General features: G+C 69.0%; 58 protein-coding genes (1 of these 58 only partly in view). 30 read left to right on the forward strand and 28 right to left on the reverse strand.

Annotated features, from left to right (window positions below; all coding sequences use genetic code 11):
- Positions 1-564: AMP-binding enzyme (locus AC07NX_RS15865; RefSeq protein WP_494643083.1), on the forward strand; the 564-nt coding region annotated here is incomplete at its 5' end.
- Between the two features lie 94 nt (positions 565-658).
- Here the strand turns inward: AC07NX_RS15865 and AC07NX_RS15870 are convergent.
- The 8 genes from AC07NX_RS15870 to AC07NX_RS15905 all read right to left on the reverse strand — a co-directional run bounded on the left by AC07NX_RS15870 (position 659) and on the right by AC07NX_RS15905 (position 11772).
- Complete coding sequence (locus AC07NX_RS15870) at positions 659-2251, reverse strand: response regulator (protein WP_494643085.1); 1593 nt, start codon at positions 2249-2251, stop codon at positions 659-661.
- 8 nt (positions 2252-2259) lie between these two features.
- On the reverse strand, positions 2260-5208 hold the full coding sequence (locus AC07NX_RS15875) for a hybrid sensor histidine kinase/response regulator (protein ID WP_494643086.1): 2949 nt from the start codon (positions 5206-5208) through the stop codon (positions 2260-2262).
- 123 nt (positions 5209-5331) lie between these two features.
- Positions 5332-6117, reverse strand: coding sequence for an ABC transporter ATP-binding protein (locus tag AC07NX_RS15880; protein ID WP_494643088.1), 786 nt, complete (start codon positions 6115-6117; stop codon positions 5332-5334).
- 11 nt (positions 6118-6128) lie between these two features.
- Positions 6129-7043 (reverse strand): nitrate ABC transporter permease, encoded by a 915-nt coding sequence (gene ntrB / locus AC07NX_RS15885; RefSeq protein WP_494643089.1) that lies wholly within the window; start codon positions 7041-7043, stop codon positions 6129-6131.
- Positions 7044-7053: 10 nt separating this feature from the next.
- Positions 7054-8358 (reverse strand): CmpA/NrtA family ABC transporter substrate-binding protein, encoded by a 1305-nt coding sequence (locus AC07NX_RS15890; protein WP_494643090.1) that lies wholly within the window; start codon positions 8356-8358, stop codon positions 7054-7056.
- 21 nt (positions 8359-8379) lie between these two features.
- Entirely contained in the window at positions 8380-9759 is a 1380-nt protein-coding gene (locus tag AC07NX_RS15895) for an alginate export family protein (protein ID WP_494643091.1), read from the reverse strand.
- Between the two features lie 322 nt (positions 9760-10081).
- On the reverse strand, positions 10082-11110 hold the full coding sequence (locus tag AC07NX_RS15900; protein WP_494643093.1) for a sensor histidine kinase: 1029 nt from the start codon (positions 11108-11110) through the stop codon (positions 10082-10084).
- Positions 11111-11334: 224 nt separating this feature from the next.
- A complete protein-coding gene (locus AC07NX_RS15905) occupies positions 11335-11772 on the reverse strand; it encodes a D-Ala-D-Ala carboxypeptidase family metallohydrolase (protein WP_494643094.1) in 438 nt (145 codons plus the stop codon).
- A 206-nt stretch (positions 11773-11978) separates the two neighbouring features.
- On the opposite strand from AC07NX_RS15905, the gene AC07NX_RS15910 reads away from it, so the two are divergent.
- Positions 11979-12548, forward strand: coding sequence for a 2'-5' RNA ligase family protein (locus tag AC07NX_RS15910; RefSeq protein WP_494643095.1), 570 nt, complete (start codon positions 11979-11981; stop codon positions 12546-12548).
- Between the two features lie 95 nt (positions 12549-12643).
- Here the strand turns inward: AC07NX_RS15910 and AC07NX_RS15915 are convergent, their stop codons facing one another.
- Complete coding sequence (locus tag AC07NX_RS15915) at positions 12644-14014, reverse strand: aminotransferase-like domain-containing protein (RefSeq protein ID WP_494643096.1); 1371 nt, start codon at positions 14012-14014, stop codon at positions 12644-12646.
- Between the two features lie 65 nt (positions 14015-14079).
- Between AC07NX_RS15915 and AC07NX_RS15920 the strand changes: the two genes are divergently transcribed.
- Positions 14080-14475 carry a DUF983 domain-containing protein gene (locus AC07NX_RS15920; RefSeq protein WP_494643098.1) on the forward strand — a complete coding sequence of 132 codons (396 nt, stop codon included), beginning with the start codon at positions 14080-14082 and terminating at the stop codon, positions 14473-14475.
- A gap of 346 nt (positions 14476-14821) precedes the next feature.
- Here the strand turns inward: AC07NX_RS15920 and AC07NX_RS15925 are convergent, their stop codons facing one another.
- On the reverse strand, positions 14822-15562 hold the full coding sequence (locus AC07NX_RS15925; RefSeq protein WP_494643099.1) for a DUF899 domain-containing protein: 741 nt from the start codon (positions 15560-15562) through the stop codon (positions 14822-14824).
- 76 nt (positions 15563-15638) lie between these two features.
- On the opposite strand from AC07NX_RS15925, the gene AC07NX_RS15930 reads away from it, so the two are divergent.
- The 14 genes from AC07NX_RS15930 to der all read left to right on the forward strand — a co-directional run bounded on the left by AC07NX_RS15930 (position 15639) and on the right by der (position 25447).
- A complete protein-coding gene (locus AC07NX_RS15930) occupies positions 15639-16085 on the forward strand; it encodes a MarR family winged helix-turn-helix transcriptional regulator (RefSeq protein ID WP_494643100.1) in 447 nt (148 codons plus the stop codon).
- Positions 16086-16197: 112 nt separating this feature from the next.
- Positions 16198-16554 carry an ArsC family reductase gene (locus AC07NX_RS15935; RefSeq protein WP_494643102.1) on the forward strand — a complete coding sequence of 119 codons (357 nt, stop codon included), beginning with the start codon at positions 16198-16200 and terminating at the stop codon, positions 16552-16554.
- Positions 16555-17214, forward strand: a complete 660-nt coding sequence (locus AC07NX_RS15940; protein ID WP_494643103.1) for an HAD hydrolase-like protein — start codon at positions 16555-16557, stop codon at positions 17212-17214.
- Positions 17215-17262: 48 nt separating this feature from the next.
- The gene (locus tag AC07NX_RS15945) at positions 17263-17454 is read left to right on the forward strand and encodes a hypothetical protein (protein WP_494643104.1); all 192 of its coding nucleotides are present in this window, start codon (positions 17263-17265) and stop codon (positions 17452-17454) included.
- Between the two features lie 39 nt (positions 17455-17493).
- On the forward strand, positions 17494-17931 hold the full coding sequence (locus AC07NX_RS15950; protein WP_494643105.1) for a hypothetical protein: 438 nt from the start codon (positions 17494-17496) through the stop codon (positions 17929-17931).
- Positions 17931-18446 carry an RNA polymerase sigma factor gene (locus AC07NX_RS15955; protein ID WP_494643107.1) on the forward strand — a complete coding sequence of 172 codons (516 nt, stop codon included), beginning with the start codon at positions 17931-17933 and terminating at the stop codon, positions 18444-18446. Before AC07NX_RS15950 ends, AC07NX_RS15955 begins: the two co-directional genes overlap by 1 nt.
- Positions 18443-18742 (forward strand): hypothetical protein, encoded by a 300-nt coding sequence (locus tag AC07NX_RS15960; RefSeq protein WP_494643108.1) that lies wholly within the window; start codon positions 18443-18445, stop codon positions 18740-18742. The genes AC07NX_RS15955 and AC07NX_RS15960 overlap by 4 nt, the downstream gene beginning before the upstream one ends.
- A 159-nt stretch (positions 18743-18901) precedes the next feature.
- Positions 18902-19297 (forward strand): DUF6249 domain-containing protein, encoded by a 396-nt coding sequence (locus tag AC07NX_RS15965; RefSeq protein WP_494643109.1) that lies wholly within the window; start codon positions 18902-18904, stop codon positions 19295-19297.
- A gap of 31 nt (positions 19298-19328) precedes the next feature.
- The gene (locus tag AC07NX_RS15970; protein ID WP_494643111.1) at positions 19329-19916 is read left to right on the forward strand and encodes an RNA polymerase sigma factor; all 588 of its coding nucleotides are present in this window, start codon (positions 19329-19331) and stop codon (positions 19914-19916) included.
- Positions 19909-20286: a hypothetical protein gene (locus AC07NX_RS15975; RefSeq protein ID WP_494643112.1), complete on the forward strand. Its 378-nt coding sequence runs from the start codon at positions 19909-19911 to the stop codon at positions 20284-20286. Before AC07NX_RS15970 ends, AC07NX_RS15975 begins: the two co-directional genes overlap by 8 nt.
- 88 nt (positions 20287-20374) lie before the next feature.
- Entirely contained in the window at positions 20375-21202 is an 828-nt protein-coding gene (gene panB, locus AC07NX_RS15980; protein WP_494643231.1) for a 3-methyl-2-oxobutanoate hydroxymethyltransferase, read from the forward strand.
- A 174-nt stretch (positions 21203-21376) separates the two neighbouring features.
- Positions 21377-22135 (forward strand): tetratricopeptide repeat protein, encoded by a 759-nt coding sequence (locus tag AC07NX_RS15985; protein ID WP_494643113.1) that lies wholly within the window; start codon positions 21377-21379, stop codon positions 22133-22135.
- A gap of 11 nt (positions 22136-22146) precedes the next feature.
- Positions 22147-23562 carry a PQQ-like beta-propeller repeat protein gene (locus AC07NX_RS15990; protein ID WP_494643114.1) on the forward strand — a complete coding sequence of 472 codons (1416 nt, stop codon included), beginning with the start codon at positions 22147-22149 and terminating at the stop codon, positions 23560-23562.
- A gap of 109 nt (positions 23563-23671) precedes the next feature.
- Positions 23672-25447, forward strand: coding sequence for a ribosome biogenesis GTPase Der (gene der, locus AC07NX_RS15995; protein ID WP_494643116.1), 1776 nt, complete (start codon positions 23672-23674; stop codon positions 25445-25447).
- Positions 25448-25570: 123 nt separating this feature from the next.
- Here der and AC07NX_RS16000 read toward each other — a convergent pair whose 3' ends face one another.
- The 5 genes from AC07NX_RS16000 to radA form a co-directional block, all read right to left on the reverse strand.
- Positions 25571-26323 carry an SDR family NAD(P)-dependent oxidoreductase gene (locus tag AC07NX_RS16000; protein WP_494643118.1) on the reverse strand — a complete coding sequence of 251 codons (753 nt, stop codon included), beginning with the start codon at positions 26321-26323 and terminating at the stop codon, positions 25571-25573.
- Positions 26324-26417: 94 nt separating this feature from the next.
- The gene (locus AC07NX_RS16005) at positions 26418-27401 is read right to left on the reverse strand and encodes a bile acid:sodium symporter family protein (protein ID WP_494643120.1); all 984 of its coding nucleotides are present in this window, start codon (positions 27399-27401) and stop codon (positions 26418-26420) included.
- A gap of 73 nt (positions 27402-27474) precedes the next feature.
- Positions 27475-28977 (reverse strand): amidophosphoribosyltransferase, encoded by a 1503-nt coding sequence (gene purF, locus AC07NX_RS16010; RefSeq protein ID WP_035077044.1) that lies wholly within the window; start codon positions 28975-28977, stop codon positions 27475-27477.
- Positions 28974-29597 (reverse strand): CvpA family protein, encoded by a 624-nt coding sequence (locus AC07NX_RS16015; protein WP_494643122.1) that lies wholly within the window; start codon positions 29595-29597, stop codon positions 28974-28976. The genes purF and AC07NX_RS16015 overlap by 4 nt, the downstream gene beginning before the upstream one ends.
- A complete protein-coding gene (gene radA, locus AC07NX_RS16020; protein WP_145686983.1) occupies positions 29594-30976 on the reverse strand; it encodes a DNA repair protein RadA in 1383 nt (460 codons plus the stop codon). The genes AC07NX_RS16015 and radA overlap by 4 nt, the downstream gene beginning before the upstream one ends.
- A gap of 180 nt (positions 30977-31156) precedes the next feature.
- Between radA and AC07NX_RS16025 the strand changes: the two genes are divergently transcribed.
- Entirely contained in the window at positions 31157-32350 is a 1194-nt protein-coding gene (locus tag AC07NX_RS16025) for a Yip1 family protein (protein WP_494643124.1), read from the forward strand.
- Position 32351: 1 nt separating this feature from the next.
- Here the strand turns inward: AC07NX_RS16025 and alr are convergent, their stop codons facing one another.
- The 7 genes from alr to rpsF all read right to left on the reverse strand — a co-directional run bounded on the left by alr (position 32352) and on the right by rpsF (position 39822).
- Entirely contained in the window at positions 32352-33434 is a 1083-nt protein-coding gene (gene alr / locus AC07NX_RS16030) for an alanine racemase (RefSeq protein ID WP_494643125.1), read from the reverse strand.
- A gap of 55 nt (positions 33435-33489) precedes the next feature.
- Entirely contained in the window at positions 33490-34173 is a 684-nt protein-coding gene (locus AC07NX_RS16035; protein ID WP_494643126.1) for a MarC family protein, read from the reverse strand.
- A gap of 68 nt (positions 34174-34241) precedes the next feature.
- Positions 34242-35774: a replicative DNA helicase gene (locus tag AC07NX_RS16040; protein ID WP_494643127.1), complete on the reverse strand. Its 1533-nt coding sequence runs from the start codon at positions 35772-35774 to the stop codon at positions 34242-34244.
- A gap of 166 nt (positions 35775-35940) precedes the next feature.
- Positions 35941-38379, reverse strand: a complete 2439-nt coding sequence (locus AC07NX_RS16045; RefSeq protein ID WP_494643129.1) for a TonB-dependent receptor plug domain-containing protein — start codon at positions 38377-38379, stop codon at positions 35941-35943.
- Between the two features lie 173 nt (positions 38380-38552).
- Positions 38553-39137 (reverse strand): 50S ribosomal protein L9, encoded by a 585-nt coding sequence (rplI, locus tag AC07NX_RS16050; RefSeq protein WP_494643131.1) that lies wholly within the window; start codon positions 39135-39137, stop codon positions 38553-38555.
- A 13-nt stretch (positions 39138-39150) separates the two neighbouring features.
- Positions 39151-39426 (reverse strand): 30S ribosomal protein S18, encoded by a 276-nt coding sequence (gene rpsR / locus AC07NX_RS16055; protein ID WP_029914647.1) that lies wholly within the window; start codon positions 39424-39426, stop codon positions 39151-39153.
- A 15-nt stretch (positions 39427-39441) separates the two neighbouring features.
- On the reverse strand, positions 39442-39822 hold the full coding sequence (rpsF, locus tag AC07NX_RS16060) for a 30S ribosomal protein S6 (protein ID WP_035077030.1): 381 nt from the start codon (positions 39820-39822) through the stop codon (positions 39442-39444).
- A gap of 235 nt (positions 39823-40057) precedes the next feature.
- On the opposite strand from rpsF, the gene AC07NX_RS16065 reads away from it, so the two are divergent.
- Both AC07NX_RS16065 and AC07NX_RS16070 read left to right on the forward strand, forming a co-directional pair.
- Positions 40058-40591, forward strand: a complete 534-nt coding sequence (locus tag AC07NX_RS16065; protein WP_494643133.1) for a DUF2059 domain-containing protein — start codon at positions 40058-40060, stop codon at positions 40589-40591.
- Between the two features lie 92 nt (positions 40592-40683).
- Positions 40684-41331, forward strand: coding sequence for a hypothetical protein (locus AC07NX_RS16070; protein ID WP_494643134.1), 648 nt, complete (start codon positions 40684-40686; stop codon positions 41329-41331).
- Between the two features lies 1 nt (position 41332).
- Here the strand turns inward: AC07NX_RS16070 and AC07NX_RS16075 are convergent, their stop codons facing one another.
- From AC07NX_RS16075 to AC07NX_RS16085, 3 genes are all read right to left on the reverse strand, one after another.
- On the reverse strand, positions 41333-42136 hold the full coding sequence (locus tag AC07NX_RS16075) for a sterol desaturase family protein (protein WP_494643135.1): 804 nt from the start codon (positions 42134-42136) through the stop codon (positions 41333-41335).
- Between the two features lie 72 nt (positions 42137-42208).
- Positions 42209-43321 (reverse strand): helix-turn-helix domain-containing protein, encoded by a 1113-nt coding sequence (locus tag AC07NX_RS16080; RefSeq protein ID WP_494643137.1) that lies wholly within the window; start codon positions 43319-43321, stop codon positions 42209-42211.
- Between the two features lie 81 nt (positions 43322-43402).
- Entirely contained in the window at positions 43403-43945 is a 543-nt protein-coding gene (locus AC07NX_RS16085) for a peroxiredoxin (RefSeq protein WP_494643138.1), read from the reverse strand.
- Positions 43946-44070: 125 nt separating this feature from the next.
- Here AC07NX_RS16085 and AC07NX_RS16090 point away from each other — a divergent pair, with 125 nt between their 5' ends.
- The 9 genes from AC07NX_RS16090 to gmk all read left to right on the forward strand — a co-directional run bounded on the left by AC07NX_RS16090 (position 44071) and on the right by gmk (position 51533).
- A complete protein-coding gene (locus AC07NX_RS16090) occupies positions 44071-44550 on the forward strand; it encodes a group II truncated hemoglobin (RefSeq protein ID WP_494643139.1) in 480 nt (159 codons plus the stop codon).
- Positions 44551-44621: 71 nt separating this feature from the next.
- Positions 44622-45095 (forward strand): hypothetical protein, encoded by a 474-nt coding sequence (locus AC07NX_RS16095; protein WP_494643140.1) that lies wholly within the window; start codon positions 44622-44624, stop codon positions 45093-45095.
- A gap of 67 nt (positions 45096-45162) precedes the next feature.
- Positions 45163-46107, forward strand: coding sequence for an ACP S-malonyltransferase (gene fabD / locus AC07NX_RS16100; protein WP_494643142.1), 945 nt, complete (start codon positions 45163-45165; stop codon positions 46105-46107).
- A gap of 140 nt (positions 46108-46247) precedes the next feature.
- A complete protein-coding gene (gene fabG / locus AC07NX_RS16105) occupies positions 46248-46988 on the forward strand; it encodes a 3-oxoacyl-[acyl-carrier-protein] reductase (protein ID WP_035077022.1) in 741 nt (246 codons plus the stop codon).
- Positions 46989-47176: 188 nt separating this feature from the next.
- Positions 47177-47416, forward strand: coding sequence for an acyl carrier protein (locus tag AC07NX_RS16110; RefSeq protein WP_007672577.1), 240 nt, complete (start codon positions 47177-47179; stop codon positions 47414-47416).
- Positions 47417-47587: 171 nt separating this feature from the next.
- On the forward strand, positions 47588-48868 hold the full coding sequence (gene fabF, locus AC07NX_RS16115) for a beta-ketoacyl-ACP synthase II (protein WP_494643143.1): 1281 nt from the start codon (positions 47588-47590) through the stop codon (positions 48866-48868).
- Positions 48865-50016, forward strand: a complete 1152-nt coding sequence (mltG, locus tag AC07NX_RS16120) for an endolytic transglycosylase MltG (RefSeq protein ID WP_494643145.1) — start codon at positions 48865-48867, stop codon at positions 50014-50016. Before fabF ends, mltG begins: the two co-directional genes overlap by 4 nt.
- A gap of 1 nt (position 50017) precedes the next feature.
- Entirely contained in the window at positions 50018-50899 is an 882-nt protein-coding gene (locus AC07NX_RS16125) for a YicC/YloC family endoribonuclease (protein WP_494643147.1), read from the forward strand.
- A complete protein-coding gene (gene gmk, locus AC07NX_RS16130; RefSeq protein WP_494643149.1) occupies positions 50889-51533 on the forward strand; it encodes a guanylate kinase in 645 nt (214 codons plus the stop codon). Before AC07NX_RS16125 ends, gmk begins: the two co-directional genes overlap by 11 nt.
- A 34-nt stretch (positions 51534-51567) precedes the next feature.
- Here the strand turns inward: gmk and AC07NX_RS16135 are convergent, their stop codons facing one another.
- The gene (locus tag AC07NX_RS16135) at positions 51568-52551 is read right to left on the reverse strand and encodes a helix-turn-helix domain-containing protein (RefSeq protein ID WP_494643151.1); all 984 of its coding nucleotides are present in this window, start codon (positions 52549-52551) and stop codon (positions 51568-51570) included.
- Positions 52552-52747: 196 nt separating this feature from the next.
- On the opposite strand from AC07NX_RS16135, the gene AC07NX_RS16140 reads away from it, so the two are divergent.
- Positions 52748-53518, forward strand: coding sequence for a DUF2306 domain-containing protein (locus AC07NX_RS16140; protein ID WP_494643152.1), 771 nt, complete (start codon positions 52748-52750; stop codon positions 53516-53518).
- 1 nt (position 53519) lies between these two features.
- Here the strand turns inward: AC07NX_RS16140 and rsmA are convergent, their stop codons facing one another.
- Both rsmA and pdxA read right to left on the reverse strand, forming a co-directional pair.
- A complete protein-coding gene (gene rsmA, locus AC07NX_RS16145; RefSeq protein ID WP_494643154.1) occupies positions 53520-54344 on the reverse strand; it encodes a 16S rRNA (adenine(1518)-N(6)/adenine(1519)-N(6))-dimethyltransferase RsmA in 825 nt (274 codons plus the stop codon).
- 28 nt (positions 54345-54372) lie between these two features.
- Positions 54373-55071, reverse strand: the 3' portion of a protein-coding gene (pdxA, locus tag AC07NX_RS16150) for a 4-hydroxythreonine-4-phosphate dehydrogenase PdxA (RefSeq protein WP_494643155.1). 306 nt of this gene lie beyond the right edge of the window; only the last 699 of its 1005 coding nucleotides appear in the window; its start codon lies beyond the right edge, outside the window; its stop codon occupies positions 54373-54375.

Consider the following 55071-nt stretch of genomic DNA (forward strand, 5'->3'; position numbering starts at 1 on the left):
GAGGGCAACCTGGTCATCACCGACAGCTGGCCGGGCCAGATGCGCGGCGTCTACGGCGATCCCGACCGGTTCTTCACGACCTATTTCAGCGCCTATCCGGGCAAGTACTTCACCGGCGACGGCTGCCGGCGCGACGCGGACGGCTATTACTGGATCACCGGCCGGGTCGACGACGTGATCAACGTCTCGGGCCACCGCCTGGGCACGGCCGAGATCGAAAGCGCCCTGGTGGCCCACGAGACCGTCGCCGAGGCGGCCGTCGTCGGCTATCCGCACGACATCAAGGGCCAGGGCGTCTACGCCTATGTGACGCTCAAGGCCGGGATCGCCCCCAGCGACGACCTGCGCAGGCAACTGATCCTGTGGGTGCGCCAGGAGATCGGCCCGTTCGCCGCCCCCGACCTCCTGCAATGGGCCCCCGGCCTGCCCAAGACCCGCTCGGGCAAGATCATGCGCCGCATCCTGCGCAAGATCGCCGAGAACGAACTTTCCAGCCTCGGCGACACCTCAACCCTCGCCGACCCCTCCGTCGTCGACGACCTGGTGAAAAATCGGAGCGACTGACGCCGGGTGTTGTGACTTTCGGGGCCCAAGGTGCAGACGGGCGAGACCTGGGGCGTGGGCCTCGGTGCTGGCGACCGTCCGGAGCGGTCTGGCGTCACCCGACCGCCAGGCGCACCGCGCGGCTGAGGTCGGCGATGGCGATCGGCTTGCGCAGGACGGCGGCGGCTTCGATCTGGTCCAGGGCCAGGGAGTCGGCATAGCCGCTCAGGAAGACGATCGGCAGGTGGGGGTGCGTCGCCTGGGCGCGGCGCGCCACCTCGGCTCCGGTCATGCCCGGCATCGCATAGTCCAGCACCACGGCGTCCGGCGTCTCCGCCTCCAATTGCGCCAGCCCGGAGGGGCCGTCCGACGCCGAGCGCACGAGGAAGCCCTCGCTGACCAAGGCCTCGCAAAGGCTTTCGCGGACGTGCTGGTCGTCGTCGACGACCAGCACCCGCAGGCCGGCCCGTTGCGTCGCGACCGGCTCCAGCGGCGGCTCCGCGCGCAGGACGGGAGGCTCGGTTCGGGGAAGCGAAATGCAGACCCGCGTTCCCACGCCCGGGGCGCTTTCGATCTCGCAGTCTCCGCCGCACTGGCGCGCGAAGCCATGGACCTGCGCCAAGCCCAACCCGGTGCCGGATCCGGTCCTGGTGGTGAAGAACGGCTCGGTGGCGCGCGCCAGCACCTCCGGCGTCATCCCGACGCCCGTGTCGGCGACCTCAAGGACGATCCGATCGGCCTCGAGGCGCGTGCTCAGGCGCACCACGCCGCCGTCCGACAACGCCTCGCGTGCATTGACGATCAGATTCAGCGCCGCGAGTTCCAGCTGCGTCGCGTCGGTGCTGGCCCAGGCGCCCTCGGCCTCCAGGTCCACCTCGAGATCGACCCCGGGGCCGAGGGCCTGACGCAGGAGCGGGTCGCTGCGCCGCAGGGTCGCGTCGACCTCCACCGGCTCCAGCCGCAGCCGCTGGGTGCGGGAGAAGGCCAGCAGCTGGCCCGTGACCTTGGCGCCGCGATTGGCCGCCTCGAGGGCGTTGTCCACGAACCGCCGGCAGGGTTCCGCCTCGGGCGGAAGCTTGCGCTGCAGCAGCTCCAGATTGCCGATCACCGCGGCGAGCAGGTTGTTGAAGTCGTGGGCGACGCCGCCGGTGAGGCGGCCGATGGCCTCGATCTTCTGGGCCTGCATCAGCGCCTGTTCGGCCTTGAGGCGTTCGGCCGCGTGATGATCGACCTCCTCGAGCGCGCGCTCCAGATCAAGGGTGCGGGCCCGCACGCTCTGTTCGAGCTGGTCGTTCTCGCGCCGAAGCCGTCCGAGGGTGCGGGCGCTGGCCAGGACGGGCAGGAGGTTGCTGAGCTTCAGGGGCTTGAGGACATAGTCGACGGCGCCGCTGCGCATGGATTCCACCGCCGAGGCGATCGACCCTTCGCCGGTCATGATGACCCCGGACAGATAGGGGTCGCGCTCGTGGGCTCTCTGCAGCAGCTCGACGCCGGTGGTCGAGGGCATCTTCAAGTCGGTCAGCAGCACGTCGAAGGCGCCGGGCGTGATCGCCTCCAGCGCGTCGTCCGGATGGGTGAAACCGGTGACGTCGAAGCCCTGGCCGCCGAGCGTCACGCGCAGGGCCTGGAGGTTTGCCGCCTCGTCGTCCACGATCAGGATGCGCGTCCGCCGGATGTCGTCTTCCGCCGGATATTGGGATTCGGCCATGGGGCTGCTCATGTCGTGAAGCGGGCGAGGGCCGCGCGAAGTTCCCGCAGCTTGGGCGGCTTGCTCAGCACCAGGTCAACATGGGGCGGGAAGTCCTCCTCGGCGAGCAGTCCCTGGCCCCAGCCCGTCAGCAGGATCACCGGCGTCGTGGTTGACAGCCCCTTGATCGCGGCCGCCACGCGGCGACCGTCGACATAGGGCATGCCCAGATCGGTGAAGACGGCGTCGAAGCGGTCGCCGCCCTGGCTGGCCTCGAAGACTTCGATGCCCGCACCGCCGCCATTGGCGATGGTCACGACATGGCCGTCGCTCTCCAGGGCGTCGCTCAAGGCCTTGAGCAATACGGGATCGTCGTCCACCAGCAGCAGGCGCAACCGTCGCCGTGGAATGGCCGCCGGGGTGTTTGGAGCGGCGCGACCGTCCACCGCCCGGGCGAAGGTAAGCGAGACCGTCGCGCCGGCGCCGGGCGACGACTGGATGTCCAGTTCGGCGCCATGGCGTTGCGCGACCCCATAGACCATCGCCAGGCCAAGGCCTGTCCCGCGCTCGCCCTTGGTCGTGAAGAACGGTTCCAGACATCGCCGACGCGCCTCGGCGTCCATGCCGATCCCGTTGTCCGCGACGCTGACCCGTACGGCGTCGCCGGTGTCCGTGGCGACGCGGGCGGCGCTCACCGCCAGGACCCCGCCATCGGGCATGGCGTCCACGGCGTTGAACACCAGATTGACCAGCGCCTCGCGGATTTCGCTGGCCACGCCCATCACCGGCGGCAGATCGCCGGCCAGGGCGGTCTCGACCTTGATGACCACGCCGCGCTGCATGGCCATGTCGTTCCACCGCGCCCGGGTGAGCTCCAGGACCTGGCCGACCAGTTCGCTCAACTGGACGGGCTCGGTTTCGAGCTGGGTTTCCCGCAGCCTGTAGAACTCGCGCATCTTGCCGATGGTCTGGCCCACGTCCTCGACCGCGCGGCGGATGATCTCCAATTGGCCGCGTCCCGCGGGGCTGAGGCCCGGCTCGGTTTCCAGCATCGCTTCGGTATAGAGCGAGACGGGCGACAGGGCGTTGTTGATGTCGTGGGCGATGCCGCTGGCCATCTGGCCCAGGGCCTTCAGCCGTTCCTGCTGCAGGATCGCCTGTTGGGACTGGCGCAGGTCGTCATAGGCGGTCTGGAGCGCGCTGTGCAGTTGGGCCTGGTGGGCGGCGAGCGCCACGTGCTCGCTGAGCTGGCGCAGGAATTCGCATTCGGCGCTGACGAAGGCGTTCGGCTGGAAGCGGGCCACGATCAGCACGCCGAACACCTTGCTCTCGACCTGCAGGGGCGCGCAGACCATGGAGCCGAGCCCGCCGCCCGCGAGCCGGCGCGGGAAGGGGAAGGGAACCTCCGCAATGTCCGGCTCGTAGACCAGCCGCCCCTGGACGCACTGGGAGAGACCGTTCTCGTCGATGTCGACGCGGGCCCGCTCGGGCATGGCCAGTTCCAGGGCCAGGGCCTGGCTGTTCACGCCGACGGCGGCGACCGTCAGCGCCCGCTCCAGGTCATCATAGAGGCAGAGACAGGCGAAGTCGGCGGGCAGCTGGTCCTCGATGCTTCGCACGACCACCTGGAAGATGCTTTGGTTGTCCTGGCGCTGGCCGATGGCGCGGGTGATCTCGTCCAGCAGGCTGAGCCGCTGCAGCTGGGTGTGGAGCTTGGCTTCGGCGTCCTTGCGCTCGGTGATGTCGGTGGAGATGCCGAACACGGCGTAGACGTGGCCCGTTTCGTCGCGCAGGGGCGACTTCACCGAGATGTAGGCGTGGGGCCCGTCGTCGTGCGGGGCGCTCTCTTCCTCGGTCAGCGGCTGGTCGGCCGCGGCGACGCGCACGTCCATGGCGCGGAACGCGTCGGCGACCTCCACGGAGAAGATGTCGTGGTCCGTGCGCCCGATCATGGCGTCGCGGTCGATGTGGAAGATGTCGCCATAGCGGCGATTGACCATCAGGTAGCGGCCGTCGAGATCCTTGACGTAGATGACGGCGGGCGAGTTCTCGACCACGGCCTCCAGCAGGCGCTGTCCCTTCTGGCGTGCTTGCGTCTCGGCTTCGAGCTGCGCGGTCCGCTCGGCGACGCGCCGGTCCAACTCCGCGTTGAGCTTCGACAGGGCGGTCTCGACGTGGATGCGATCCCGCATGTCGCGCGAGGCCGTCTGGAACAGGAAGAACAGCAGGGTGAGCTCGCCGGCCATCTTGCCCAGGTGCGAGGCCATCGCGGGGGCGTCGGCGGGGGAGCGCGAATAGAGGATCAGGGCGTTGGCTAGCGCGAGGATGGCCGCGGTCATGGGCAGCGCCCTGACGATCCGGTCGCGGTCGGCCAGGCGCCACGCCACGAAGGCCGCCGCGACCCAGAGCACGGGCGCCGGGATCATCGCCGGGCGGGTGACGCCCAGAACGCCCGGCGGGAGATAGATCGGCAGCCGCTGATAGGCGGCCAGCAGCGCGACCGCCGCCGCCAGGAGCGCCAGGGCGAAGGCCGCGAGGCCCGGCCGGCCGCTCGTGGGCCAGATCAGCGCGCCGATCACGCCCAGCGGCAGTAGAAGGGAAGGGGGCGGCCAGGTCGACGGCCGCAACACCCCGCTGGAGGCGCTGATCGAGGCCAGGGGACCCGACCATTCGACCGTCACGAGGACGTGGACGATCTCCATGGCGCAGGTCGCCAGGAAGGCGAGGGCGAGGCGCCTGGCGATGTCGCCATGCTCCTGTTCGCCGGCCCCCCACAACTTCAGCGCCAGGATTCCCGAAAGAAGGCCGACGCACGTGTCGAGGATGGTGTGAAGGTTGGGATAGACCCTGTGCCCGCCCGTCAGCAGGACGCCGCCGGCCAAACCAAGGACGACCAGAACAACGACCGCGGGGCCGGAAGGTCGCGCCAGGTCGAAGGCGTTCGATCCCTGGAGTCCTGCCGGCGTGGGTTCGGCCAAGGCGCTCCCCCGAACTGAGCTACAGCGAGACCAATATTCGTATCTCAACTGCGGTCAATCGCAACCCAGCGATGAAAAAGGGCGCCGTCCTGGCCAGGACGGCGCGCCTTCCGGCCTTGAAGCCTATGCCGCGCGCCTCGCATAGAGGAACTCGATCACCGCCGCCCGGGCGTGGATGTAGGTCGGGTTCTCGGCGACGGCCAGGCGGTCGCGGGGACGCTCCAGGGCCACCTCCAGCACTTGGCCGATCGCGGCGCGGGGCCCGTTGGTCATCATCACGATCCGGTCCGACAGCAGGGCCGCCTCGTCGACGTCGTGGGTGACCATCAGCACGGTGTTGCGCAGGCTGGCGTGGATCTCCATGACGCTATCCTGCAGATGGGCGCGGGTCAGGGCGTCGAGCGCCCCGAACGGCTCGTCGAGCAGCAGGACCTTGGGCTCCATGGCCAGGGCGCGGGCGATGCCGACCCGCTGCTTCATGCCGCCCGAAATCTCGGACGGGCGCTTGTCCAGGGCGTGGCTCATCTTGACCAGCTCCAGATTGTGCAGGGTCCAGTCGCGGCGTTCGGCGGCGGTCTTGGAGCCGGCGAACACCTTGTCGACCGCCAGGCTGACGTTCTCGCGCACCGACAGCCAGGGCAGCAGCGAATGGTTCTGGAACACCACGGCCCGATCCGGGCCCGGCGCGTTGACCTCCTGCTTGTCGAGGATGACCGCGCCGGTGGTCACCGGCACGAGGCCGGCGACGACGTTCAGCAGGGTCGACTTGCCGCAGCCCGAGTGACCGATGATCGAGACGAACTCGCCCTTGTCGACCTTCAGGTCGACGCCGGTCAGCACCTCGGAGCGGGCGGCGCCCTTGGCGAAGGTGACGCCGACGCCTTCGATGGAGAGATAGGCCTTTGCCATGAGAGGTCTCCTTAGCTCGCCGCGTTGCCGCGCGAGACGATGCGGCCCGCCAGGGCCACCAGGCGATCGAGGAAGAAGCCGGTCAGGCCGACCCAGGCCAGGGCCACGACGATGTCGGAGATCCGTCCGGAATTGTACTGGTCCCAGATGAAGAACCCGACCCCGACGCCGCCCAGCAGCATCTCCGACGCGACGATGGCCAGCCAGCTCATGCCGATGCCGATCCGCAGGCCAGTGAAGATGTAGGGGGTGGTGGCCGGCAGCAGGATCTTGAAGAAGTACTCGGTCGGCGACAGCCGCAGCACCTTGGCCACGTTGACATAGTCGGTGGGGATGTTGCGAACGCCGACGGCGGTGTTGATGATGATCGGCCAGATCGAGGTGATGAAGATCACGAACAGGGCCGAGGGCTGGGCCTGCTGGAAGGCGGCCAGCGAGATCGGCAGCCAGGCCAGAGGCGGCACGGTGCGCAGCACCTGGAAGATCGGGTCCAGGCCGCGGTGCGCCCAGCGGTTGGCGCCGATCAGGACGCCCAGCATCACGCCGCAGACCGCCGACAGCGAGAAGCCGACCCCGACCCGGCTGAGGCTGGTCAGCACGTGCCAGAACAGGCCCTTGTCGACCCCGCCGCGGTCGAAGAACGGGTCGAGGATCAGGTCCTTGGATTCGGTCCAGATGCGCAGCGGCGACGGCACGCCGGTATAGGAATCGCCGGCCGCAACCTGCCAGAGTCCCAACAGGACCAGCAGGGTCAGGATCGGCGGGATCACCGCCGCCGCCGTTGCTCCGGCCCGGCGGCCGAGTTCCGACAGGCCCGAGGCGCGCGGCGCGGCCGCGGGCGGCGGCGGGGCCGCCGCCGCCGTGACCCCGCCCACGGCCCCCGCCAGGGGCTCGGCTGGTGAGAATGAGGGCTTGGGAAAGGTCATCGCCGCGCTCCTAGACCAGTTTCTTGATCGGCTGGCTGGCCAGGTAGGCGCCCGGATTGGCCGGGTCGAACACCTTGCCGTCGAAGAACCGCTCCACGCCCCGGCTGTCGCCGGCCGGCCCCGTCTGGCCGATGGTCTTGGCCGCCGCGCGCCAGATGTCCGAACGGTTGACCTTGTTGACCAGGGCCTGGGTGTTGGTCTTCTGGGGTAGCACGCCCCAGCGGATATCCTCGGTCAGGAACCACAGATCGTGCGACTTGAAGGGGAAGCTGGCGTTATCCGCCCAGAACTTCATCCGGTGCGGCGAGTTCTTCAGCGTCCGGCCGTCGCCGTAGTCCACCGTGCCCTGCAGGCGGGGCAGGATGTCGCCCATCGGTACGTTGATGTACTGGCGGCCCGACACGATCGAGCACATGGCCGGCAGGTTGGCGGCCTTGTCGCACCACATGGCCGCTTCCTGGACGGCGGCGGTGATGGCCTGGGCGGCGCGCGGATACTTGTCGACCCAGGCGGCCCGCATGCCCAGCGCCTTTTCCGGGTGGTTCATCCACAGTTCCGAGGTCAGGCAGGCCGTGTAGCCGACCTTCTGGTTGACCAGTTGGCCGTTCCAGGGCTCGCCGACGCAGAACACGTCCTGGGTGCCGGCCTTCATGTTGGCCACCATCTGGGGCGGCGGGATGACGATGGTCGAGATGTCGGTCTCGGGATTGATGCCGCCGGCCGCCAGCCAGTAGCGGACCCACAGGTCGTGGGTGCCGCCGCGGAAGGTCATGGCGACCTTGGCGATGTTGCCCGCCGCCCTCAGCTGCTGGAACTTGGCCTTGGCCCCGGCGCTGTTGAGGCCGACCTTCACGGCCTTCAGGTCGTTGCCGACCGAGATCGCCTGGCCGTTGGTGTTGAGGCGCGCCAGCACGTACATCGGCGTCGGCGCGCCGCCGGTGATCGCTCCGGTGGTCATCAGATAGGGCATGGGCGACAGGATGTGGGCCCCGTCGATGCCGCCGCGCTCGGAGCCCAGCACCAGGTTGTCGCGGGTGGCGCCCCACGAGGCCTGCTTGAGCACCTCGACGTCAGGCATGCCGTGCTTGGCGAACAGGCCGCGTTCCTTGGCGATGATCACCGGCGAGGAGTCGGTCAGGGCGATGAAGCCCAGCTTGGCCCTGGCGATCTCCGGTCCGGCGCCGGCGGCGTGGGCCCCCGCCGGGAAGGCCGCCTTGGCGGCCGCCACGGTGGCGGCGGCGCCCAGCAAGGCGTTGCGACGGGTCAGGCCGGCTTCGGGAGCGTCGGCGGTGGCGGTCTTGTCGATCTTGGTCATGATGTTCGGATCCCGCTGGGGTCAGAGCTTGTATTCGAGGGTGAACCAGGCCTTGGTCCGCGAGGCCGGCGGCGTCGCCGTGCCCGCGGGCACGGTCTTTTCGCGCTGGAAGTCGGCGTACTTCAGCTGGATCGAGAGTTTGGGCGTGATGGCGGCGGTGAACTGGACGTCCCACTCGTGGCCCAGGTCGGCGCCGGTCCGCTGGTCGTCGAAGTCGTGGTAGCGGACCAGGATGTCGGTGTTGAAGAAGTAGGTCCGTCGGAACCGGGGCTTGGCGTTGAAGCTGAGGTTGGCGTCCTCGATCCCGTCGACGAAGCCCTTGTTGCCGCCCGGCGAGACGAAGGCGTCGGCCCAGCCCTGAAAGGCGTGGACGGTGGCCAGGGGCGTGGTGAAGCCGCGCGTCCCGTTGCCTTCCAGCGACTCGTAGCTGGCCTTGACCGTGTAGATGTCGAACGTCGCGGCGACGTCGCCGCCGAAATAGTCCAGGTCGAAGTTCGGCGTATTGTGGTGGTAGTCCAACTGCTTGGCGTAGGTGGCGTTGTAGGCCAGTTGGTAGAGGCCGACCCAGGTCTTGCCCGAGGCCTTGACGCCCTTGGTCAGCGACGAGTTGACCGCCGAATTGCCGAAGTCCAGGGCGTAGACGAAGCCCTGCAGGCGCAGGGCCTCGGCCGGCGACCATGTGGCGTTCAGCAGGTGGCTGTCGCTGTCCCAGTCGCGCAGCTCGCCCAGGATGCGGTTGACGTGCGAGACGTAGGCGTAGGTCGCCTTGAAGCGGCCATGGGCGACGTCGGCGCGGACGGCGTCGAAGGTCTGCTCGTCCTGGCGCCAGCCGACATTGCCGACGAAGCGCTGGTCGTCGAGCAGGATACGCTGGCGGCCGGCCGTGACCTGCAGGGCCGCGCTGGGCGTCCAGGTCAGCTGGGCGCGGTTCAGCTCGGTGACGTCCGGGTCGTTGACGATCGGATACCTGGCCTTGTCGGCGCCGTTCAGCGGGGCGGTGGTCACGCCGGGGACGTTGACGGCGTAGTGTTCGGGACCAGCCTGGCGGACGTCCTCGAACTCGATCAGGCCCTTCACGCCGTGGAATTCGGCGGTTTCCCAGCCCAGGCGGGTGCGGATCGTGAAGGCCGAGGCGTCGTCCCTCAGGGTGGCGGTCTTGGTCTGGTCGACGCTCTCATAGCGCGCCCGGACTTCCAGGATCAGTTTTCCGGCGGCGACCTGGTCGCTGAAGGTCGGCGGCGGCGGCGCGGGGGGCGGCGGTTCGATGGCTTCGGCGGCTTCGGCCGCGGGTTCGGCGACCGCCGAAGCCGGTTCCGGCGCCGATTGCGCGTAGGCCGCGCCGCCCAGCATCAGGGCGCAGAAAGCCGTGCTGCAACGCAGCATTCCTCGCAGTCTTGTCATGGTCCATCCCCCAGAAGGCCAAAAAAAAACGCCCGGCGAAATCGCTTCAGCGATCTCTCCGGACGTCGTTGTCCAAACAGCACCATGCGGCTACATCGCCGCTCGGTCGCCCTTTCGGGCATCGCGGAACGTCGTTGTCCCGCGTGTTGAGACTAGGAGGGAGCCGGCGGCGCGGCGCGGCAATCCGAAAACTCCGCCATGTCGCATCGCAACATGAAATCGGGTCGATTTGCATAGCAGCGGTGCACGGACGATAGGGGCGTTGCCCGGATTTCGCGCGTTCGGGCCCCTTGAGTGGTCCGGCCCTCCGGTGTCCCGTTACCTAGTCCTTCGGCAGGAAGGGCGCCCAGGCCTCGACCAGCACGCCGGGGAAGGCGCTGGTCAGCGAGATGTGGCCGTTCACGAACTCCAGGCGAAGGCGCATGCCCGCCAGGCCGACGCCGGCGGTCGCCGAGGCGGCGTCCGGCAGGCCCACGCCGTAGTCGCGGATCGACAGCAGGACCATCTCGCCGGCCTGGCGCAGGCTCAGGGTGGCGCGGGGGCTGCCGGAATGGCGATGGACGTTGGCCAGGGCTTCCTGGGCGACGCGGTACAGGGCCACCTCGGTCGGTCGGGCCATCTTGGGAAAGTCGTCGGCGATGTCGATCTGCAGCGACAGTCCCGTACGGCGCGCGAAGCCTTCCGCCATCTGCCGAATGGCCGGGCCGAGGCCCATGTCCTCCAGGGCCGGAGGGTGCAGCACGTAGGAAAGGCTGCGAATCTCTTCCAGGGCGTTGACCAGCAGGGTCTCGATCTCGACTCGAACCTTTTCCGCGCGCCCCTCGACCTTCATCGCGCCCAGCATCAGCTTGGCGCCGGTGAGGTATTGGGCGGTGCCGTCGTGAAGCTCGCGCGCGATGCGGCGGCGTTCGTCGTCCTCGGCGTGCAGCAATGCGGCGGTGGCCCGTCCCAGGGCCGCCTGGGCGTGACGCTGGACGGTGATGTCCTCCTGCGCGACGATCACCAGGGTCCGGCCGTCGCTGGAAAGGCGGGTGGCGGTCATCCTGGCCCACAGCGGGCCGCTGGTCAGGTCCATCTGGTATTCGTGGCGGAACGGTCCCGGCTCTCCCGCCAGCAGGTCTCGCAGGCCGACGGCGGCTTCGGAGGCTCCGGACGCGCTGAGGCTGTCGCAGAACGCGATGTAGTTCAGGCCCAGCCCGTGGTTTTCCAGCGGCAGCGCGTTGAACTCGGCGAACCGGGCCCAGGCGTCGTTCACCGCGATGATCTCGCCCTCGGCGTTCAGGATCGCCACGTTCGCCGTCACGGAATCCAGGACGATTTCGTGCAAGCCGGACGCGAACCATTCGCTCATCTCGTGAGCCGTGTGCATTTCGGTGTGGAGCCTTACATTCTGGTCGTTCGTGTCGCGCGGTCGGTTATGCGGGATTCGCGGACGAGGAGCCCGACAAGGCCGCGCATATTTCACCGTCGCACGCCAGGGCCTCAAGTTCATAGCTCCAGACGCGAGGCTTGGACCACGCCTTTCCCGTGGTCCGTGGCCGCGCCCGGCTGCCGAGGGCGCGCCGCGGGTGAAAACTAGGGTTCGAGGCCGTTGTAGACGGCCGAACCGGGGCCGCCGGGTTGGCGCATCACCTGGCGGCGCAGCCTGGGGTCGAAGCTGATGTGCACGCAGCGACTCTTTTCGTAGATCAGCTGGTCGAACTTCAATCCGCTGTCGCGGACGCTTTTGGCGACCTCCAGGTCGCTCAGGCCGTCGACGTGGAAGTCGGCGGCGTGGCCCAGGGCGTGGGCCGAGGTCGGCACGCCGCCGACCGCGGCGTTGACCTGCGGGTTTCGGTAGGCGCTGGTGATCTCGATCGGCCGGTTGAACAGCGCGCGGACCGCCTCCATGCGCTCGGCCAGGCGCTTGAGATTTTCCAGATGCGCCGGAGTCGGGTCGTTCTTGACCCCCATCGACAGCGCCTTGCTGGAGAGGATGAATTCCTCAAGCGAAAAGTGCGCGCTGAGCTTCATGGCGGCCCCTCCTGGTGTCGTGAAAGGTTAGCCTTTCATCGTCGCAATCCAAGGGAGAATTTTCTGGTTCGGTGACGCCGTTGAGCGGCGCGCAAGCCTCGGTCCGTGATTGCCCAGGAGGGCGTGGCCGGGAGGCGCGACCTGCATCCGCCGAGATCACCCGGCGCGCCGTGGCGCCGCTCTCTGAATCCGGGCAGGGTAGGGGCGTGTCCGACCAGTTTTCCCTCTTCGACGCGCCGCCGATCACCGACCGGCTCTTCTTCGCGATCTTTCCCGATCCGGCGACGGCGACCGAGATCGCGCGGCGGGCCGACGCGCTGCGCGCCGCCCATCGATTGGACGGCCGGCCGCTGGCGCCCGAGCGGTTCCACATCACCCTGCACCACCTGGGCGACCACGCCGGGGTGCGGCGCGACATCGTGGCGATGGCCAGCGACGCGGCCGGGGCGATGGCGACGTCGCCGTTCGAGGTCGCCTTCGATCGCGCCGCCAGCTTCCATAATGGCGGCAACAATCCGTTCGTCCTGCAGGGCGGTGACGGTCTCGAGGCGCTGAAAGCCTTCCAGCGCGACCTGGGACTGGCGATGGCCCGGGCCGGTCTGGGCAAGCTGGTGGACCGGAGCTTCACGCCGCACGTGACGATGCTCTACGACAGGCGGCTGGTCGCCGAGCAGGCCGTTCCGCCGATCCGGTGGACCGTCGGCGGTTTCACCCTGGTCCACAGCCGGCTGGGGCGGACCGAACACATCCCGCTGGCGCGCTGGGCGTTCCGCTGAGGGCGCGAACCAATCGCCGCGTGGCGCATTGTCCAGCCACATCCCCCTTGATTTGAACCATCCCCGGAGCCGCGGGCTCCGGGGGTCTTGTCGTTTCAGACGATCGTGGGCGGTTTCAACAGGGCCGCGACATTGGTCAGGGCCGCGCGCAGCTGGGACGCCTTGGCGGGGCCGCCCAATGAGATGCGCAACCCGCTGGGCGCCTCGGCCGTGGTGGCGAAGGCGTCGGCCGTGACCAGCGCCAGGCCGCGCGAGGCGGCCAGGGCCCGAAGGGCGCCCTGGTCCAGGCCGGCCGGCGGCTCCAGCCAGACATGCAGGCCCTCGGGGTCGCCGCGCGCCCCGGGCAGGATCTCGCCGGCGATGACCCGGCGCGCCCGGGCCTCCAGCCGCACGCCGGCCAGGATTCGTTCGGCGGTCCCGTCGCGAATCCAGCGGATGGCGACGGCCGTGGTCAGGGGTGAGCCCATCAGGGCCGTGGCGTGCAGGGCGTCGGCGACCTGCACGGCCATCGCGGCGGTTGGCGCCGCCAGGAAGGCCGTGCGCAGACCGGGCGACAGGGTCTTGGACAGGGTGGCGATGTGGAAGGTCCGCTCCGGCGCCAGCGCGGCGAGGGCGGGCAGGGGGCTGTCGAACAGGCGGCTGTAGGGGTCGTCTTCGATCAGCCAGGTGTCGCCGGCGCCGACGACGGCCGCGACCTGGCGTCGCCGCGCCGGGCCCATGGTGGTGGCGACCGGGTTGCGGGTGGTCGGGACCAGATAGACGGCCGCCGGCCTGTGCTCGGCGCAGAGCCGGGCCAGGGCTTCGGGCAGGAAGCCCTCGGCGTCGACCGGACAGGCGATCAGGCGCAGGCCCAGGCGCGCGGCCAGGGCGATGATCCCCGGATAGGTCAGGGGCTCGACCACCAGGCCGGCGCCGGGACGGGTGATCGTGGTGAGAACGGCGGTCAGGGCCGACTGCGCTCCTGGAGCGACCACGATCCGTTCGGGCGCGATCTGGCCGAGCGTCGCCGCCAGCCAGGCCGCGCCCGCCGCGCGCTGGCCGGGCGCGCCCGGCCCGGCGTGATAGGCCATCAGGGTCGCCACCTCGGTGTGGTCGAGGATCGCCGCTGTGGTCTCCTTGAGCAGCGCCGCCAGCGATACGTCCCGGGGCGGCGGCGGCAGGTTCATGCTCAGGTCGACCAGGCTGGCCTCGTCGTCCGAGGCGCGGCGACGCACGAAGGTGCCGCGCCCCACCGCCCCCTCGATCAACCCCCGCGCGCGCGCGGCGCCATAGGCGCGGGTGACCGTGGTGAAATCGATGCCCAACTGGTCGGCCACGGCGCGCTGCGGCGGCAACTGGTCGCCCGGCTGCAACTCCCCCTCGCGCACGGCCGTTTCGAGGGCGTCGACCAGCGCCCGATAGATTGGCCGGCCGTCGCCAGCGCGGACATGCCGCAACCAGCCGGCGGTGGGTCGATCCCGGGTCATGGTTGCTTTCTCATGGAGCGATACATACATTTAGTCACAAATGTATGCAAGAAGGCGCGCATTGTATGGAACGGCCCCTCATCACCCATTTCGACAGCCCGACGAGCCTGCGGGCCGGGTTGCTGTGCCGTTGCCCGCGCTGCGGCGAGGGCAGGTTGTTCGGCGGCTTCCTGCGATTGGCCAAGCGCTGTGATCGCTGCGGGCTGGACTACGGCTTCGCCGATCCGGCGGACGGGCCGGCCTTCTTCGTCATGACCGGGGTAGGTATCCTGGTGATCGCGGTCTGGGCCTGGGCGGTGATCGCCTGGAGCCCACCGCTTTGGGCGCAGTTCGCGACCGTTTTCCCCGCCCTGCTGGTCGGCTGTCTTGGCGCGCTGCGGCCCGTGAAGGCCTGGCTGGTCGCCGAGCAGTACATCCACAACGCCAGCGAAGGCGGCGCTTCCAGCGTCCAGAAACGATAGGGCGAGGGGACGCCCGCGGCGGCGAGCGGCGCATCCGGACCAGCCGAACCTGCTGTGCCTGCCGGTCTTTCTTGTGAGGCGCTCAAGCGTCCGGCTTAAGGTGTCCGGGACGGCTCGCCGGAACACAATGGCGCGGCGACGACCTCGGCCAGCACGGTGCGGTCATGGGCCTGGGCGCGCTGGCGGTAGTGCTCCAGGTGCTGCGGCGCCAGGATCGCCAGGACCGTGGCCGAGCCGCCGGCGAGGATCGCCCCGGCCAGGCGCCCAGCAGGGCCCGCAGGCCGCGCGCCGAGGCGCCGGTCAGCAGGGCCAGCAGTCCCAGCGCGCAGCACAGCATGGCGAGCGCCTAGGCCGGGACCGCTTCGCCGTGGCAGGCCTTGGCCGGGGCGGCGTCTTCGTATTCGTCGTGCCGACGCATCCAGTCGCCCATGTTTCCGGACTCGTTGCGGCCGAGGGGCGCGCGATCGAGGATCATGTAGGTCCCGATCAGGTCCTCGCCGCCGCGACCGTAGCTGGAATAGGTGTGGAACACTTGGCCGGCTTCGTCCTTGTAGAAGACGCTCATGCCTGGCGACTCGCCGGCGTCCTCGCCGACGGGTTCGAAATTGTAGGTCGCCCCGGCCGCGATGGTCTGCGGGGTGAATGACACGCCGAAATCGTAGTTGAAGTCGCTCTCGAACGACGAGGCCCAGGGGAATTTCCAGCCCATCCGGGCCTTGTAGGCGTCGATCTTGGCCAGCGGCGCGCGAGACACGGCGATCAGGGTCACGTCGTGATGGTTCAGGTGGGGCAGGGTCCCGTCCAGATGATCGGCCAGAAACGAGCAGCCCGGGCAGCCGGCCTCCCATTCGGGCGGGAGCATGAAGTGGTAGACCATCAGCTGGCCGCGGCCGTCGAACAGCTCGGCCAGGGTCTTGCGGCCGCTCGGGGTGTCGAAGACGTAGGCCTTGTCGACCTTGACCCACGGCAGGGCCAGGCGCTCGGCGGCGTTGCGGTCGCGCAGCCGGGTCTCTTCCTTTTCATGGGCCAGCAGCGCCTTGCGCGCTTCAAGCCATTCCTCGCGCGACGCGACCTTGTGGTTGGGCATCGTTCTTCTCCCTGGTGCGTGAGCCCGCCAGCCGTTTGGCCTTGACAGAAAGGGTTGATATCAACATAATGGCGATGTGTCAAAACCGCTGGACGTTCCCTTCGCCGCCACCCTTCACGTGAGGGACACCTGCCTGTGCCTCCACGCCCAGCGCGCGGCGCGGGCCCTGGCGCGGCGGTTCGACCAGGCCCTGGCGCGGTTCGACATCACCAACGGCCAGTTCTCGCTGCTGATGTCGCTGAACCGGCCCGACCCGCCGACGATCGGCTCGGTGGCCGGCTTGCTGGCCATGGATCGCACCACCCTGACGGCCAACCTCAAGCCCCTGGAGCGGCGTGGTCTGCTGACCGTCAGCGTCGATCCGGGTGACCGGCGCAGCCGTCGCCTGGCGCTGACGCCCACCGGCATGGCCTTGTTGGCGCGGGCCCTGCCGGCTTGGACGCAGACCCACGCCGAGGTCGAGGCGGGCCTGCCCTCCGGCGGCGTCGACGCCCTCCGCGCCGGGCTTCTCGCCCTGGCCTGACCGCCTATCGGCGGATGGGGCGTCCACCCTAGCCTTTTTCCGTTTTGCCCGATGGCGCGCGAACTCTAGGCTGGTCAGACTCGGGAATCTGACGCGCACGGAGCAATCAGGCGTGACCACCACGATCTACGGCATCAAGGCCTGCGACACGATGAAGAAGGCGCGGGACTGGCTGGACGGTCACGCGGTCGCCTACGACTTCCACGACTACAAGACGGCCGGAATCGACCGTCCGCGCCTGGAGGCCTGGAGCCGGGCCGTCGGCTGGGAGACCTTGCTCAACAAGGCCGGGACGACCTTTCGCAAGCTGCCGGACGCCGACAAGCAGGGGATCGACGAGGCCAAGGCCATCGCGCTGATGCTGGCCCATCCGTCGATGATCAAGCGACCGGTGCTTGCGACGGGCGATCAACTGCTGGTCGGATTCAAGCCTGACGTGTATGGTCGCGCCTTGGGTTCAGGGGGCTGAATGGACGCCCAGATCGATCTGGTCATCTTCGACTTCGACGGCACGCTGGCCGACAGCACGGCCTGGGCGATCCGCGCCGTCAGGCCGCTGGCCGAACGCTTCAAGTTCAAGGCGGTCACCGAGGACGAGATCGCCATGCTGCGCGGCCGCTCCAGTCGCGAGATCATCGACTATCTGGGCCTGCCCCTGTGGAAGGTCCCGCTGGTGGCGGCCCACGGCAAGAAGATGATGGCGGCCGAGGCCCACGCCATCCCGCTGTTTTCGGGCACCGGCGACCTGCTGCGCGCCTTGTCGGCGGCCGGCCTGCGCCTGGCGATCGTCAGCTCCAATTCCGAAGCCACCATTCGCTCGATCCTGGGGCCTGACCTGGCCGGGCTGGTCGATCACTATGGCTGCGGGGCGGCGATCTTTGGCAAGGCCGCCAAGTTCAGGGCCGTGGTCAAGGCCGCGCGCATCGCCAAGGACCGCGTGCTGTGCATCGGCGACGAGACCCGCGACATCGAGGCGGCGCGTGAGGCGGGCCTGGCCTGCGGGGCGGTCGAATGGGGCTACGCCACCCGGCGCGCCCTGGCCGATCACGGCCCGACCATGATGTTCTCGGCCATGGACGAAATTATTTCGCGGGTCGCCGCATCCAATCAGCGGGTCGGCGCCGACTAGTCTTCAGAAACGGCGCGAAGGGTCGCGTCAATCTGGAGATTGAGACCGATGGAAGAGCTGTTCCGCTCCTATTGGTGGCTGGTGTTTCCCCTCGGCTGGATGGCGTTCGGCGGGTTCCAGGCCTGGCTGGCCTATCGCGCCCGCCGCGACGCCCTGAACGTGCTGCGCTTCTACGCCGAGGCCGGCCACGAACCGCCGCCGGCGCTATTGGCGCGCCTGAACACCCGCTGTTCCCACTGATCGTTCGAGACGCCCGAGGCGTCTCCGGAGACCAAGACCATGGAAGACCTTTTCCGACACTTCTGGTGGCTCATCTTCCCGCTGAGCTGGTTCGTGTTCGGCGCCTACCAAAGCTGGCTGTCCTACCGGGCCAACCGCGACACGCTGGACCTGATCAAGACCTACGCCCAGTCCGGGCGCGAGCCGCCGCCCGAATTGCTGGCCAAGCTCAACAGGCGCTGGAACGACGGCGACGACCTGGATGAGGCGGACGAGGCCGACGAGCGTCCGCGCCGTCGCCATTATCGCCGCTTTCGCCATCAACGCACCTGGTCGCGGGTGGCGCTGTTCGGTTGCCTCTGCGCCGGCTTCACCTATGCGGCGGTCACCGACCTCTACGAGGCGGGTCCGGCCTTCGTGATCGTGTCCTTCGTCATGGCCGCGCTAGCCGTGTCGGCGGCGGTGGGAATGCTGGTGGATCGCGGGCCCCGGGTCTGATGGACCGAGCGCTCGTCCGGGCGGCGCGGGATGGATCGCAGTCCGCCTTCGCCCGGCTCGTGGCGACGCACGAGCGGGCCCTGCGGGGATTCCTGCGCAAGAGCGGCTTTGGCGACGCCGACGACATCGCCCAGGAAGCCTTCCTGGCCGCCTGGTCCAGCCTGGGGCGGTTGCGCGACGACGAGGGCTTTCGCGCCTGGCTGTTCGGGATCGCCTGGCGCAAGGCCCTGGACCAAGGGCGGGCCGCCCGCCGCGCCGCGCGCCGCGACGAGGCCTGGCGCGAGGAACAGGCGGCGGACGCGCCCCGGGAGGTCGATCCGGCCGACCGCCTGGCGCTGGAGGCGGCTCTGGCCGGCCTGCCGCCGGACCAGCGGGCCTGCGTGGCCCTGTGCCTGGGCCAGGGTTGGTCGCACGGCGAGGCGGCGGAAACCTTGAACCTGCCCCTGGGCACGGTGAAGTCGCATGTGAACCGAGGACGTGAGAGACTGTTGGCCGTATTGGGAGACGCGTCATGAGCCCCGAAGATCGCCTGGCCGCCTTCCTGTCCGCCGACGTCGCCCCCGCGCGGCCGGCGGTGGACGCCGCGTTCGTCGCCGAGGTGATGCAGCGGGTGGCGCGCCGGGAGCTGCAGCTGAAGCTGGCCTCGGGCACCGTGACCGCCTTGGCCGCGGCCGCGGTGCTGTGGGCCTGCGCCCCGGCGTTGGACCTGGCGGTGCAGACCTTGGCACCCGTCCTGCTGCCCGCCGCTGGGGTCCTGACCCTGGTCGCCGCCACCGGCGTGCTGGGGAGCCAGATCCTGAGCCGACGCTAGGCCCTGGACGTCTCCGGATTCGTTCGAATCCTTCGGAAGGCCGTAGCCTTACGAAAGTTTCATCCGACCGGGCGCCTCCGATCGTCATGGCCCAGGTCTCTTACCTACAGAAGGCGAGGACGAAATGTCCCCGCCAAGCATTCGAGGGGACTTAAGGTCATGGACTTGGGAATTCTGGTTCCAATCGGCTTTTTCACGATGATCGCCGCGATCGTCATCGTTCCAAACTATCTGCGGGTGCGCGAGCGTCAGGAAATGCAGGCGACCGTTCGCGCCGCCATCGAGAAGGGCCAACCGTTGCCTCCCGAACTGGTCGATGCCCTGTCCAAGGACGTGCGCTCGCGTACGGTGTCCTCGGCGCATCGCGACATGCGGATCGGCGTCATCCTGCTGGCTGTCGCCGCAGGCATCGCCCTGACCGGCGTGGCCTTGGGCGGGATCAACGACAACGCCATGTTCGGCACCGTCAGCGGGGCCGCCATTCCCGGCATGATCGGCCTGGCCTTCATCATCCTCAGCTTCTTCAACCCCAACAAGCGTCCGCCGCAGGCTTGAGGGCGGACAAGGGGGAGAGGGGACAAAGCTCATGGGCACTGAACGCCCACCCACCGGCCACGACGTCGAACTGGCCGCCCTGGCGGCGACCGGCGACCGGCGGGCCTTCGGCGAGTTGGTGCGCCGCCACGGCTCGGCCGTGCGGGGCCTGCTGCGCCGGCTGGGGGCCGATCCGGCCACAGCCGACGACGTCGCCCAGGACGCCTTCCTGGTCGGCTACGAGCAGATCGCCGACTATCGCGGGGAAGGAGCCTTCGCGGGGTGGATCAAGAAGATCGCCGCGCGGCTCTATCTGCGCAAGGTCAAGCGGGAGGCGCGCTTCGTGCTGACCGAGGCCCCCGAGGAAGAGGCTCCGGCCGGACCGGACGGTCCCGCCGCCAGGGCCGACCGCCTCGACCTGGATGAGGCGCTCAAGTCCCTGTCCAAGGCCGAGCGCCTGTGTGTTTCACTTTGCTACGGGGCCGACTGGTCGCACGCCGAGGCGGCCGAGACCTTGAACATCCCCCTTGGGACGGTCAAATCCCATGTCAAACGTGGTCTGGATAAACTCAGAGTCCGGATGGCCCCGCCGTCCGAAAGCGCATCGAACGACTCCGCGAGGAGGGAAAACCGTGGCTGACCTGGATTTCGAAACCCAACTTGCGCGTCTTTACGGCCAGGCTCCGACGTTTCGCGACGCCGAGCTGTTCACGCAGCAGGTGACCCAGAAGCTGGATCGCGGCTGGGCCTTGCGCCGCGTGCTGATCGGCGCGACGGGCGTCGTGGCCGGCGTGGCCGCCGCCGTCCAGCTGGTCGGCGCGCGCTTCGCCAACGAGTTCTCCGAAATGTCGAAGGAGGGCGCGGACCAGCTGACCCAAGGCGTGGACAAGCTGACCCATCGCTACGACCAGATCTTCAGCCTGGGCGGTTCCGAAACCCTCTGGGTGGGCGCGGCCCTGGCCGTCCTGGCCCTGGCCTTCGCCGTGACCCGGCTGGTGGACGAGGTCTAGGCGGGGTTTCGCCGACTTTTCACTGATAATGTTGCGGCGCCGAACGATCTGGCGGAAAACGGCGGGCGTTTTCGCTGGAGTGCTGATCCTGTCCGCCCATCGTGAAGAGAAGGTCCGCCGCCTGGCGGCCCCCGACATCGCCGCGCGCAAGGGCGGCGAGCCCATCGTCTGCCTGACGGCCTACACCGCCCCGATCGCGGCGGCGCTGGACGAGTCGTGCGACGTGCTGCTGGTCGGCGACTCGCTGGGGATGGTGGTGCACGGCCTGCCCAACACCGTCGGCGTGACGCTGGAGATGATGATCCTGCACGGCCAGGCGGTGATGCGCGGCTCCCGCAAGGCCATGGTGGTGGTCGACATGCCGTTCGGCTCCTACGAGGGCGCGCCGGAGGAGGCCTACGCCAACGCCGTGCGGATCATGAAGGAGACGGGCTGCCAGGCGGTGAAGGTCGAGAGCGGCCCCACCGTGCCCGCCACCATCGCCTATCTCGTGCAGCGCGGCATTCCGGTCATGGGCCATGTCGGCCTGCGGCCCCAGGCGGTGCTGGTCGACGGCGGCTTCAAGGCCAAGGGCAAGGACGAGGCCGGCCGGCTGAAGGTGCTGGAGGAAGCGCGCGCCACCGCCGAGGCCGGCGCCTTCGCCGTCGTGGTCGAGGGCGTGGCCGAGGGCCTGGCGCGCGACGTGACCGCCGCCATCTCCGTCCCGACCATCGGCATCGGCGCCTCGGCCGGCTGCGACGGCCAGATCCTGGTGGTCGACGACATGCTGGGCCTGTTCGACTGGGCGCCGAAGTTCGTGCGCCGCTATGCGGACCTGAAGGGCGAGATCGAACGCGCCGCCGCCGACTACGCCCGCGACGTCAAGGCCCGCACCTTCCCGGGCGAGGCCGAGACCTACTACGCCAGGAAGAACTAGGATCAAGAAGGGGCGGGGTCCCGGTCCCGCCCCGTTGCGGCTGGCCCGGACACGCTATAGGTTCGCCGCCTCGGTGGGTCCGCTCACCATGGTTTTCATTTCGGGTGTCGATTTCGGAGCGATCCGGCCTCGACGCCCCAGGGCGTTGTTTCGCCCCCTATCGGAGCCTCGTTCGTGGTCGATGTGTTTGACGAGGTCGAAGAGCAACTGCGCTCCGACCGCTACAAGTCCCTCGCGCTGAAGTCGCTGCCCTGGGTGGGCGCGCTGGCCGCGGTGGCGATTCTGGGCGCGGGCGGCTGGATGGGCTGGACCAGCTACCAGCAGAATCAGACCAACAAGGCCACCGAAGCCTATCAGGCGGCCCTGACCACCGGCCAGAAGTCCGGCCCGGTCGCGGCCTTCCCGGCGTTCGAGGCGATCTCCAAGACCGGCACCCCCGTGTACAAGGCCCTGGCCCTGCTGCAGATGGGCGGCGTCCGCCTGGAGCAGAACAAGACCGCCGAGGCGGTGGCCTATTTCGACCGGGCGGCCAAGCTTTCGCCCAATCCGGTGCTGGCCGACCTCGCCGGCCTCAATTCCGCCTTGGCGCTCATCGACACGGCTCCTTACAAGGACGTCGAGGCGAGGCTGACCCCGTTGATGGGCGAGAAGAGTCCCTACCGCGTGCAGGCGAAGGAAGCGCTGGCCTTCGCCAAGCTGCGGGCCGGCGACCTGGCCGGCGCGCGCGGTGACTTCCTCGTGCTGTCCAGCTCGCTCGACAATTCGTCCGACGAAATCCGCGAGCGGGCCCGAGGGGCCATGGCCATGATCGATTCCGGCTCGGCCAAGGACCTGCCGGCCGTGGTCAAGGCCGCCATGGCCCTGCCGCCGTCCGCCGCGCTGTCTCTTCCGACCGGCCCGCAGGCCGACGTCGCCCCCAATACCGCCCAATGAGCCGACGCCCCATGACGACCAAGCGCTATCTGCTTCTCACCGCGATGATGACCGCCGCGGTGTCGGTGGCGGGCTGTTCGACGATCTCCAAGCTCAACCCCTTCGACAAGAAGGAAGCCAACAAGACCCTGGCCACCCAGGGGCAGCGGATCTCGGTCATCGCCTTCGACCAGAAGGTCGAGCCGGCCGAAGCGCTGAAGGGCGCCGACTTCTTCCTGCCCGAGCCGGCCGTCCAGGCCGACTGGCCGCTGCCGGGCGGCAACGCCGAGCAGTCGGTCGAGCACGTGGCGGCCGCCGCCAATTTCGACGTCGCCTGGCGCAAGGGCTTCGGCCAGAAGGCCAACCGCAAGTACCACGTCACCGCCCCGCCGGTGGCCGCCGACGGCAAGATCTTTGTGATGGACGGCGAGGCCACCGTCAGCGCCATTGACGCCAGGAGCGGCTCGACGATCTGGCGCAAGGACCTGCGTCCCGCCAAGGCCCCCGGCAAGAAGCGCGGCTTTTTCGGCATCGGCGGCAGCGCGGCCGACCGCACGGGCTTCGGCGGCGGCGTCGCCTACGCCAACGGCAAGCTCTATGTCGCCTCGGGCTTCCGGTTCGTGGCCCAGCTGGACGCCGCCACCGGCGCGGAAGCCTGGCGCCAGCAAACCAGCACGCCGGTCCACTCGGCGCCCACCGTCGCCGACGGTCGGGTGTTCGTGATCTCGACCGACAACGAACTGCTCAGCTTCAACGCCGCCGACGGCGCGCCGGGCTGGAACTACCAGGCCCTCATCGAGCCGGCTCGCATCCTGGCGGCCACCAGCCCCGCGGTCAGCGGCGACACCGTCGTGGCCGGCTTCGCCTCGGGCGAACTGGTCGCCCTGCGCGCCAGCAACGGCAACGACCTGTGGAGCGAGGCCCTCAGCCGCGCCAGCCGCACCAACGCCCTGTCGGAGATCCGCGACATCGCCGGCCGTCCGGTGATCTTCAAGGGCGACGTCTTCGCCGTCAGCCACTCGGGCGTCTTCGCCGCCACCGACCTGCGCACGGGCCAGGCCCGCTGGAGCCTGCCGGTCACCGCCATCACCAGCCCATGGGCGGCCGGCGACGTGGTCTTCGTGGTCGACAAGGCCGGCCAGGTGATCTGCGTCTCGCGCGAGGCCGGTCAGGTCTACTGGATCCGCGACCTCAACAACACCGACAAGCTGAGCAAGAAGCAGAAGAAGAAGCGCGCCAAGCACCCGGTGATCTGGTCGACCCCGATCCTGGCCTCGAACCGCCTGATCACCGTGTCCAGCGAAGGCCAGGCCGTGGCGCTGAACCCCAAGACCGGCGAAACGCTGAAGACCCTGAAAATCGGCCAGCCGGTCCTGCTGGGCCCGATCGCCATGGGCGACACGGTCTATGTGGCCACCGACGAGGCGGACCTGATCGCCCTCCGCTAGCGCCCTCCGGGCCTCGCCCGAACCCACAATTCAAGCGTCGCGAACCCGGGCTGGTCCTTACCAGTCCGGGTTTGTCGCTTTTGTCCTCGAAATCGACTAATCACAGCCCATGCCTTTGAAACTCGCCATCGTCGGCCGCCCCAATGTGGGCAAGTCGACCCTGTTCAACCGTCTGGCCGGCCGCAGGCTGGCCCTGGTCGACGACCAGCCCGGCGTCACCCGCGACCGCCGGTTCGCCCACGGCCGCCTGGGCGACCTGGACCTGGAGCTGATCGACACCGCCGGCTTCGAAGACGTCACCGACGAGAGCCTGGAGGCGCGGATGCGCGCCCAAACCGAACTGGCGATCGACGAGGCCGACGTCTCCCTGCTGGTGTTCGACGCTCGCGAGGGCCTGACGCCGCTGGACCGGATCTTCGCCGAGATCCTGCGCAAGCGGAACAAGCCGGTGCTGGTGGCGGCCAACAAGTCCGAAGGCAAGGCCGGCGACCATGGCGCGGCCGAGGCCAATGTCCTGGGCCTGGGCGAGCCCATCCAGATCAGCGGCGAGCATGGCGAGGGCATGGCCGAACTCTACGCCGCCCTGCTGTCCGTCGCGCCGGAAGAGCTGCAGACCGACCACGACGAGCTTGACGACGACAAGCCGATCAAGATCGCCATCGTTGGCCGTCCCAACGCCGGCAAGTCGACCCTGATCAACCGCCTGATCGGCGAGCAGCGCCTGCTGACCGGCCCGGAAGCCGGCATCACCCGCGACTCCATCTCGGTCGACTGGGACTGGGACGGGCGCAAGGTGCGGCTGGTCGACACCGCCGGCCTGCGCAAGAAGGCCAAGGTCAACGAAAAGCTGGAGAAGCTCTCGACCCAGGACACCATCCGCTCGCTGACCTTCGCCGAGGTGGTGCTGCTGGTGATGGACGCCACCCATCCGTTCGAGACCCAGGATCTACAGATCGCCGACCTGGCCGAGCGGGAAGGGCGCTGCGTGATCTTCGTCCTGGCCAAGTGGGATCTGATCGAAGATCCGGGCCAGATCCTGAAGGCGTTCAACGAGCACGCCGAACGCATGCTGCCCCAGCTGCGCGGCGCGCCCGTGGTCGCGCTGTCCGGTGAGACCGGCCGCGGCGTCGAGCGGCTGATGCCGGCCGTGCTCAAGAGCCACAAGGACTGGTCGACCAAGGTCAAGACCCGCGACCTGAACGACTGGCTGCAGATGGCCATGCAGCGCCACCCGCCGCCCAGCGTCGGCGGCAAGCGCATCAAGCCCAAGTACATGGCCCAGACCAAGGCCCGCCCGCCGACCTTCGTGCTGTTCTCCAGCCGAGCCGACCAGATGCCCGAGCAGTATCGGCGCTACCTGATCAACAGCCTGCGCGAAAGCTTCGACCTGCCGGGTGTGCCGCTGCGCATCACCCTGAAGTCGGGGGCGAACCCCTATGCCGAGGGCGAGGCCAAGGGCCACTCGGGCAAGGGCAAGCGGGAGTTCGAACGCAAGGAGCGCGAAAAGGAGCGGATCCGCGCCTCGCGCAACACCGTCAAGAAGTCGGTGCGCGTGGCTGAAGCCGCGGCGGCGGCGGCGGCGGAGGCGGAGGCCGCGGGCCTGCCCGCGCCCGCCAAGAGCCCCGGCAAGCCTGTCTCGAAGGCCTCCAAGGCGCCCAAGCCGGCCGAGATCGCCGCGACGCCCGCCGCCGAGTCCGGCAAGGCGGCGGTCAAGTCGGTCAAGAAGCAAGGCCCCAGGGTTCAGAAGAAGTCGACCACGCCCAGCTATAAGGTCGGCTTCAAGGCGGCGGGCGGCAAGGCGGCCGGCTCCAAGACCGCGCCGCGACGCCCGGTGGCCGGCGCCCGCACCGTTCGCGGCAACAAGGCGCCGCCGAAGGGGCGCTGAGCCACGCTCGGCTTACTCTGGCCGGCGAAGCGCGCTCGGTCTGGGAGCACGGCATCCCGCCGATCGAGACGCTGCGCTTTCGCACCTTGGCATGAGGCGCTGGCTCCCACACCGGCGCCGCGGTCAGCCGAGGCTGGCCGACTCCTGGCCGCGCTCCTTGAACCGCACCACGCCCTTGGGCGGCTCGCGATCGGGGCGCGACAGGTCGACGATCAGCGGGGCGATGGTGTCGGGGGCGGGGACGGTCTGGGGATCCTCGCCGGGGAAGGCGCCGGCCCGCATCCGGGTGCGCATGGCCCCGGGATCGACGCAGACGGCGCGTACCGTGGTGTTCTCCATCTCGTCGTCATAGCAGGCGACGACAGCCTCCAGCCCCGCCTTGGAGGCCGCGTAGCCGCCCCAGAAGGCGCGGTGGGTCTTGGCCAGGCTGCTGGTCAGGAAGATGGCCCGGCCGGCCTCGGCGCGGCGCAGCAGCGGGTCCATGGCCCGGATCAGCCGCCAGTTGGCCGTCAGGTTGGTGGCCATGATCATGTCCCAACCTTTGGGATCCAGATGGCCCACCGGCGTCAGGGCGCCCAGCACGCCGGCGGCGCCGACCAGGATGTCCAGCTTGCCGTAGCGCTCGTAGAGGGCCGCCCCCAGCTGGTCCAGGCCGTCGGCTTCGCGCAGGTCCAGGGGGACCAGGGTGGCGTGTTCTCCGGTGGCGGCCAGGATCGCGTCATCGAGCGCTTCCAGGGCGCCCTGGGTGCGGCCCACGGCGACGACGTGGGCGCCGGCCTTCGCCAGGCCCAGGGCGATGGCCTCGCCGATCCCCCGGGTGGCGCCGGTGACGAGGGCGATGCGGCCGGCCAGCGGCTTTTCGGAGTCGGAAGTCATGGGCGGGTTCTAAACAGAACCGTTTGGCGTTGAAACGAAATCCGTTGGTGGGATCAACAAAACGCTGTGGTGAAGCCAACGGATTGCGTTGGCGTCAGGCCTCGTCCGCCGGCCGCGCGCCGTAGCGTTGGGCGATCACCGAACAGGCCATCAACTGGATCTGGTGGAACAGCATCAACGGCAGGACCAGGATGCCCGCCGTGGCCCCGGGGAAGAGGATACCGGCCATCGGCACGCCGGTGGCCAGGCTCTTCTTGGAGCCGCAGAACACGATGGCCACCTCGTCGGGCTTGGAGAAGCCCAGGGCGCGCGCGCCGAACACCGTGGCGGCCATGACCACGGCCAGCAGCGCCATGCAGGCCGCCAGCAGCAGGAAGAGTTCGGGAATCGAGACGATCTTCCAGATGCCGCCGACCACGGCGGCGCTGAACGCCGAATAGACCACCAGCAGGATCGAGCCGCGGTCCACCTGGCCGACCAGGGCCTTGTGCTTCTCGATCCATGGACCGACCCAAGGCCGCAGGAGCTGTCCGGCGACGAACGGGACCAGCAGCTGAATGACGATCGACCGGATCGAATCCCAGCCGCCGACGTCGCCATGAGCCTGCATCAGCACGCCCACCAGCACCGGCGTCAGGAAGATGCCCAGCAGGTTCGACGCCGAGGCCGCGCAGACGGCGGCGGCCACGTTGCCCCGGCCGATCGAGGTAAAGGCGATCGACGACTGCACGGTCGAGGGCAGGCAGCACAGGAACAGCATGCCGCTCGACAGGGTGGGCGACAGCACGCCCGACTTGCTGATCGCCAGGCCCAGGGCCGGGAACAGCAGGAAGGTGAAGGCCAGGATCGTCAGGTGCAGGCGCCAGTGGGTCAGGCCCGCGACCACCGCCTGGCGCGACAGCTTGGCGCCATGCAGGAAGAACAGCAGGGCGATGGCGATCTTGACCACCCAGCCGACGATCGTCGCGGCCTCGCCGCGCACCGGCAGGATCGAGGCCAGCACGACCATGCCGAACAGGGCCAGGATGTAGCCGTCGATCTTCAGCTTGGCGAGGAGGGTGGAAACGGGATTGGCCACAGGCGCCTTTCAATACCTCATCCCCCAACAAGCCGGGGGATGACGCGGGTCGAGAAGGGACGGAACGGGAGGGTTAGGCGCTGACCAGCAGCGACAGCTGCTTCTCGGCCTGGTCGTTGCGGCCTTCGGCGATCTCGCGGTCGGTCAGGCGGGTGGGATAGTCGCCGGTGAAGTAGTGGTCGGTGAACTGCGGGCGGGCCGGGTCGCGGGGACCGGCCTCCAGGGCCTGGTACAGGCCGTCGACCGACAGGAAGCCCAGGCTGTCGACCTCCAGGAACTTGGCCATCTCTTCCAGCGACTTGGTGGCCGCCAGCAGCTGTTCGCGCTCGGGCATGTCGATGCCGTAGAAGTCGGGCCATTTGATCGGCGGGCTGGCCGAGCGGAGGTGGACCTCCTTGGCGCCGGCCTCGCGGACCATGCGGACGATCTTCAGCGAGGTGGTGCCGCGCACGATCGAGTCGTCGATCAGGATTACACGCTTGCCTTCCAGCACCGCGCGGTTGGGGCTGTGCTTCATGCGCACGCCCAGTTCGCGCACGCCCTGGGTCGGCTGGATGAAGGTGCGGCCCACATAGTGGTTGCGGATGATGCCCAGGTCGAAGGGCAGCCCGCTGGCCTGGGCGTAGCCGATGGCGGCCGGCACGCCGCTGTCGGGCACGGGGACCACGACGTCGGCCTCGACGCCGGTCTCCTGGGCCAGGCGCTGGCCCATGCGCTTGCGCACGTCATAGACGGAACGGCCGTTCACGACGCTGTCGGGGCGGGCGAAGTAGACGTATTCGAACACGCAGGGGCGGGCGGCGACGTTCTGGAACGGACGCAGTGACTTCACGCCGGTCTCGGAAATCACCACCATCTCGCCGTGTTCGACGTCGCGCACGAAGCGGGCGCCGATCATGTCCAGGGCGCAGGTCTCGGAGGCCAGGATCGGCTGGCCGTCCAGGTCGCCCAGCACCAGCGGACGGATGCCCAGCGGATCACGCAGGCCGATCATCTTCTTGTTGGTGATGGCCACGATCGCGTAGCCGCCTTCGATCTGGCCGACGGCGTCGATGAAGCGGTCGACGATCCGCGCCTTCCGCGAGCGGGCGATCAGGTGGAGGATCACCTCGCTGTCCGAGGTCGACTGGAAGATCGCGCCTTCCTGCACCAGGCGCTCGCGCAGGGTCAGGAAGTTGGTCAGATTGCCGTTGTGGGCGATGGCCACGCCGCCGGTTTCCAGATCGGCGAACATCGGCTGGACGTTGCGGATGCCGCTGCCGCCGGCCGTCGAATAGCGGGTGTGGCCGATGGCCATGCCGCCGGGCAGGCGCTGGACCAGGTCGTTGCCGGTGAAGGCGTCGCCGACATGGCCCATGTGGCGTTCGGTGTGGAAGCGCTGGCCGTCGAAGGCGGCGATGCCGCAGGCTTCCTGGCCGCGATGCTGCAGGGCGTGCAAGCCCAGGGCCGTGACGGCGGCGGCGTCGCGCACGCCGTAGACCCCGAAGACGCCGCATTCGAGGCGAAGGGTGTCGTCTTCCGGGTCACGCCAGGGCTTGGACGAGAAGCGGTCGGTCGACTGGCCGAAGGACGTCATCGCGATTTCTCCACCAGATCGTCGACGGGACGACGCTGGTCCTTATCATAACCTGCTTCGCCCGGCTTGCGGCCGGACGGTTTGTCGCTGGCGCCGTCGTGCACGGCGTCCTCGATGGCGGGGGCCAGCTTGCCGGCCAGGCCGGCGCCCTTGGGGGCGAACACCTTCAGCACCCGGCCGGCGGCGTTGGACAGCGGGTATAGCGCGGACTTCGACATCCAGCTGGGGACGCGATCGGGCGGGGTGGCCATGTGGAACACCAGGCTGAACACGCCCAGCACCACCAAGCCGCGCAACAGGCCGAACGCCAGGCCCATCAGCCGATCCAACGTGCCCAGGGCGCCATCGGCGTGCAGCGTCTTGGTGACCTGGGCGCCGATCAGGCGCAGCAGGACGAAGATGATCACGAAGGTGACCAGGATGGCGGCGGCCGTGGCCGCCCAGTCGGGGTCCATCAGGCCCCGGAACAGCGGACCGGTGACCCTCAGGGCCAGCAGGGAGAGCAGGGCGGCGATGATGAACGACAGGGCCGAGGTCAGCTCTCGCGACGCGCCGCGCGCGAAGCCGACCAGGGCCGAGACCAGCAGGATCAGGCCGAAGATGATGTCAAACGGCGTCACGTCAGTTGGCCCCAGATCTCGTCGCCGATGCGGCGCACGGCGTCGGCCAGGCGCGCGACACCCGCCACGGGCAGGGCTCCGCCGCCTTCGGGCAGGCCCGACAGCGGTCCCAGAGCTCGACCAAAGCCGAGTTTCGCGGCCTCTTTCAAACGTGTCTCCATACGGCTCACGGGCCGCACTTCACCCGACAGGCTGACCTCGCCGAACACGACGCAGTCCTGCGGCAGGGCGATGTCGAGGGCCGATGAGGCCAGGGCCGCCGCCGCCGCCAAGTCCGCCGCCGGCTCGGTGATCCGCAGGCCGCCAGCGACGTTCAGATAGACGTCCTTGTTGCCAAAACCAAGGCCGCAACGTGATTCAAGCACGGCCAGGACCATGGCCAGGCGCCCCGAATCCCACCCGACCACGGCGCGCCTGGGCGTTCCGTACGCGGAGGGCGCGACCAGGGCCTGGAACTCGACCAGGACGGGTCGAGAGCCTTCAATGCCGGCGAACACCGCCGCGCCGGCCGCGCGCTCGCCGCCCTCGTTCAGGAACAGGGCCGAGGGGTTCTTCACCTCGCGCAGGCCGGCATCGCCCATTTCGAACACCCCGATCTCGTCGGTGGCGCCAAACCGGTTCTTGGCGCCGCGCAGCACCCGGAACGGGTAGCCGCGCTCGCCCTCGAAGCTGAGCACCGCGTCGACCAGGTGCTCGACCACCCGGGGGCCGGCGATCTGGCCGTCCTTGGTGACGTGGCCGACCATCAGGATGGCCACACCCTGCTTCTTGGCCAGGCGCACCAGCTCGCTGGCGCAGGCGCGGACCTGGGTCACCGTGCCGGGGCCGGCCTCGTGGGCGTCGCTCCACAGGGTCTGGATCGAGTCGATGACGACCAGATCGAACTTCTCGCGCTTCAGGCCGTCGAGGATGTCGCGCAGGCTGCTCTCGGCGGCCAGCTTCACGGGGGCCTGGGCGAAGCCCATGCGGTCGGCCCGGCCGCGGATCTGGGCCACGGCCTCCTCGCCCGAGATGTAGGCGCAGTTGACGCCGCTCAGCGACGCCTTGGCCATCACCTCCAGGAGCAGGGTCGACTTGCCCACGCCCGGATCGCCGCCGATCAGGATGGCCGAGCCGGGCACCACGCCGCCGCCGCAGACCCGGTCGAACTCGTCGACGCCGGTGATGATACGGGGCGGGGCGGGGGTGTCGCTCTCCAGGCCGGTGAACTGCAGGCCGCGCACGCGGGTGGCCTTGGTGCTGGACAGCGCGCCGGGCGCGCGCGTCCCGACCTCCTCGACCAGGCTGTTCCAGCTCTGGCAGGCCGAACACTGCCCCGACCACTTGGTCGAGACCGCGCCGCAGGACTGGCAGGCGTAGACGGCGCCGTCGCGGGCCATGGATGCTCCTGATTCGAAGTGACTGGAGACTACAGCCTGGCGGGTCCCTGCGCCAAAGACGGACGCAGGCCTGACACCGTCCGGTTGCGCCCTTGTGGCGGAACGATGTTCTCAATGTCGCCAAGTCATGGCAGATAGGGCGCGCGTCGGGGGACGTTCAGGATTCGCCAAGGAGGGCGCATGTCTGTCATTGAACCCGGGTCGACCTCGTCCGATCTGGTCGGTCGCGTCAAGCGCCTGCTGCTCTCACCCTCGACCGAGTGGGACCGCATCGACGCCGAGCCGGCGACGATCAAGGGGCTGTATGTCGGCTATGTCTGCATCCTGGCCGCGATCCCGCCGGTCGCCGGCCTGATCGGCGGGCAGGTGTTCGGGATCGGCGGCTTCGGCTTCCACATGAAGCCGCCGCTGGTGTCCTCGATCATCAGCGCCGTGGTCGCCTATGGGCTGAGCCTGCTGTCGGTGTTCCTGGTGGCCCTAATCATCGACGCCCTGGCGCCCAGCTTCGATGGCCAGAAGGACCGGATCCAGGCGTTCAAGGTCGCGGCTTACAGCTACACCGCCGCCTGGGTGTTCGGGATCCTGGGGATCTTTCCGCCGCTCGGGCTCATCGCCGCCCTGGCTAGCCTATACGGCTTCTACCTGCTCTATCTGGGCCTGCCCAAGCTGATGAAGGCGCCGAAGGAAAAGGCCCTGGGCTACACCGCCGTCACCATCCTCTGCGCGATCGTGCTGTCCATCGTCATCGGGGCCATCACCGGCGCCGTGGCTGGGGCGGCGATGCTCGGCTCCGGGCTGGCCGGCCACGCCGCCAACACCGGGACCATGTCCGGCACGATGGAGGTCAATGGCGCCAAGGTCGATCTGGGCAAGCTGGAGGCGGCCAGCAAGAAGATGGAGGCCGCGGCCGCCAGGATGGAAGCCGGCAAGGATGTCCCGTCCGTCCCGGCCGAGACCCTGAAGGGCCTGCTCCCTGGCGCCGTCGCCGGTTTCGAGCGCACGGGCCTGGAGACCAATTCGGGCGGCGCCGGCGGCATGTCGATGGCCGTTGCGACCGGCGACTACCAGAAGGACGGCGCCAGCTTCCGCCTGGCGGTCACCGACCTGGGCGCGATGGCCGGCATGGCCGCCATGGCCAGCGCCGTCAACGCCCAGTCCACGAAGGAAACCCAGACCGGCTACGAGAAGTCGGGCACGATTGACGGCCGGCTGACGACCGAGGAATGGGACCGCGAGGCCAAGTCCGGCCGCTACAGCATCCTGGTCGGCGACCGCTTCACGGTCGAGGCCAACGGCAACGCCGACAGCGTCGACGTGCTGAAGCAGGCCGTGGCTTCGGTGGACGCGGGGCGCCTGGAAGGGCTGGCGCGCTAGCTCACCCGCCCTTGACCACCCGCCGCGCCCGGGGGGCGATCCGCGTCAGCAGTTCATAGGCCGTCGTCCCCGCCGCGGCGGCGGCGTCGTCGACCGGCAGGTCGGGGCCGATGATCTGCATCGTGGCGCCGGGGCGGGCGGCGTCGCAGTCGGTGATGTCGACGGCGATCAGGTCCATCGACACCCGGCCCAGCATCGGCCGCCGGGCGCCGTCGAACCACACCGCGCCGCGCGGATGGGCGGCGCGCGGCACGCCGTCTGCGTAGCCGGCCGCCAAGATGGCCACGCGCGTCGTGTCCTGGGCGGTGAAGGCCGCGCCGTAGCCGATGCTCTCGCCGCGCGGCACGACCCGGGCCTGGAGGATCGGCGCCTCCAGTGTCGCCACGGCCTTGATCCGGTTGTCGGGAATGTCGCGCGGGCCGCCGCCATAGAGGCTGATCCCCGGACGGCACTGGTCGAAGCGAAAGGCCTCGCCCAGGAAGATCCCGCCCGAATTGGCGAGGCTGCGGCGGGCGTTCGGGAACAGGGCGGCGGCTTCGACGAAGCGGGCCAACTGGCGGGCGTTCAGCGCGTGGTCCGGCTCGCTGGCGCAGGCCAGGTGGCTGATCACCAGGGTGATGTTCAGGAACTTCAGCCGGTCCATGGCCCCGGTCAGGACCACGGCCTCCTCGGGGCGCAGGCCCAGGCGGTTCATGCCGGTGTCGATGTGCAGGGCGGCGTCCAGCACGCGGCCGCGCGCATGGCTGTTCCAGGCCTCGATCTGCGGCAGGCTGTTGAGCACGGGCGTCAGGCCGGCCGCCTCGATGGCCGGGGCCGAACCCGGCGTGACGCCGTCCAGCAGGTAGATCGTCGCCTTGCGGTCGCCCAGCGCCCGGCGCAGGGCCACGCCCTCCGACAGGCGGGCGACATAGAAGCCGCGCGCGCCTTCGTCCCACAGCCGTCCGGCGACCAGGGCCGCGCCCAGGCCATAGCCGTCGGCCTTGACCGCCGGCGCGATCTCGGCCCCGCCGGCGGCGGCCTTGAGCACGGCGTGGTTGGACGCCAGGGCGTCGAGGTCGAGGGTGAGGCGGCTGGTTTCGGTCACGGCGCAGGGCGTAGCCGAGCCCGGCGGCCATGGCCAGTGGAGATGCGGTGCAGGGTCAGCGGCGGGCCAGGAAGTCCATGGCCAGGCTCTCGACGCCGCTGGCCAGGATCTGCACGCCGATGCACAGCAGCAGGAAGGCGACCAGCCGCGACATGACCCGCGCGCCCGAGACGCCGAGCAGGGCCATGACCCGGTCCGACGCCCGGTACAGCCCCCAGATCGATAGGGCGACCGCGACGGCCGCCAGGCTGGCGCCGAGGAAGAACGGGATCACCGTATGCCCGCCCGCCGGCCGCTGGGACGACAGGGCGATGGCCACCGCGATCGAGCCCGGACCGGTCGTGAACGGCATGGTCAGCGGGAAGAAGGCGATGTCGTCGGTCTTGCGCTCGGCGGGCGAGGCCGCGTCGCTCTTGCGGTCCTCGTGGGCCTCGGGCTCCATCAGGAGACCCCAGGCGCGGATCGCCACCACCAGGCCGCCGGCCACGCGCAGCGCGCCCAGGCTGACCCCGAAGAAGTTGAGGATGTATCCGCCCAGCAGCAGCGATCCCAGCAGGATCAGCAGGGCGTTGATCGCGATTCGCAGGGCCAGCCGCCGCCGCTCGCGCGGCGTGCGATCGGCCAGGACCTGATGGAAGATCAGCGAGGCCCCGACCGGGTTGACGATCGAGAACAGCGCCGGGAAGGCCAGCAGGAACGCGCCGATCACCGTGGAGGTCGGCAGGGGATTGAAGTCCATTGGCGGCCTCGTTCAGCGGGTGCGGGCACCGTGGCCGAGTCCCGCCGTCCACGTCAAACCCGCGGCCGCTATTCGTCCGAGCCGCTGCGCATCTGGTGGAAATAGTGGTCGCGGGCCAGGTTGCCAAAGCGGGTGGTGTCGCTGTTGAACGACAGGCGCACCGTGCCGATGGGGCCGTGGCGCTGCTTGGCGATGATCACCTCGGCCAAGCCCTGCAGGCGGTCCATGTCCTCCTGCCATTGCAGGTGCTCGGGCGTGCCCTCGCGCGGTTCGGAGCGGCCGACATAGTAGCTTTCGCGATAGACGAACCAGACCATGTCGGCGTCCTGCTCGATCGAGCCGGATTCACGAAGGTCGGACAGCTGCGGGCGCTTGTCCTCGCGCTGCTCGACCTGGCGCGACAGCTGCGACAGGGCGATGACCGGGCAGGCCAGTTCCTTGGCCAGGGCCTTGAGGCCCATGGTGATCTGCGAGACTTCCTGCACACGGTTGGCGTTGGAGCCCAGGTCCGAACCGGTGACCAGCTGCAGGTAGTCGACGACGATCAGATCGAGGCCCACCTGACGCTTCAGGCGCCGGGCTCGGGCGGTCAGCTTGGCGATCGAGATGCCGCCGGTGGCGTCGATATAGAGCGGGGCCTCCTGCAGCTCGATGGCCGCGTCGCGCACCCGGCCGAACTCCGAAGCATCGATCTCGCCCTTGCGGAGCTTGTCGCCCGACACCCCCGAGGCGTCGGCCAGCATCCGCAGGGCCAGCTGTTCGGCGCTCATTTCCAGTGAATAGAAGGCCACCACGCCGCCGCTGACGGTCTTCTTGGTGCCGTCCGGCTGGGGCTCCCAGGCGTATTTCTTGGCGACGTTGAAGGCGATGTTGGTGGCCAGGGCGGTCTTGCCCATCGACGGACGGCCGGCCAGCACGATCAGGTCGGAGGGGTGCAGGCCGCCGATCTTGGTGTCCAGGTCGATCAGGTCGGTGGCCAGGCCCGACATGCCGCCGTCGCGGCTGTAGGCCTCGGCGGTCATCTCGACGGCGCCGCGCAGCGCGTCGCCGAAACTGACGAAGCCGGAGCTGGCCGTGCCGCTTTCGGCCAGGGTGTAGAGCTGTTGCTCGGCCGCCTCGATCTGGTCGCGGGCCGGCAGCTTGACGTCGTCCTTGCCGACGCCGCCGTGGGCGGTGGAGGCGATCTCGCCGCCGATGCGGATCAGGTCGCGGCGCAGGGCCAGGTCGAACACCGCGCGGGCGTAGTCGCCGACATTGGCGGCGGGCGGAGCCCGGTCGACCAGGTCTGCCAGGTAGCGCAGGCCGCCCAGCTCCTCGAACGCCGGATCGTGCTTGAACTCGTCAGCCAGCAGGATCGGCTCGGCCAGCTGTCCCTTGCGGATGTGGGTCTCGATCGACTGGAACAGCCGCTGGTGGAAGGGTTCATAGAAATGACGGCCCTGCAGGCTGTCGGTCAGGCGTTCATAGGCGGCGTTGTCGTACAGCAGCACGCCCAGCAGCGCCTGTTCAGCTTCCAGGTTGTGCGGCGCAACGGCGACGACGATGTCGCCCATCGGCGACGGTGGGCGGAGGTCGAGGGCAGGGACGAGAGACATCGCCACAGGTTAACGCCAAGCGGGTTGTTTCGCGCGGACGCAGCGGGGCGCCGGCGAAGATGAACGGGGATATTCTGTGTATGTTCTGACAGCTCGCTCCGTCGGAATCGGACGCATGAAGACGGCGCGGGAATCGCTTCCCGCGCCGTTTCGATTCATCCCCGGGAGCGCTCTACCAGTTGTAGCTGACCCGGGCGTACAGGAACCGACCGTTGAAGCCGAACGGCGAATAGCTGGGGAAGCCGATCGAGCCGCTGGGGCTGTTGATCAGGGCCGGGGTCTCGCGCGGGTACTGGTCGAACAGGTTGTTGACCCCCAGGGCCAGACCCGCCGGACCGAGCTTGTAGCGGCCCTCCAGGTCGACGATCGTGCGATGGCCGGTCTCGTAATCCAGCGTCGGGTTGTTGTTGGGCACCAGGACGCTGTCGTAGTAGGTCGCCTTGGCCGTGACGCCGAAGTCGCCCAGGCTCCAGTCGGTGTTGAACACGAACTTCTGGTTCGGCGTGCCTTCTTCGTAGGTCAGGACGTTGCCGCGGTCGAACAGGAACGGCGGCTGGCTGACATTGGTGATGGTCGGCAGGCTTGGGGTCTTTCGCACATCGGTGCCGTTGAAGTTGGCGGCGAGCGTGAAGTCGTAACGGCCGGCCGTTTCCGTCTCCAGCTTGTAGCGCCCGACGATGTCGACGCCCCGAGTGCGGGTCTCCACGCCGTTGAGGAAGAAGCGCGCGGCGCTGACGCCGTAGCTGGACAGCAGGTTGGTGATCACCGCCGCCGTCGCCGCTGGCGTCGAGGGGTTGGGCAGGTTCTCCGACAGCACGATGCGATCGTCGATGTCGATCTGGTAGGCGTCGATGGTCAGCTCGAACGGGCCGGTGTGGAAGACGATGCCGGCCGAGTAGTTCATCGACTCCTCGGCCTTCAGCGGCTTGGCGCCCAGGGCCACGGCGATCGGGCTGTCGACCGTGAAGGTGCCCGACTCCACCAGGATCGAGCCGGTCGGGGTGGCGACGTTGTTGGTGGCGGTGTAGCTGAAGTACTGCTGCTGCAGGGCCGGCGCCTTGACGCCGCTGGAGATCGCCGCCCGGACGGCCAGGGCGTCGTCGACGTCGAAGCGGGCCGCCAGCTTGCCGGTGACCTTCGAGCCGAAGTCCGAATAGTCCTCGTAGCGCGCGGCGGCGTCGAACGACAGCCGCTCGGTCAGCTTGCCTTCCAGGTCGACATAGGCGCTGACGTTGTGGCGGGTCTTGTCGACGACGTTGGACGGGCGGAAGCCGCCGAAGCCTTGCGACACGGGCGCGCCGGCCAGCGGGCCCTTGGTGTAGGAAGCCGGTTCGCCCTGGTGAACCGAAAAGCCCTCCTCGCGGTACTCCAGGCCGAAGCCCAGGTTGGTCGGCTCGACGAGGCCCAGGTCGAAGCCCTTGCTCATGTTCAGATTGACCAGGAACTGATCGTAGTCGAGCCCGCCGGCTTTGAAGGTGCGGGGCGAGGCCGCGCCGTAGGTCGAATTGATGGTGTTCTTGATCGTGTATTCGAGCTTGTTCTTGCCGTAGCTGACGCCCAGGTCGGTCGCGAAGCCGCCCAGGTCGCCCTTGATGCCGCCAGCGATGTTGTAGTCGTCGATCTCGGTGGCGATGATCGGCAGGAAGCCGCCTGGATAGACAGCCGGAACGTTGTTGGAATTGTTGTAGGTCCGCGCCGTCGCGGCGGCCTCGGTGTCGCGGTGCTGGTAGCCGCCGTAGCCGTACAGCGACCAGGTCTCGTTCACCGGCAGGCCGGCGTTCAGATAGATCGCGCTGCTTTCCAGCTTGGGATCGCCGTAACGGCCCAGCACGATCGGGCGGGCATAGTCGGGGGCCGAAGCCAGGTTGACATAGTCCGACCGGTTGGTGGGGTGGCGGTTCACATATTCGCCCATCACGGTCAGGAAGCCGTCCTTGCCCAGGGGCAGGCCCTGCCACAGCGACACGGACTGGGTCAGGCCGTCGTGGGCCTTGCGGCTGCCTCGGGCGGTGTCGACGTCTGTGTCGTAGATCCCATAGTTGTAGGTCGCGCCGCCGCCCGAGCGCGCCTCGCGCAGGCGCAGGTTGATGACGCCGGCGATGGCGTCGGCGCCGTACTGGGCTGAGGCGCCGTCGCGCAGCACTTCCACCCGTTCGACCGCGACGGTCGGGATCGAGTTGAGGTCGAAGGCGGTCGAACCGCGGCCGATCGAGCCGTTGATGTTGACCAGGGCCCCCACATGGCCGCGCATGCCGTTGATCAGGACCAGGGTCTGGTCGGGCGCCAGGCCCCGCAGGGTGGCTGGACGCACGTGGTCGGTGCCGTCGGTGATGGCCGGACGGGGGAAGTCGATGGCCGGGGTCAGGTTCGAGAGCGCCTGGGCCAGTTCGGCGCCGCTGCCCTGACGCGCCAGGGCCTGGCCGCCGATCACGTCGACCGGCGCGATGGTGTCCAGCCGCGTGCGGCCCGGCGTGCGGGTGCCGGTGACGACCAGTTCCTCGACCTCGGTGGCGGCGGCGCCGGGGTCCTGGGTCTGGGCGGTCGCGAAGGCCGGGAGTTGCAAGAGCGCCCCGGCCGAGACGGCGGCCAGCAGAAGGTGACGACTGCGCATATGGTCCATTCCCCTACGTTTTACGCGCTGCGTTTTCGCTTTGTGCGCGAGTGACCCGTGCAGGAAAGCGCCCATTCGCACCTGTCGTAAACGAGTAATTTTCTGGGGATGGCCAAAGAAAAACGGCGCGGATCGCTCCGCGCCGTTTCCGATAGTTCAGGCTACTGAAGCGTTTAGGCTTCGTAGTGGTCGCCTTCGAACGAACCGGCGCCGCCTTCGGCCATGTCTTGGGCGGCTTCGGCGTCAGCGGCGCGGTCTTCCTCGAACTGAGCGGCGATGACGTTCTCGCCGCGCGCTTGGCGATCGGCTTCGTCCTGGCTGCGCGCGATGTTGAGGGTGACCGTGACGGTCACTTCCGCGTGCAGCTTCACCTTCACTTCGTGGACGCCCAGCGTCTTGATCGGCTTGTCGAGGACGATCATCGAGCGATCGACCTTGCCGCCTTCGGCCTTGATGGCGTCGGCGACGTCGCGGCCCGCGACCGAACCGTACAGCTGGCCGCTTTCGCCGGCTTGACGGATCATCACGTACTGCTTGCCGTCGAGGCCTTCACCGGCCTTGCCGGCGTTCTCGCGGTTCTTGACGTTGCGAGCTTCGATCTCAGCGCGCTGAGCTTCGAAGGTCTTCAGGTTGGCCGAGTTGGCGCGCAGGGCCTTGGCGCGCGGCAACAGGAAGTTACGGGCGAAGCCGTCCTTCACGGTGACCACGTCGCCGAGGACGCCGGTGCCTTCGACGCGTTCGAGCAGAATGACTTTCATCGTGGTGTCTCCCTTACTTCACGACGTAGGGGAGCAGAGCCAGGAAGCGGGCGCGCTTGATGGCCTTGGCCAGTTCGCGTTGCTTCTTGGCCGACACCGCGGTGATGCGCGACGGCACGATCTTGCCGCGCTCGGAGACGTAGCGCTGCAGCAGCTTCACGTCCTTGTAGTCGATCTTCGGCGCGTTGGCGCCCGAGAACGGGCAGACCTTGCGGCGACGGAAGAACGGACGGCGGGCGCCGCCGCCAGCGGCGGGCGCGCCGGCTTCGGGAGCAGTGGTATCGGTCATGATCTCTCTTCTCCCTTACGCTTGCGGCGCGAAATCGTCGCGCGGGCGCTCGGTGCGCTCGCCACGTTCGCGGTCGCGACGGGCCAGAACCGGCGACAGTTCCAGGTCCAGCTCTTCGACGCGGATGGTCATGAAGCGCAGGACGTCTTCATTGATCAGCAGCTGACGCTCCATCTCCTTCACGGCCGCGGCCGGGGCGTCGATGGCGAGCAGGGAGTAGTGGCCCTTGCGGTTCTTCTTGATGCGATAGGTGAGGTTGCGCAGGCCCCAGTATTCGATCTTGGCGATGTGACCGCCATTTTCTTCCAGGAGAGCCTTGAGTTGCTCGTTCAGAGCTTCGGCCTGTTGCGGCGAGATGTCCTGCCGCGCGATGACCACGTGTTCGTAGAACGCCATGTTTTCCTTCTTCCGGCTTGGAGGGCGGCGCGGGCGACGGCGGAAGTCCGTCGACCACGATGGATCCTGCATGCCGAGCGGGAAATCCCGACCCATAGGGCTGCGTGCAAGACCGCCATCCGTGAGAGGGCGCGCTAATACAGGAAAGGGACCGCCAGCACAAGTCGCGGCGCAGGCTTGCATCCTCAGGTGGTTCCAGGCGAGGTTGAGGCTTGACCGTCAGGGGCTCGCCATCATGAAACGTCTCGCCATCCTCGTCGTCGCCGCGGCCCTGTGCCTGACAGGCGGCGCGGCTCAAGCCCGGCAAGCCTCGCCGCCGGCGGCCGCTTCCAAGGCCACGCCCGAGACCCGGGCCCTGGCGGTGCGCTATTTCGACGCGATCCATTACGACAAGCTTCTGGGCCAAATGATGGACCAGATGGTTCCGATGATGATGGAGTCGGTGCGCAAGCAGGCGCCGTCGATGACGGACGAGCAGGGCCGCCTGCTTAGCGAGACCGTCGTCGAGATCACGGGCGAAATGACCGGCAAGATGAAGGCGCCGATGATCGACGCCATGGCCGAGGTCTTCACCGAACAGGAACTGCGCGATCTGGTGGCCTTCTACGAAGGACCGTCGGGCCGTGCCCTGATCGCCAAGACGCCCGAGCTCACCCAGAGGATGATGGCGCAGATGCCGGGCATGATGGCCGAGATGCAGGTCAAGATGCGGGAGAGGCTGTGCGCCAAGATCGGCTGCGAGAAAACCGCCGCGCCATCGAAGCCCTGATGACGCCTGGAAATCAGGCGAACGAACAACTGTCATACAAATTTGACGGCGCGAGGCTTCAGCCCATCGCCGCCTTGTGCTATCGGGCGGTCATGGGGTGCAGGACGACCTTCCTGATCGCGGCCTTGCTGACCGCCGCCGCCGCGCCGGCGACGGCGGGCGATATCGTGCGCAAGCCGGACCTGGCGGTCTGGGGCGCCGACGGCCATTTCCAGGGCTATTCCGCCGCCCAGACGCTGGACCTGTCGACCGACGCCGAGAAGGCGACCTTCACCGCCAAGGTGGCTGGAGGGCTAGACGACCCGACCTACAATCTCGACCTCAACCTGAACCAGAAGCCTGACGAGCACGTCGCGGCCAATCGGGCGGTCGGGGTGGGCGCGTCCTGGAACGCCCGCGAGGCGGCGATCCGCTCGTCCCTGGCACGCTCGTTCGGCTTTGGCCTGCTGCCCAAGGCCAACTATGTGCGGCTGTCGATGGACATGAACGCCTCCCAGCCGATCTATCTGCGTGGCCGCCCCCCCATCACCCGGGCCAATGTGCGGTCGGAGCTGACGCTGGACGGCCGTCCGGTCGCCTCGATCGCGGTCGGCGGCGGCACCATGGGCGAAGAGGGTGTCGATTTCAGCCTGACCCGGCCGTTCGACATCCCCGCCGAGTTCACCGTCAGCCTGCGGGCCGCCGATGAGCGGGTCCAGGACGGCCGGCTGATGGTCAAGCTGGTCCGCACCACCTGGTAGGTCAGGCTGCGTCGGCCACCGACGCCGCGACCGCCGGCCCACGGCGGCGCACGGCCTGGGCGAACCGCTCCAGGTAGCGCGGGTTCTCGGTGCCCATCAGTCTGTCCCACCAGGTGAAGTAGAGCCCGTAGTTCCAGCCGGCCTGGGCGTGATGCAGGTCGTGATGGGTCACGGTCGTCAGCCAGGGCAGCAGCGGCCGACCGTCGCGCGTGGCCGGGAACAGCTCGTAGCCGCTGTGGCCCAGGGTGTTGCGGACGATCTGGTGCAGCATGAACAGGCCGGCGACCGGCCACTGGGTGGGCACGATCAGCATCCACAGCGGCACGAACAGCGCATTGATCGCCGCCTCGCCCAGGTCGAAGCTGTAGGCGGTGAACGGCGAGGGGCTGTTGGACCGGTGATGGCGGCGATGGAAGGTCCGGAACAGCCGCCGGTCGTGAATCAGCCGGTGGGTCCAGTAGAACCAGGCGTCGTGGGCGACGATCATCAGGACCAGGCTGGTCCAGAACCAGACCGGTCCCAGGGCGCGGGCGATATGGGGCCCGGGCATCAGGCCGGCGCGGAACAGGCCGAAGCTCAGCAGGCCGATCGTCGAGAACACCATGATCGAGCGGATCGAGCAGGCGAACTCGATCAGCAATTGGCGCGCCGGCGGGCGGCCCTCGCGGATCTTGCGGCCGGCCAGCGGGACCGCCAGCACGACCCACAGGGCCAGCCAGACGCCGACCGCGAAGACCACGTAGCGGCTGACGTCGGTGAACGTGGCGTGCAGCCAGTTTTCGGCGAAGGGAAGAAGGAACGACATCGGGCTTTCCTCGGATGAATGACGTCCCGAGCAAGGCGCGGCGGCCGCGGCCCTGTCGCGCCGATCGCGAAATCAGGCGCTTTTGTCGGCTTTCGACGAAGGATCGGCGGTTTCGACCAGCCTCAGCCGCGCGGGGGCGGGGGTATTGGCGACCCGCCACTCGGTCGGGGTGACGCCGGTGGCGGCCCGGAAGGCGCGGTTGAACGGGCCCAGGGAGGCGAACCCCAGGTCATAGGCGATGGTCGAGATCGACTTCAGGGCCAGGTCCGGAGCGGCCAGGGCGGCCTTGGCCGCCTCGATGCGCCGGCCGTTGACGTAGTCGGCGAAATTGCGGTGGCCCAGGACGCCGTTGATCAGCCGCCGCAGGCGGTGTTCGGGCGCCCCGACCAGGGCCGCCAGGGCGCTGATCGACAGGTCCTCGCCGCGCCAGACCTCGTCGTCGTCCATGGCCGTGGTGAGTCGGGCCAGCACGAGGCGGTCGGCGGGGGTGAGATCCGAGACCGTCGCCGGCGAGGGCGGCGCGGCCTCGCCGGCGACTGGAAGCACGACCAGCAGCGGCTCGGCGCGCAGCAGGGCGGCCGAGGCCGCCGCCGCCAGGGCGGCCAGGGCCAGGGCCTGCATCAGGCTAGAGGCGGGCAGTCCCGGTAGTCCGCCGATCCAGACCATGTCCCGGGCGCTGAGCAGCAGGATATAGCCGGCCGCGGCGATCATCACCGGGCCGCGAAGCCGGCGGCGCTGGTCCACCAGGTCGCCGCGCCAGCCCCGCCAGATCACCATCAGGGCGTGCGTGACCAGGGCGATCGAGGCCAGGTTGAAGGCCAGCCAGAACGGCTTGCAGACGGCCGGCGGCATCGAGCGGGCCAGGGTCCATAGCGCCACGAGTCCGACGGCGGGCCAGAGGCGATGCAGCGAGAAGCGCCGCTCGTCGGTGAACAAGGCGTAGGCCAGGGCCCAGAACAGGCCGGTGGTGGCCACCGACAGGGCGCAGACGACGGCGGAGGCCGCGGCCACGCCGCCCGGCCGGTAGCCCTCGATCACGTGGGCGATGGCGCAGGCGAAGAACAGGCCCCCGACCCAGCGGGCCGGCGTCACGCGCCGATCCAGGACCAGGGCCAGGCCCGTGACCGCGAAGCCGCCGATGGCGGCGCCGCGCGCCAGGGTCTCCAGAAGGATCGTATCGACCATGGCCGTGATCCTAGACGTCGCGCGCGCGGACCGCCGCGGTCGGCGCGCGCCGATTTCGCAAGAGGCTGGCCGAAACCGGAACTATTTCTTCTTTCCGGCCTTGTAGGCCTTCACCGCGTCCATCGTCTGGGTGACATGGCCCTGGAAGTTCAGGTCGCTGTAGGCCAGCAGGATCTTGCCGCCGGGCGCGATCACGTAGGAGGTGCGGTTGGACAGGTTGTCCTTCATCGGCAGCACCACGTCGTACGTCTTGATCAGGTCGGCGTTGGCGGCTGCCACGGCGAACTTGTCGCGGCAGTGCTCCTTGGAGAAGTCCTTGATGCGGTCGACATTGCCGCCGGTGACGCCGATCACCGTCGCGCCCAGCTTCTCGAAAGCAGGCGTGGCCTCGGCGAATTCGTGGGCCTCGGCCGTGCAGCCCGAGGTGTAGGCGGCGGGGAAGAAGTACAGCACCACCGGACCCTTCTTCAGCGCCTTGGACAGGGTGAAGCTGAAGTCCTTGCCAGCCAGGGCGGCCGGGGCGGTGAAGTCGGGCGCCTTGTCGCCGACCTTGAGGGCGGCCAGGGCGGGGGAGGACGCCACGAGGGCGGCGCAGAGAGCTAGACCGGTGAGCAGGCGTTGCATGCGTGGGCTCCAGGGAAAGGCGAAGGGCGCAGCCAGCTGCGTCGCGATTTCAATAACGCCATTCTTCCGGCTTCCAAACGGCTAGCTGCGCCCTAAGGTCCCACCGCTGAAACGGGGAGGCGGCCATGGCGCTCGGCGAGACGGAAATTCCAACCCTGGCGGCCTGGGCGGGCGGGCCCGAACGCTTCCGGGCGCTGTTCGAGGCCTTCTACGCCGCCGTGCCCGACCATCCGGTGCTGGCGCCGGTGTTCGCCGGCATGAACCCGCGCCACGCCGAGCACGTGGCCGCCTTCGTCACCGAGGTGTTCGGCGGTCCCAAGGCCTATACCGAGGCCGGCGGCGGCCATGCCGCGATGATCGGCCATCACCTGGGCCGCCACCTGACCGAGGACCAGCGCCGCGCCTGGGTCTCGCTGATGCTGGACACCGCCGACGCCGTCGGCCTGCCGGCGGATCCGGAGTTCCGCGCCGCCTTCGTCGGCTATCTCGAATGGGGCACGCGACTGGCGGTGATCAACTCCGGGCCGGGCGTCGAGGCGCCCACCGACGATCCACCGATGCCGGTCTGGGGCTGGGGGCCGCCGGGCGGTCCGTGGCTGGGGTGAAGCCCGGTCGACCATCGCGCCCGGTTTCACGCCATGGTAGAAACCAGGGTAGGCAGGCGGAGGCGGCTCGAATGCGCAACGCGATTCTTTCCACGACGGTTCTGGCCATGGCGCTGTTGACGGCGACCGTGGCGGCCGCCGAGGCGCCGACGATCCGTAGCTTTCGGCCGCCGCCCTCGCGGGTCGCGATCCCGTTCACGCCGCGTCCGGCGCCGCCGCCTTCGATGACGTCGCGGCCGGTCGCCGTCGCCGCCCGGACGCCGCATTGCCCGAAGCCGCCGGTTTCGGTCAGCATTCCCAAGCCGGACTACAACAAGCGGACCATGAGGCTGGTGCAGCAGAACATCGCCATGATGGCCGCCATGCGCGCCGCCGAGACGCCCCGCCGCTGCGATCCGTCCTGGAGCGCCAGGAAGCTGGCGCGCAGGGGCTGTCCGCCGGCCGCGCAGCCGTCCGACCCGGTATTGGACCTGGCGGCGGCGCCGCCGCTCGCCTCGGGAACAGTCGTGGCGACGACTGCGGAGGCCGCGGCCGGCCAAAACTGATCCTTGCCCGTGGCGCGGCGATCCCATAACCCTCCCGCCCTTGGATTTGTAACGACGGAGCGGGCCCATGAGCATCGCCTTCATCTTCCCAGGGCAGGGCAGCCAGACGGTCGGCATGGGCGCCGACCTGGCCCTGGCCTTCGCCGCCGCCCGCGAGGTGTTCCAGGAGGTTGACGACGCCCTGGGCCAGAAGCTGTTCAAGCTTATGAGCGAGGGACCCGAGGGCGATCTGACCCTGACCGAGAACGCCCAACCGGCCCTGATGGCCGTCAGCCTGGCCGTGACCCGGGTCCTGGAAAAGGAATTCGGCGTCGGGATCGACAGGGCCGCCTTCGTGGCCGGCCACTCGCTGGGCGAATACAGCGCCCTGGCCGCCGCCGGCGCGATTACCCTGGCCGACACCGCGCGCCTGCTGAAGCTGCGCGGCCAGGCCATGCAGCGCGCCGTGCCGGTGGGGGAAGGGGCCATGGCCTCGCTGATCGGCCCCAAGACCGACCTGGCCCTGGCCGAAGCCGCCGCGGCGGCCGGTTCCGAGGTCGGGATCTGCGTCGTGGCCAACGACAACAACAACGGCAACGTGGTGATCTCCGGCGCCAAGGCCGCCGTCGACAAGGCCATCGAGAAGGCCAAGGAACTGGGCGCGCGGGCCATTCCGCTGAACGTCTCGGCCCCGTTCCACTGCCCTCTCATGCAGCCGGCCGCCGACGAGATGGAAGAGGCTCTGGCCCGCACGACCATCGTCGCCCCCCGCGCCCCGCTGGTGGCCAATGTCACCGCCGCCCCGGTCCATGATCCGGACGTCATCCGCAGGCTGCTGGTCGAGCAGGTCACCGGCCGCGTCCGTTGGCGCGAAAGCATGACCTGGCTGGCCCATGAAGGCGGCGTCACCCGCTTCGCCGAGGCCGGCGCGGGCAAGGTGCTGTCGGGCATGGCCAAGCGGATCGCCCCGGACGCCGAGGCCGTTCCCCTGAACAGCCCGGCCGACCTCGAAGCGTTTGCGAAGTCGCTTTAAGTTCCAGCGCAGTGCGACGTCCTCGTCCTTCGACAAGCTCAGGATGAGGACGATTGCGCAGGCGGTTCGTTTGAAACCCTCATCCTGAGCCTGTCGAAGGACGAGGGTTTCACCCACCATCCTCCGGACGGAGAAACCAAATGTTCGATCTCACCGGCAAGACCGCCCTCGTCACCGGCGCCACGGGCGGCATCGGCGGGGCCATCGCCAAGGCCCTGCACGGGCAGGGCGCCCATGTCGTGCTCTCGGGCACCCGCGAATCGGCCCTGTCCGAGTTGGCCGCCCAGTTCGGCGAGCGCGTCTCGTTCGTGGCGGCGAATCTGTCGGACGCCGCGGCCGTCGATGGCCTGGTCGCCAAGGCCGAGGAGGCCGCGGGCGCGCCGCTGGACATCGTGATCGCCAATGCCGGCATCACCCGCGACGGCCTGATCGTCCGCATGAAGGACGAGGACTGGGACACCGTGATCAAGGTGAACCTGGAAGGCTATTTCCGCCTGTCGCGCGCCGCCGCCAAGGGCATGATGAAGCGCCGCTCGGGCCGGATCATCGGCATCACCTCGATCGTCGGCGTCACCGGCAATCCGGGCCAGACCAACTACGCGGCCTCCAAGGCCGGGATGATCGGCTTCTCCAAGGCCCTGGCCCAGGAGCTGGCCAGCCGCAACGTCACGGTCAACTGCGTGGCCCCCGGCTTCATCGCCAGCCCGATGACCGACGCCCTGAACGAGCAGCAGCGGGCCGGCATCCTGTCGACCATCCCCGCCGGCCGCCTGGGCGAAGGGAGCGATATCGCCGCCGCGTGCGTTTACCTCGCCAGTGACCAGGGCGGCTATGTCACGGGTCAGACCTTGCACGTCAACGGCGGCATGGCCATGATCTGACGTACCGTCTTTTCCTGGGCTGGACGCGTTTCTGCTTGGAAAGACGAAAGCCCACATTTCTAACCGGACGTGCCGCTAGTCACTCGAAAAAGAACGTGATAGGCGGTGGCCCGACAATTCCCGTGGGTGGTGAAGGTTCGCCCCCGTCGCCTGCGGAACTGCAAGATTCAAAACGAGGGACTAACAGAATGTCCGACATTCTCGAGCGCGTGCGTAAGATCGTCATCGAGCACCTGGACGCCGATCCGGAAAAGGTCACCGAAAAGGCCAGCTTCATCGACGACCTGGGCGCCGACAGCCTCGACAACGTCGAGCTGGTCATGGCGTTCGAAGAAGAATTCGACATCGAAATTCCGGATGACGCCGCCGAGCACATCCAGACCGTCGGTGACGCCGTGAAGTTCATCACGGAAAAGACCGGCGCCTAAGGCGTCGGGTTCGCGCCATTTTCGCGAACAGGACTATCAGCCGCCGCGTCGCACGGGCTCTTGCCATCGTGCGCGCGGCGGTTTTCGTATGTGGCCGAGATTCGAGGTCGGGGGGCTGTCCGAGTCGCCAGCATCCCCATATGTCCGCGATGCGAAGGTTGGGAGTGATCCATGCGTAGAGTCGTTATTACCGGGCTTGGCCTCCTGACCCCCCTGGGTCAGGGCGTCGATGTCACCTGGAAGAACATCCTGGCCGGCAAGTCCGGCGCGAACCGGATCTCGTCCTTCGACCCGACCGACTATGCCTGCCAGGTGGCCTGCGAAGTGCCGCGCGTCGATGGGCGCGGCGGCGGCGGCCCGGATGTCGAGGGCGCCTTCAATCCCGACCTGACCATGAGCCCGCGCGACCAGAAGCGCGTCGACGACTTCATCCTGTACGGCATCGCCGCCGCGGACGAGGCGGTGAAGGATTCGGGCTGGGTCCCGGAAACTGAAGAAGACAAGTACCGGACCGGGGTGATTCTGGGCTCGGGCATCGGCGGCCTGTCGACGATCGCCGACACCGCCCTGGAGCTGGAAGCCAAGGGCCCGCGCCGGGTCAGCCCGTTCTTCATCTCCTCGGCCCTGATCAACCTGATCTCGGGCCAGGTATCGATCCGCTACGGCTTCAAGGGCCCCAACCACGCCGTGGTCACCGCCTGCGCCACCGGCGCCCACGCCATCGGCGACGCCACCCGGCTGATCAAGTACGGCGACGCCGACGTGATGATCGCCGGCGGCGCCGAAGCGGCCGTCTGCAAGGTCGGCATGGCCGGCTTCATCGCCTGCCGCGCCGTGGCCACCGCCTTCAACGACACGCCGGAAAAGGCCTCGCGCCCCTACGACAAGGACCGTGACGGCTTTGTGATGGGCGAGGGCGCTGGCGTCGTCGTCCTGGAAGAGTACGAGCACGCCAAGGCGCGCGGCGCCAAGATCTACGCCGAAGTCATCGGCTACGGCCTGTCGGGCGACGCCTATCACATCACCGCACCGTCGGAGGACGGCGACGGCGGCTTCCGGGCCCTGTCGGCGGCGGTCAAGGACGCGGGCATCGCCCCGTCGGAGATCGACTATGTCAACGCCCACGGCACCTCGACCATGGCTGACGGCATCGAGGCCGGGGCCGTCGAGCGCTTCCTGGGCGATCACGCCAAGAACGTGGTGATGTCGTCGACCAAGTCGATGACCGGCCACCTGCTGGGCGCGGCCGGCGCGATCGAGGCGATCTTCTCGGTCCTGGCCATCCGCGACCAGATCGCCCCGCCGACCATCAACCTGGACAATCCGGACGTGAACGTCGCCATGAACCTGGCGCCGAACAAGGCCGTGCCGCACAAGATCGATGTGGCCGTGTCCAACAGCTTCGGCTTCGGCGGCACCAACGCCTCCGTCGTGTTCCGCAAAGTCTCGTGAGCCGCAAGCCCCCTCAGCAACGCCGGACGACCCGTCCGGCTCCGAAGACGGGGGCCCCCCGCAAGGCCAATCCGCGCCGGCGCGAGACCGCGCCGGTCGGACGCCGCATCGCGGCCATGGGCGGGGGCTTGCTGACCATGCTGGGCCTGGCCGCCGTGCTGGTGGTGCTGGGCGCGGTGTGGATCTACCAGGGGCCGGGCCCGGCCGCACGGTCGGGTGACCAGACCACCGTCGTCCTGCGGCGCGGGGCCAGCCTGCCCGAGATCGCCTCCAGCCTGGAGCAGGCGGGGGTGATCCGTTCGTCCTCGCTGTTCCTGACCGCCGCCCAGGCCACCGGCGCGGCGCGCAGGCTGAAGGCCGGCGAATACGAGTTCGCCTCGCGCGCCTCGCTGCGCCAGGTGCTGGCCAAGATCCGCGACGGCAAGATCGTCCGCCACCAGGTGACCATCGCCGAGGGCCTGACCTCGGAGATGGTGGTCGACATCCTGATGCGGGCGCCCGAACTGACGGGCACCGCGCCGATCCCGCCGGAAGGCTCGATCCTGCCGGAAACCTACCAGGTCCAGCGCGGCGAGGACCGGGCGGCGGTGCTGCAGCGGATGATGGACGCCCGCGACGAGGTTCTCGACCGTCTGTGGGCCGCCCGCCAGCCGGGCCTGCCGTTCGAGACCAAGGACCAGGCCGTGACCCTGGCCTCGATCGTCGAGAAGGAGACGGGCCTGGCCCGCGAGCGCCCGCACGTGGCGGCGGTGTTCATCAACCGCCTGCGCCAGGGCGTGCGCCTGGGCAGCGATCCGACGATCATCTACGGCCTGACCCGCGGGCGTCCGCTAGGCCGGGGCATCCTGCAGTCGGAACTGCAGCGCCAGACGCCCTACAACACCTATCTGATCGAAGGCCTCCCGCCGACCCCGATCGCCAATCCCGGCAAGGCCGCCCTGGGGGCCGTGCTCAATCCGATGAAGAGCGACGACCTCTACTTCGTCGCCGACGGCACCGGCGGCCACGTCTTCGCCTCGACCTACGAGGCGCACGAGCGCAATGTCGCCAAGTGGCGGCAGGTCGAGCGATCGAAGGCGGCGGCCCAGGCCGGCGTTGCGGGGCCTGGGAGAAGCCCGCCGCAAGCGCCATCGGGCGCCGGAGGCTAGGATGGCGCTGTCAGGCATGACCGGCTTCGCCCGCGTCGAGGGCTCGCACGGGGCCTGGTCGTGGGCGGTGGAGGCGCGTAGCGTCAACGGCCGAAACCTCGAGACCCGTTTTCGCGGCCCGCCGGGCTTCGACGGCCTGGACCGCGCCGCGCGCGACGGCGCCCAGGCCCGCTTCCAGCGCGGCCAGCTGACGGTCAACCTGCAGGCCAAGCGGGCCGAAGCCCTGGCGGCCGTCCAGGTCAATGTCGAGGTGATGGAGCGCTACCTCAAGGCCGGCGCGCCCTATGTCGCCACCGGCATGGTCGGCAAGCCCAGCCTGGACGGCCTGCTGGCCCTGCGCGGCGTGATTGACGCCCGCGAGGACGAGGACGCCGCCGAGGACCGCGCCGAGGTGGAGGCCGCCATGGCCGCCACGATCGGCCAGGCCCTGGACGGGCTGAAGGCGGCGCGGCTGGAGGAAGGGGCGGCCCTGGCGCCGATCCTGACCGGCGCCGTCGACCGTATCGAGGTGCTGACGCAACTGGCGTCGCGGGAAGCCGCCGGCCAGCCGGCCGTGCTCAGGGACCGCTACGCCCGCAAGCTGACCGAGCTGATCGGCGAGGCGGCGTCGGAAGAGCGCATCGTGCAGGAAGCCGCCGCCATGGCCGTCAAGGCCGATGTCCGCGAGGAGCTGGACCGGCTGTCCAGCCACGTGGCCGCGGCCCGCGCCCTGCTGGCCGCCGACGCGGCCGCCGGACGGCGCCTGGACTTCCTCAGCCAGGAGTTCATGCGCGAGGCCAACACCCTTTGCAGCAAGTCGGCGCTGACCGCCCTGACCGCGCACGGCCTGGATCTGAAGGCCACGATCGAGCAATTCCGGGAACAGGTTCAGAATGTCGAATAATCCGCATGGACGCACCCGCGGCCTGCTGCTGATGGTCGTGGCCCCGTCGGGCGTGGGCAAGACCTCGCTGACCCGCCGCCTGGTGGCCGACCACGGCGACCTGCACCTGTCGATCAGCGCCACCACCCGCGCCCCGCGCCCGGGCGAGCACGACGGCCGCGACTACCATTTCGTCAGCCACGACAGGTTCCAGACGATGATCCAGGAGGACGCCTTCCTGGAATGGGCCGAGGTCTACGGCAACCATTATGGCAGCCCGCGCGCGCCGATCATGGAGGCGCTGGACCGCGGCGAGAGCGTGCTGTTCGACATCGACTTCCAGGGCGCGATGAAGGTGCACAGGCAGGCCGGCGAGGACAGCGTCCTGGTCTACATCCTGCCGCCGTCCCTGGCCGAGATGAGCCGCCGCCTGCATGCCCGCAGCCAGGACAGCGAAGAGGTCATCCATCGCCGCCTGGCCCGCGCCAAGGACGAGGTCGCGGCCTGGGAGCAGTTCGACTACGTCATCCTCAACGACGACTTCGACAAGGCCTATTCGGACCTGGCCCACATCTACCACGCCGAGCGCCAGAAGCGGGCCCGCAACCCGTGGATCGGCAACCTGGTGCAGGATTTGCTGAAGGAAGAGATCTAGGCCTTACCACCGTCCGTCACGCGCCGGTCCCACATCAGCGCGCTCGTCGAAACTGCTGGGGCGTGAGGCCCGTCGTCGCCTTGAACGTTCTGTTGAACGGACCGATCGAACCAAATCCGCAGTCGAAGGCGATCGTGAGAATGGGAAGGTGGTCGTAGGCGGAGGCGGCCAGTTGGCGCTTGGCTTCCTCGATGCGGAAGTGGTTGGCCATCTGGTTGAAGTTGCGGAAGCCCAATGATCCCGTGACGCACTGGGTCACCTTGTAGTCGGGCTCGCCCAGGCGACGCGCGAGGTCGGCGACCTTCAGGCTGTGCCGCGTATAGATCGCTTCCTCGCGCATCAGGCGCTGAAGGCGCTCGGCCAAGTCGCCGGCTTCGACAGCCTGTGCTCGACGGCGGCTTCGGCTGGCGTCCGCCAGCGGATGGCCGCGGCGGTACCAGATGGCCAGCGCCATCCCGAGCAGGGCCAGCAGCGCGCAAGTGGATTTGATCGCCATCCCGCCCTGGGCCGCCACCCCGCCGGCCGGCGCGCCATTCACCCAAACGACGGCGATGACCAGCAGCGCCGCGTATCCGGCCGCGAAAGCCAGGCGAAACCGCCGCTCGTTCCTGGACGTCTCGGACGCCAGACCCCTCAGCGGCTCGATCATCGCGAGCAGGAGAAGCGCCGAACTGATCAGCCCGCTCAGGTTGCCGACCATGCGCGGCAAGGTCGCGGCGCTTTCTCCCGCCAAGCGCAGGAAGGCGCCGCTGGCCACGAGGACCAGCACCAGCGCGAGGGGCCAGGCCGCCCGTCGGGTTGCAGCGGGTCGAAACAGGGCCCGCACCAACAGCCATGACCAGCCGCAGGTCGCGTCGCCGGCGATGGCGATCATGTCGGAGGCCAGGCCAAGGCGGTGGCCCATCCATTGCGCCAGGCAGAACGCAGCGACGGCCCCAGCGAAGAGGCCGCCGTAAAGTTGGATGTCGGCGAGTCGCCCGCCGGTGCGGGGCGTCGCGGCCAGGCCATCAGCGCTCATGACGCCCCAATCTCCCTCTCCACCTTGGCCCTCTTACGGTCAGGGATCGAGAATCCATAGCCGATTTCCAAATCGGCGAGATCGCCTTCGACAAACATCGCATCGGCTTGGGTCCCAATCATGGACCAAGGCGCGAGGCGGCATGACGATCAAGAGGCCAGCAAACCAACCGGACAGGATTTCAAGCGAAGGGCGTTTGCTGCGCCGTTCCGGCCTAGCGTGGTTTGTCGTCGCCACGGTCGGTCAGACCGCTTTCATCTGGATGATCGTCGCGCACTATGGCCGCAAGTCCCTGGCCGGAGATCCGGCCGGCTGGAACGACAAGCCCCTCATCAAGGGCTACGTTCCCGGTGACGCTCCGGGCAACCTGATGTTCGCCGTTCACGTCCTGCTGGCCGCGGTCGTGACGCTGGGCGGACTGCTTCAACTCGTCCCCGCCATCCGTCGGCGGGCGCCAGCCTTGCATCGCTGGAACGGCAGGCTTTTCTTCGTCACGGCCTATGTGATGGCCCTGGGCGGTCTGTGGCTCACCTGGGCCAGGCCTACCTATCTTTCGCTGATCTCCGCCATCTCGGTGTCCATCAACGGCGCGCTGATCCTGATCTTCGCCACCCTGGCATGGCGCATGGCCGTCGCCGGCAAGCTGGACGCACATCGCCGGTGGGCCATGCGGGCCTTCCTGGTGGTGAACGGGGTCTGGTTCCTGCGGGTCCTCATCATGGCCTGGGTCCTGGTTTCGGGCGGCGGCCTGGGCATGAACCGCACGCTGTCCGGCCCGGCCGACGTGGTGCTCCAGTTCGGATCCTATCTTCTGCCGTTGGCGGTGTTGGAGGCCTATCTCCGGGCGCGAGACGCCGGCGTCGCCATGCGGCGGGTGACCATCGGCCTGATGGTCGTCGCGACCCTGCTGACCGCCGTCGGCGTTCTCGGCGCCGTGATCTTCATGTGGGAGCCCTACATGACCTGAATCAGGCCTGGCCCATCACCGCCCGCGCCAGCGCCTGGAACCCCGCCACGCCGATGGTCTCGGCCCTGGCGTCGGGATCGATCCCGGCCTTCTCGCACAGCGCGCCGCCGCCCAGGCCCTTGAGGCTGGAGCGCAGCATCTTGCGGCGCTGGCCGAAGGCGGCGGCGGTGACCTTCTCCAGGGCCGCGACCAGCGCCTTGTCCGGCGCGGGCTCCAGCGGGACCAGGCGCACCACGGCCGAGGCCACCTTGGGCGGCGGTGTGAAGGCGCGGGCCGGCAGGTCCATGACCACCTTGGCGCTGCAGACGGTCTGGGAGACCACGGCCAGGCGGCCGTAAGCGTCGTCGTCCACATCGGCGGCGATGCGGTCGGCGACCTCCTTCTGGAACATCAGGGTCATCGACAGCGGCCGGAACGGACCGGTCAGCCAGTTGATCAGCAGCGGCGTGCCGACATTGTAGGGCAGGTTGCTGACCATGTGGGCCGGTCCGCCGGCGATGGCGGCCATGTCGACCTTGAGGGCGTCGCCCTGAATGATCGTCAGCCGGCCGTCGGCGGCGGCGGACAGCTCCTCCAGCAGGGGGATGAAGCGCCGGTCCATCTCCACCGCCACGACCCGCGCGCCGGTCTCCAGCAGGGCCCGGGTCAGGCCGCCGGGGCCGGGGCCGACCTCGATCACCACGTCGCCCTCGCCGACCTCGGACAGGCGGGCGATCTTGCGGGTGATGTTCAGGTCCAGCAGGAAGTGCTGGCCGAAGCTCTTGTTGGCCAGCAGGTCGTGCTCGGCGAGAACCTCGCGAAGCGGCGGCAGGTCGGCGAGGCTCATGGTCTCTCGAAAGGTTCAGGCGCCCAGGTCAGGCGATGGCGCGACGGTCGGCGATCTCGGCCGCCAGGCGGATGGCGGCGATCAGGCTGTCGGCCCGGGCCAGGCCCCGGCCGGCGATGTCGAAACCCGTACCATGATCGGGCGAGGTGCGCACGATCGGCAGGCCCAGGGTGACGTTCACCCCGGCCCAGAAGTCCAGCATCTTGACCGGGATCAGCGCCTGGTCGTGATACATGCACAGCACCGCGTCGTAGGTGGCCCGGGCCTCGGCGTGGAACAGGCTGTCGGCCGGGGCTGGGCCTTTGACCTCGACGCCCATGTCCCGAAGGATCCGGACAGCGGGCTCGATGATCGCCATCTCCTCGCCGCCCAGGGCGCCGGCTTCGCCCGCATGCGGATTCAGGGCCGCCACCGCCAGGCGCGGAACGGCGATGCCGAAGTCCTTGCGCAGGGCCTCGGCGGTGACCAGGCCGGCGTTGACGATCGCCTCGATCGACAGGGCGGCGGGCACGGCCGACAGCGGGGTGTGGATGGTCACCAGGGTGGCGCGCAGGTCGCGGGCCGCCAGCATCATGACCGGGCCGTGCGGCGGCTGGCGCTCGCCAACATGGGTCAGTTCGGCCAGGAATTCCGTGTGGCCGGGAAAGGCGAAGCCGGCGTCGTACAGGGGGGCCTTGGCGATGGGGGCGGTGACCAGGCCGGCCACGGCGCCCGACAGGGCCAGGCC

Source organism: Caulobacter sp. GW821-FHT09A05 (genome assembly GCF_059418465.1).

What these genes read in the sequence shown, in the direction of transcription:
- gmk (WP_494643149.1), top strand. Translation starts at nt 50,889, where the DNA reads ATGTCGAATAATCCGCATGGACGCACCCGCGGCCTGCTGCTGATGGTC.
- AC07NX_RS15970 (WP_494643111.1), top strand. Translation starts at nt 19,329, where the DNA reads ATGGGCACTGAACGCCCACCCACCGGCCACGACGTCGAACTGGCCGCC.
- AC07NX_RS16090 (WP_494643139.1), top strand. Translation starts at nt 44,071, where the DNA reads ATGGCGCTCGGCGAGACGGAAATTCCAACCCTGGCGGCCTGGGCGGGC.
- AC07NX_RS16035 (WP_494643126.1), bottom strand. Translation starts at nt 34,173, where the DNA reads ATGGACTTCAATCCCCTGCCGACCTCCACGGTGATCGGCGCGTTCCTG.
- purF (WP_035077044.1), bottom strand. Translation starts at nt 28,977, where the DNA reads ATGACGTCCTTCGGCCAGTCGACCGACCGCTTCTCGTCCAAGCCCTGG.
- AC07NX_RS15990 (WP_494643114.1), top strand. Translation starts at nt 22,147, where the DNA reads ATGACGACCAAGCGCTATCTGCTTCTCACCGCGATGATGACCGCCGCG.
- AC07NX_RS15940 (WP_494643103.1), top strand. Translation starts at nt 16,555, where the DNA reads ATGGACGCCCAGATCGATCTGGTCATCTTCGACTTCGACGGCACGCTG.
- AC07NX_RS15925 (WP_494643099.1), bottom strand. Translation starts at nt 15,562, where the DNA reads ATGCCCAACCACAAGGTCGCGTCGCGCGAGGAATGGCTTGAAGCGCGC.
- AC07NX_RS16080 (WP_494643137.1), bottom strand. Translation starts at nt 43,321, where the DNA reads ATGGTCGATACGATCCTTCTGGAGACCCTGGCGCGCGGCGCCGCCATC.
- rpsR (WP_029914647.1), bottom strand. Translation starts at nt 39,426, where the DNA reads ATGACCGATACCACTGCTCCCGAAGCCGGCGCGCCCGCCGCTGGCGGC.
- radA (WP_145686983.1), bottom strand. Translation starts at nt 30,976, where the DNA reads ATGGCCCGCGACGGCGCCGTCTACGCCTGCCAGTCCTGCGGCGCGGTC.
- AC07NX_RS15905 (WP_494643094.1), bottom strand. Translation starts at nt 11,772, where the DNA reads ATGAAGCTCAGCGCGCACTTTTCGCTTGAGGAATTCATCCTCTCCAGC.
- AC07NX_RS15960 (WP_494643108.1), top strand. Translation starts at nt 18,443, where the DNA reads ATGAGCCCCGAAGATCGCCTGGCCGCCTTCCTGTCCGCCGACGTCGCC.
- AC07NX_RS16070 (WP_494643134.1), top strand. Translation starts at nt 40,684, where the DNA reads ATGGGGTGCAGGACGACCTTCCTGATCGCGGCCTTGCTGACCGCCGCC.
- AC07NX_RS15955 (WP_494643107.1), top strand. Translation starts at nt 17,931, where the DNA reads ATGGACCGAGCGCTCGTCCGGGCGGCGCGGGATGGATCGCAGTCCGCC.
- AC07NX_RS15915 (WP_494643096.1), bottom strand. Translation starts at nt 14,014, where the DNA reads ATGACCCGGGATCGACCCACCGCCGGCTGGTTGCGGCATGTCCGCGCT.
- AC07NX_RS15870 (WP_494643085.1), bottom strand. Translation starts at nt 2,251, where the DNA reads ATGGCCGAATCCCAATATCCGGCGGAAGACGACATCCGGCGGACGCGC.
- AC07NX_RS15890 (WP_494643090.1), bottom strand. Translation starts at nt 8,358, where the DNA reads ATGACCAAGATCGACAAGACCGCCACCGCCGACGCTCCCGAAGCCGGC.
- AC07NX_RS16110 (WP_007672577.1), top strand. Translation starts at nt 47,177, where the DNA reads ATGTCCGACATTCTCGAGCGCGTGCGTAAGATCGTCATCGAGCACCTG.
- AC07NX_RS16095 (WP_494643140.1), top strand. Translation starts at nt 44,622, where the DNA reads ATGCGCAACGCGATTCTTTCCACGACGGTTCTGGCCATGGCGCTGTTG.
- AC07NX_RS16135 (WP_494643151.1), bottom strand. Translation starts at nt 52,551, where the DNA reads ATGAGCGCTGATGGCCTGGCCGCGACGCCCCGCACCGGCGGGCGACTC.
- AC07NX_RS16075 (WP_494643135.1), bottom strand. Translation starts at nt 42,136, where the DNA reads ATGTCGTTCCTTCTTCCCTTCGCCGAAAACTGGCTGCACGCCACGTTC.
- AC07NX_RS16045 (WP_494643129.1), bottom strand. Translation starts at nt 38,379, where the DNA reads ATGCGCAGTCGTCACCTTCTGCTGGCCGCCGTCTCGGCCGGGGCGCTC.
- fabF (WP_494643143.1), top strand. Translation starts at nt 47,588, where the DNA reads ATGCGTAGAGTCGTTATTACCGGGCTTGGCCTCCTGACCCCCCTGGGT.
- AC07NX_RS16065 (WP_494643133.1), top strand. Translation starts at nt 40,058, where the DNA reads ATGAAACGTCTCGCCATCCTCGTCGTCGCCGCGGCCCTGTGCCTGACA.
- rplI (WP_494643131.1), bottom strand. Translation starts at nt 39,137, where the DNA reads ATGAAAGTCATTCTGCTCGAACGCGTCGAAGGCACCGGCGTCCTCGGC.
- fabG (WP_035077022.1), top strand. Translation starts at nt 46,248, where the DNA reads ATGTTCGATCTCACCGGCAAGACCGCCCTCGTCACCGGCGCCACGGGC.
- der (WP_494643116.1), top strand. Translation starts at nt 23,672, where the DNA reads ATGCCTTTGAAACTCGCCATCGTCGGCCGCCCCAATGTGGGCAAGTCG.
- AC07NX_RS16025 (WP_494643124.1), top strand. Translation starts at nt 31,157, where the DNA reads ATGTCTGTCATTGAACCCGGGTCGACCTCGTCCGATCTGGTCGGTCGC.
- AC07NX_RS15965 (WP_494643109.1), top strand. Translation starts at nt 18,902, where the DNA reads ATGGACTTGGGAATTCTGGTTCCAATCGGCTTTTTCACGATGATCGCC.
- rpsF (WP_035077030.1), bottom strand. Translation starts at nt 39,822, where the DNA reads ATGGCGTTCTACGAACACGTGGTCATCGCGCGGCAGGACATCTCGCCG.
- AC07NX_RS16000 (WP_494643118.1), bottom strand. Translation starts at nt 26,323, where the DNA reads ATGACTTCCGACTCCGAAAAGCCGCTGGCCGGCCGCATCGCCCTCGTC.
- AC07NX_RS15895 (WP_494643091.1), bottom strand. Translation starts at nt 9,759, where the DNA reads ATGACAAGACTGCGAGGAATGCTGCGTTGCAGCACGGCTTTCTGCGCC.
- AC07NX_RS15950 (WP_494643105.1), top strand. Translation starts at nt 17,494, where the DNA reads ATGGAAGACCTTTTCCGACACTTCTGGTGGCTCATCTTCCCGCTGAGC.
- ntrB (WP_494643089.1), bottom strand. Translation starts at nt 7,043, where the DNA reads ATGACCTTTCCCAAGCCCTCATTCTCACCAGCCGAGCCCCTGGCGGGG.
- rsmA (WP_494643154.1), bottom strand. Translation starts at nt 54,344, where the DNA reads ATGAGCCTCGCCGACCTGCCGCCGCTTCGCGAGGTTCTCGCCGAGCAC.
- fabD (WP_494643142.1), top strand. Translation starts at nt 45,163, where the DNA reads ATGAGCATCGCCTTCATCTTCCCAGGGCAGGGCAGCCAGACGGTCGGC.
- AC07NX_RS15900 (WP_494643093.1), bottom strand. Translation starts at nt 11,110, where the DNA reads ATGAGCGAATGGTTCGCGTCCGGCTTGCACGAAATCGTCCTGGATTCC.
- AC07NX_RS16125 (WP_494643147.1), top strand. Translation starts at nt 50,018, where the DNA reads ATGGCGCTGTCAGGCATGACCGGCTTCGCCCGCGTCGAGGGCTCGCAC.
- AC07NX_RS16085 (WP_494643138.1), bottom strand. Translation starts at nt 43,945, where the DNA reads ATGCAACGCCTGCTCACCGGTCTAGCTCTCTGCGCCGCCCTCGTGGCG.
- AC07NX_RS15880 (WP_494643088.1), bottom strand. Translation starts at nt 6,117, where the DNA reads ATGGCAAAGGCCTATCTCTCCATCGAAGGCGTCGGCGTCACCTTCGCC.
- AC07NX_RS15945 (WP_494643104.1), top strand. Translation starts at nt 17,263, where the DNA reads ATGGAAGAGCTGTTCCGCTCCTATTGGTGGCTGGTGTTTCCCCTCGGC.
- AC07NX_RS15920 (WP_494643098.1), top strand. Translation starts at nt 14,080, where the DNA reads ATGGAACGGCCCCTCATCACCCATTTCGACAGCCCGACGAGCCTGCGG.